Origin of the sequence: Shewanella algidipiscicola, assembly GCF_003605125.1 — a bacterium.
Lineage (GTDB): Bacteria > Pseudomonadota > Gammaproteobacteria > Enterobacterales > Shewanellaceae > Shewanella > Shewanella algidipiscicola.
Genome location: NZ_QPQT01000011.1, coordinates 1 through 57671, shown reverse-complemented (window position 1 = coordinate 57671; position 57671 = coordinate 1). Strand labels below are relative to the sequence as shown.

51 protein-coding genes and 1 pseudogene (1 of these 52 running past the window's edge) are annotated in these 57671 nt (G+C 44.7%); 38 read left to right on the top strand and 14 right to left on the bottom strand.

Annotated elements, in window-relative coordinates; genetic code table 11:
* Positions 1-2065 carry the 3' portion of an amidohydrolase family protein gene (locus DVO77_RS13095; protein WP_119978653.1) on the top strand. 1133 nt of this gene lie to the left of the window's left edge, so the window shows 2065 of its 3198 coding nt (coding positions 1134-3198); the start codon falls outside the window, past its left edge; it ends in the stop codon at positions 2063-2065.
* A gap of 225 nt (positions 2066-2290) precedes the next feature.
* Here the strand turns inward: DVO77_RS13095 and DVO77_RS13090 are convergent, their stop codons facing one another.
* On the bottom strand, positions 2291-2860 hold the full coding sequence (locus DVO77_RS13090; protein WP_119978652.1) for a DNA-3-methyladenine glycosylase I: 570 nt from the start codon (positions 2858-2860) through the stop codon (positions 2291-2293).
* Positions 2861-2968: 108 nt separating this feature from the next.
* Between DVO77_RS13090 and glyQ the strand changes: the two genes are divergently transcribed.
* The 5 genes from glyQ (at position 2969) to pxpA (ending at position 8456) form a co-directional block, all read left to right on the top strand.
* Complete coding sequence (gene glyQ / locus DVO77_RS13085) at positions 2969-3874, top strand: glycine--tRNA ligase subunit alpha (RefSeq protein WP_110458781.1); 906 nt, start codon at positions 2969-2971, stop codon at positions 3872-3874.
* A gap of 12 nt (positions 3875-3886) precedes the next feature.
* A complete protein-coding gene (glyS, locus tag DVO77_RS13080) occupies positions 3887-5956 on the top strand; it encodes a glycine--tRNA ligase subunit beta (RefSeq protein WP_119978651.1) in 2070 nt (689 codons plus the stop codon).
* 166 nt (positions 5957-6122) lie between these two features.
* Complete coding sequence (pxpB, locus tag DVO77_RS13075; protein ID WP_119978650.1) at positions 6123-6785, top strand: 5-oxoprolinase subunit PxpB; 663 nt, start codon at positions 6123-6125, stop codon at positions 6783-6785.
* On the top strand, positions 6782-7714 hold the full coding sequence (locus DVO77_RS13070) for a 5-oxoprolinase subunit C family protein (protein ID WP_119978649.1): 933 nt from the start codon (positions 6782-6784) through the stop codon (positions 7712-7714). The genes pxpB and DVO77_RS13070 overlap by 4 nt, the downstream gene beginning before the upstream one ends.
* The gene (gene pxpA / locus DVO77_RS13065) at positions 7704-8456 is read left to right on the top strand and encodes a 5-oxoprolinase subunit PxpA (protein WP_119978648.1); all 753 of its coding nucleotides are present in this window, start codon (positions 7704-7706) and stop codon (positions 8454-8456) included. Before DVO77_RS13070 ends, pxpA begins: the two co-directional genes overlap by 11 nt.
* Positions 8457-8632: 176 nt before the next feature.
* On the opposite strand, the gene gyrB is transcribed toward pxpA, so the two are convergent.
* The 4 genes from gyrB to dnaA all read right to left on the bottom strand — a co-directional run bounded on the left by gyrB (position 8633) and on the right by dnaA (position 14720).
* Entirely contained in the window at positions 8633-11050 is a 2418-nt protein-coding gene (gene gyrB, locus DVO77_RS13060; RefSeq protein WP_119978647.1) for a DNA topoisomerase (ATP-hydrolyzing) subunit B, read from the bottom strand.
* A 16-nt stretch (positions 11051-11066) separates the two neighbouring features.
* Positions 11067-12149: a DNA replication/repair protein RecF gene (recF, locus tag DVO77_RS13055; RefSeq protein ID WP_119978646.1), complete on the bottom strand. Its 1083-nt coding sequence runs from the start codon at positions 12147-12149 to the stop codon at positions 11067-11069.
* Between the two features lie 67 nt (positions 12150-12216).
* Positions 12217-13317, bottom strand: coding sequence for a DNA polymerase III subunit beta (gene dnaN, locus DVO77_RS13050; protein WP_110458788.1), 1101 nt, complete (start codon positions 13315-13317; stop codon positions 12217-12219).
* Positions 13318-13337: 20 nt separating this feature from the next.
* Positions 13338-14720, bottom strand: a complete 1383-nt coding sequence (gene dnaA, locus DVO77_RS13045) for a chromosomal replication initiator protein DnaA (RefSeq protein WP_110458789.1) — start codon at positions 14718-14720, stop codon at positions 13338-13340.
* A 444-nt stretch (positions 14721-15164) separates the two neighbouring features.
* Here dnaA and rpmH point away from each other — a divergent pair, with 444 nt between their 5' ends.
* The 5 genes from rpmH to mnmE all read left to right on the top strand — a co-directional run bounded on the left by rpmH (position 15165) and on the right by mnmE (position 19001).
* A complete protein-coding gene (gene rpmH / locus DVO77_RS13040) occupies positions 15165-15302 on the top strand; it encodes a 50S ribosomal protein L34 (RefSeq protein WP_011867659.1) in 138 nt (45 codons plus the stop codon).
* Between the two features lie 15 nt (positions 15303-15317).
* Entirely contained in the window at positions 15318-15674 is a 357-nt protein-coding gene (gene rnpA, locus DVO77_RS13035) for a ribonuclease P protein component (RefSeq protein WP_110458843.1), read from the top strand.
* On the top strand, positions 15641-15895 hold the full coding sequence (gene yidD, locus DVO77_RS13030; RefSeq protein ID WP_110458790.1) for a membrane protein insertion efficiency factor YidD: 255 nt from the start codon (positions 15641-15643) through the stop codon (positions 15893-15895). Before rnpA ends, yidD begins: the two co-directional genes overlap by 34 nt.
* Before the next feature lie 3 nt (positions 15896-15898).
* Positions 15899-17530, top strand: a complete 1632-nt coding sequence (gene yidC, locus DVO77_RS13025) for a membrane protein insertase YidC (protein ID WP_119978645.1) — start codon at positions 15899-15901, stop codon at positions 17528-17530.
* A 109-nt stretch (positions 17531-17639) separates the two neighbouring features.
* Complete coding sequence (gene mnmE, locus DVO77_RS13020) at positions 17640-19001, top strand: tRNA uridine-5-carboxymethylaminomethyl(34) synthesis GTPase MnmE (RefSeq protein WP_119978644.1); 1362 nt, start codon at positions 17640-17642, stop codon at positions 18999-19001.
* Between the two features lie 469 nt (positions 19002-19470).
* On the opposite strand, the gene DVO77_RS13015 is transcribed toward mnmE, so the two are convergent.
* Entirely contained in the window at positions 19471-20916 is a 1446-nt protein-coding gene (locus DVO77_RS13015) for an OmpA family protein (protein ID WP_119978643.1), read from the bottom strand.
* Positions 20917-21041: 125 nt separating this feature from the next.
* Here DVO77_RS13015 and DVO77_RS13010 point away from each other — a divergent pair, with 125 nt between their 5' ends.
* From DVO77_RS13010 to DVO77_RS19305, 4 genes are all read left to right on the top strand, one after another.
* Positions 21042-21641, top strand: a complete 600-nt coding sequence (locus tag DVO77_RS13010; protein WP_119978642.1) for a response regulator transcription factor — start codon at positions 21042-21044, stop codon at positions 21639-21641.
* A gap of 169 nt (positions 21642-21810) precedes the next feature.
* Entirely contained in the window at positions 21811-22035 is a 225-nt protein-coding gene (locus DVO77_RS13005; RefSeq protein ID WP_211328814.1) for a pilus assembly protein, read from the top strand.
* A gap of 89 nt (positions 22036-22124) precedes the next feature.
* Complete coding sequence (locus DVO77_RS13000) at positions 22125-22712, top strand: hypothetical protein (protein ID WP_119978641.1); 588 nt, start codon at positions 22125-22127, stop codon at positions 22710-22712.
* A gap of 48 nt (positions 22713-22760) precedes the next feature.
* Positions 22761-23339 (top strand): hypothetical protein, encoded by a 579-nt coding sequence (locus tag DVO77_RS19305; protein WP_249038174.1) that lies wholly within the window; start codon positions 22761-22763, stop codon positions 23337-23339.
* Positions 23340-24008: 669 nt separating this feature from the next.
* Here DVO77_RS19305 and DVO77_RS12985 read toward each other — a convergent pair.
* From DVO77_RS12985 to DVO77_RS12975, 3 genes are all read right to left on the bottom strand, one after another.
* On the bottom strand, positions 24009-24209 hold the full coding sequence (locus tag DVO77_RS12985) for a hypothetical protein (RefSeq protein ID WP_119978639.1): 201 nt from the start codon (positions 24207-24209) through the stop codon (positions 24009-24011).
* 924 nt (positions 24210-25133) lie between these two features.
* Positions 25134-25841, bottom strand: coding sequence for a sulfotransferase (locus DVO77_RS12980; RefSeq protein ID WP_119978638.1), 708 nt, complete (start codon positions 25839-25841; stop codon positions 25134-25136).
* A 226-nt stretch (positions 25842-26067) separates the two neighbouring features.
* Positions 26068-29229 carry a DUF3427 domain-containing protein gene (locus DVO77_RS12975; protein WP_119978637.1) on the bottom strand — a complete coding sequence of 1054 codons (3162 nt, stop codon included), beginning with the start codon at positions 29227-29229 and terminating at the stop codon, positions 26068-26070.
* 393 nt (positions 29230-29622) lie between these two features.
* Between DVO77_RS12975 and DVO77_RS12970 the strand changes: the two genes are divergently transcribed.
* The 18 genes from DVO77_RS12970 to glmU (DVO77_RS12885) all read left to right on the top strand — a co-directional run bounded on the left by DVO77_RS12970 (position 29623) and on the right by glmU (DVO77_RS12885) (position 46194).
* Positions 29623-30264: a LysE family translocator gene (locus DVO77_RS12970; RefSeq protein WP_211328815.1), complete on the top strand. Its 642-nt coding sequence runs from the start codon at positions 29623-29625 to the stop codon at positions 30262-30264.
* A 518-nt stretch (positions 30265-30782) separates the two neighbouring features.
* Positions 30783-31547: a bifunctional 2-polyprenyl-6-hydroxyphenol methylase/3-demethylubiquinol 3-O-methyltransferase UbiG gene (gene ubiG / locus DVO77_RS12965; protein ID WP_119978635.1), complete on the top strand. Its 765-nt coding sequence runs from the start codon at positions 30783-30785 to the stop codon at positions 31545-31547.
* Positions 31548-31738: 191 nt separating this feature from the next.
* A complete protein-coding gene (mioC, locus tag DVO77_RS12960; RefSeq protein WP_119978634.1) occupies positions 31739-32179 on the top strand; it encodes an FMN-binding protein MioC in 441 nt (146 codons plus the stop codon).
* 483 nt (positions 32180-32662) lie between these two features.
* Positions 32663-34552, top strand: coding sequence for a tRNA uridine-5-carboxymethylaminomethyl(34) synthesis enzyme MnmG (gene mnmG / locus DVO77_RS12955; protein WP_119978633.1), 1890 nt, complete (start codon positions 32663-32665; stop codon positions 34550-34552).
* A gap of 102 nt (positions 34553-34654) precedes the next feature.
* Positions 34655-35278: a 16S rRNA (guanine(527)-N(7))-methyltransferase RsmG gene (rsmG, locus tag DVO77_RS12950; RefSeq protein WP_119978632.1), complete on the top strand. Its 624-nt coding sequence runs from the start codon at positions 34655-34657 to the stop codon at positions 35276-35278.
* 101 nt (positions 35279-35379) lie between these two features.
* Positions 35380-36168, top strand: a complete 789-nt coding sequence (locus DVO77_RS12945) for a ParA family protein (protein WP_110458817.1) — start codon at positions 35380-35382, stop codon at positions 36166-36168.
* 10 nt (positions 36169-36178) lie between these two features.
* Positions 36179-37057, top strand: a complete 879-nt coding sequence (locus DVO77_RS12940) for a ParB/RepB/Spo0J family partition protein (protein ID WP_119978631.1) — start codon at positions 36179-36181, stop codon at positions 37055-37057.
* A gap of 223 nt (positions 37058-37280) precedes the next feature.
* Complete coding sequence (locus DVO77_RS12935) at positions 37281-37664, top strand: ATP synthase subunit I (protein WP_110458819.1); 384 nt, start codon at positions 37281-37283, stop codon at positions 37662-37664.
* Positions 37665-37676: 12 nt separating this feature from the next.
* Complete coding sequence (gene atpB, locus DVO77_RS12930; protein ID WP_110458820.1) at positions 37677-38507, top strand: F0F1 ATP synthase subunit A; 831 nt, start codon at positions 37677-37679, stop codon at positions 38505-38507.
* A gap of 32 nt (positions 38508-38539) precedes the next feature.
* Positions 38540-38797: a F0F1 ATP synthase subunit C gene (gene atpE / locus DVO77_RS12925; RefSeq protein ID WP_110458821.1), complete on the top strand. Its 258-nt coding sequence runs from the start codon at positions 38540-38542 to the stop codon at positions 38795-38797.
* 27 nt (positions 38798-38824) lie between these two features.
* A complete protein-coding gene (gene atpF, locus DVO77_RS12920) occupies positions 38825-39295 on the top strand; it encodes a F0F1 ATP synthase subunit B (protein ID WP_110458822.1) in 471 nt (156 codons plus the stop codon).
* A 16-nt stretch (positions 39296-39311) separates the two neighbouring features.
* Positions 39312-39845, top strand: coding sequence for a F0F1 ATP synthase subunit delta (atpH, locus tag DVO77_RS12915; RefSeq protein WP_110458823.1), 534 nt, complete (start codon positions 39312-39314; stop codon positions 39843-39845).
* Positions 39846-39859: 14 nt separating this feature from the next.
* On the top strand, positions 39860-41401 hold the full coding sequence (gene atpA / locus DVO77_RS12910; RefSeq protein ID WP_119978630.1) for a F0F1 ATP synthase subunit alpha: 1542 nt from the start codon (positions 39860-39862) through the stop codon (positions 41399-41401).
* Between the two features lie 48 nt (positions 41402-41449).
* The gene (gene atpG, locus DVO77_RS12905; protein ID WP_110458825.1) at positions 41450-42310 is read left to right on the top strand and encodes a F0F1 ATP synthase subunit gamma; all 861 of its coding nucleotides are present in this window, start codon (positions 41450-41452) and stop codon (positions 42308-42310) included.
* A 35-nt stretch (positions 42311-42345) separates the two neighbouring features.
* Positions 42346-43722 carry a F0F1 ATP synthase subunit beta gene (atpD, locus tag DVO77_RS12900; protein ID WP_110458826.1) on the top strand — a complete coding sequence of 459 codons (1377 nt, stop codon included), beginning with the start codon at positions 42346-42348 and terminating at the stop codon, positions 43720-43722.
* Between the two features lie 31 nt (positions 43723-43753).
* On the top strand, positions 43754-44182 hold the full coding sequence (locus DVO77_RS12895) for a F0F1 ATP synthase subunit epsilon (RefSeq protein WP_119978629.1): 429 nt from the start codon (positions 43754-43756) through the stop codon (positions 44180-44182).
* 165 nt (positions 44183-44347) lie between these two features.
* A complete protein-coding gene (locus DVO77_RS12890) occupies positions 44348-44707 on the top strand; it encodes a DsrE/DsrF/TusD sulfur relay family protein (protein WP_346252972.1) in 360 nt (119 codons plus the stop codon).
* Between the two features lie 122 nt (positions 44708-44829).
* The gene (gene glmU, locus DVO77_RS12885; protein ID WP_119978628.1) at positions 44830-46194 is read left to right on the top strand and encodes a bifunctional UDP-N-acetylglucosamine diphosphorylase/glucosamine-1-phosphate N-acetyltransferase GlmU; all 1365 of its coding nucleotides are present in this window, start codon (positions 44830-44832) and stop codon (positions 46192-46194) included.
* 103 nt (positions 46195-46297) lie between these two features.
* On the opposite strand, the gene DVO77_RS12880 is transcribed toward glmU (DVO77_RS12885), so the two are convergent.
* Positions 46298-46960 (bottom strand): hypothetical protein, encoded by a 663-nt coding sequence (locus DVO77_RS12880; protein ID WP_119978627.1) that lies wholly within the window; start codon positions 46958-46960, stop codon positions 46298-46300.
* Between the two features lie 629 nt (positions 46961-47589).
* Between DVO77_RS12880 and glmU (DVO77_RS12875) the strand changes: the two are divergent.
* The 4 genes and pseudogenes from glmU (DVO77_RS12875) to glmS all read left to right on the top strand — a co-directional run.
* Positions 47590-47757, top strand: a pseudogene (gene glmU / locus DVO77_RS12875) (bifunctional UDP-N-acetylglucosamine diphosphorylase/glucosamine-1-phosphate N-acetyltransferase GlmU); the annotation flags it as partial.
* Between the two features lie 225 nt (positions 47758-47982).
* The gene (locus DVO77_RS12870) at positions 47983-50121 is read left to right on the top strand and encodes a TonB-dependent receptor (protein ID WP_119978626.1); all 2139 of its coding nucleotides are present in this window, start codon (positions 47983-47985) and stop codon (positions 50119-50121) included.
* A gap of 194 nt (positions 50122-50315) precedes the next feature.
* Positions 50316-51086 carry a DeoR/GlpR family DNA-binding transcription regulator gene (locus tag DVO77_RS12865; RefSeq protein ID WP_110458847.1) on the top strand — a complete coding sequence of 257 codons (771 nt, stop codon included), beginning with the start codon at positions 50316-50318 and terminating at the stop codon, positions 51084-51086.
* A 43-nt stretch (positions 51087-51129) separates the two neighbouring features.
* Positions 51130-52959, top strand: a complete 1830-nt coding sequence (gene glmS, locus DVO77_RS12860; protein ID WP_110458830.1) for a glutamine--fructose-6-phosphate transaminase (isomerizing) — start codon at positions 51130-51132, stop codon at positions 52957-52959.
* A 357-nt stretch (positions 52960-53316) separates the two neighbouring features.
* Here the strand turns inward: glmS and DVO77_RS12855 are convergent, their stop codons facing one another.
* The 4 genes from DVO77_RS12855 to DVO77_RS12840 form a co-directional block, all read right to left on the bottom strand.
* On the bottom strand, positions 53317-53862 hold the full coding sequence (locus tag DVO77_RS12855; RefSeq protein ID WP_110457002.1) for a porin family protein: 546 nt from the start codon (positions 53860-53862) through the stop codon (positions 53317-53319).
* Between the two features lie 149 nt (positions 53863-54011).
* On the bottom strand, positions 54012-54233 hold the full coding sequence (locus DVO77_RS12850) for a DUF2061 domain-containing protein (RefSeq protein WP_110457001.1): 222 nt from the start codon (positions 54231-54233) through the stop codon (positions 54012-54014).
* 185 nt (positions 54234-54418) lie between these two features.
* Positions 54419-55321: a 1,4-dihydroxy-2-naphthoyl-CoA synthase gene (locus DVO77_RS12845; protein WP_119978625.1), complete on the bottom strand. Its 903-nt coding sequence runs from the start codon at positions 55319-55321 to the stop codon at positions 54419-54421.
* A gap of 130 nt (positions 55322-55451) precedes the next feature.
* On the bottom strand, positions 55452-55805 hold the full coding sequence (locus DVO77_RS12840; protein ID WP_110456999.1) for a hypothetical protein: 354 nt from the start codon (positions 55803-55805) through the stop codon (positions 55452-55454).
* 89 nt (positions 55806-55894) lie between these two features.
* On the opposite strand from DVO77_RS12840, the gene ccoG reads away from it, so the two are divergent.
* Positions 55895-57322: a cytochrome c oxidase accessory protein CcoG gene (gene ccoG, locus DVO77_RS12835; protein WP_119978624.1), complete on the top strand. Its 1428-nt coding sequence runs from the start codon at positions 55895-55897 to the stop codon at positions 57320-57322.
* Positions 57323-57671 lie beyond the last annotated feature (349 nt).

Here is a 57671-nt window from a genome sequence, read left to right as displayed (position 1 = left end):
AGTCGTCTATGAGGCATTAGGTAAGTTATGGATAAAGGCGCTCCCAGACGGTAAGGTCACTCGACTCACCAAACTAGATGCAGACCTGCGTGAGCTATTCCCGCAATGGTCTCGCGATGGCAGACAGATAGTCTTCACCACTTGGGATGATGACAAGCAAGGTAGTGTCCGTGTTATCAGCGCTCGGGGTGGCAAGGCAAAGGTACTCACCCAAGAACCTGGCAAATATGTTGAGCCCACGTTTTCGCCAGATGGCGAGTTAGTCGTTTACCGTAAAGCTAAAGGTGGCAATATCACCCCTAGAACTTGGTCTCAGGAACCCGGTCTATATGTGGTCGACATCAAAGGCAAAGCCAATACCAAGATCACTCCCGATGGCTATCAGCCTCAGTTTGGCGCAGAGTCAGACCGAGTCTTCTTTTTAGACCACGATGAGACGCCACAGTTATCTTCAATTAATCTGCATGGATTCCAAAAACGGGTACATTACACTAGTAAGCACGCAACCGAGTTTAGGGTCTCACCGGACGGCAAACAACTCGCATTTGCTGAGCGCTTTAAAGTCTGGGTAACCCCATTTGCCAAACATGGCGAAACCATAGATATCGGCCCCAAAGCCAGCAACCTTCCCGTTACCCAATTAAGCGTGCGAGCAGGCGAAAGCATTAGTTGGAACAACAACAGCGATCAGCTTTATTGGACATTAGGACCAGAGCTCTATCAAGTTAACGTGGATAGCAGCTACACTACTGCAGAGAAAGAGGCTAAGTCAGAGAATCGCGAACCTAAGATCACCGATATCGGTTTTAGTAAGAAGGCTGATGTTCCACGTGGAACCATTGCCTTTGTCGGCGGCCAAGTGATCACCATGGAAGATGATAAAGTTATCGATAACGGCGTTGTCATCATCAAAGACAACAAGATTGTCGCAGTGGGTGATGCAACAACAGAGATCCCTGCTGGTGCAGAGGTTATCGACATCAAAGGTAAGACATTAATGCCGGGGTTATTTGACGCACACGCTCATGGGGCACAAGGTGAAAGTGAAATTATCCCGCAGCAAAACTGGGAACTTTATTCAAACCTGTCGCTCGGTGTCACCAGCATCCATGATCCCTCTAACGACACCACCGAGATCTTTGCCGCTTCTGAGCAACAGAAGGCAGGTAATATCGCCGGCCCACGTATCTTCTCAACGGGTACAATCCTGTATGGTGCCAATGCACCGGGATATACGTCGCACATCGATTCGCTCGACGATGCCAAGTTTCACTTAGAACGCCTCAAAAAAGTGGGTGCATTCAGCGTCAAGAGCTATAACCAACCGCGACGAAACCAACGTCAGCAAGTGATTGCCGCAGCCCGCGAGTTGGAAATGATGGTCGTGCCAGAGGGGGGGAGCTTACTGCAGCATAATCTCACCATGATCGCCGATGGACACTCAACCGTTGAGCACTCACTACCTGCAGGCGCCATTTACAATGATATTAAACAGTTGTGGAGCCAGACGGATGTCCATTACACCCCGACTCTCGTAGTTGCCTATGGTGGTATATCAGGCGAAAACTATTGGTATGATAAGACAGATGTCTGGTCACACCCTCGCCTATCTAAATATGTACCAGGTGATCTTTTACAAGCCCGTTCAATGCGCAGACCTACCGCACCCGATGCGCACTACAACCATTTCAATGTTGCACGCGTCGCCAATGAGTTAAACGAACTCGGTGTTAAACCAAACATTGGCGCCCACGGACAACGTGAAGGCTTGGCCGCACATTGGGAGATGTGGATGTTCGCCCAAGGAGGCATGAGCAATATGGAAGTGTTAAAAACGGCAACTATTAATCCTGCCACCACCTTCGGCATGGAGCAGCAATTGGGTTCAATCAAAACGGGCAAGCTCGCCGATTTGATCGTCATCGATGGCAACCCACTCGATGACATTCGTGTTACCGACAGAGTGACTTATACCATGGTCAACGGCAAACTTTACAATGCCGAAACCATGAACCAACTTAACGGTAAGAAAACCAAGCGCAAGCCATTTTTCTTCGAACTTTAATCAATTTTCAATTTTAATATCTGCCGGAGTTTGGCCGCCAATTTTAATTTCATGAAAATTTAAAAATGAAGTAAAAATTCCATTCAAGCGATAAAAAGGGTGTTCCACGTGGAACACCCTTTTTAATGCCGTATAAAAATGCAATCAACATTCCATTTTCGTCACTTTAGCGATTTAGCTATGGTGAATATAACAAGAATTCATCCAGCCCCACTTTACTCGAAATCATGTATCTGGCTGTTGATAACAGCAGCAATCGACTAGATGATCATTTACCATGCCCACCGCCTGCATAAAGGCGTAACAAATGGTCGGTCCGACAAAGTTGAAACCGAGCTTCTTAAGCGCCTTTGACATCGCTTCAGACTCAGGCGTTTGTGCAGGTACTTGCGCTAAAGAAGTGAAATGATTAACCCTAGGTTTCCCATCGACAAAACCCCATAAAAATGTCGAAAAATCATTACCCTGCTCTACATATGCCAAATAGCCTTTGGCATTTTTTATAATCGAATTCACCTTTAAGCGATTACGCACAATACCGGGGTTTTGCAATAAGGCTTCCACTTTCTGCTCATCAAAGGTGGCAATGATTTTTGGGTCAAAATTAGCAAATGCCGCCTCATAATTTTGCTGTTTTTTTAAAATAGTGAGCCAAGACAAGCCCGCCTGTTGGCCATCTAAGCAGAGCTTAGCAAACAGCTCTTGGCTATCGTAAACAGGTTTTCCCCATACATCATCATGATAAGCCTGATATAAAGGGTCATCACTCACCCAACCACAACGCGTTATAGTCATGACATTTTTCTCAATTTTCCCCAGTTAAGATAAAAAATAACCTACATAAGCCGTTTTCAACAAGGTATAATCGAAACCATTTTCTATCACCAGCTGACAGTAGTAGACATGACGACGAAACACGACGTAAAAACATTTCAGGGATTTATCTTAACCCTGCAAGAATACTGGGCACAGCAAGGTTGCGCTATCGTTCAACCGCTGGACATGGAAGTGGGTGCGGGCACATTCCACCCCATGACTTTCTTGCGTTCATTAGGCCCAGAACCAATGAGCAGCGCCTATGTCCAGCCATGTCGCCGTCCAACCGATGGCCGTTATGGTGAAAACCCTAACCGCCTGCAACACTACTACCAGTTTCAAGTAGTCTTAAAACCTTCACCAAGCAACATTCAAGAGCTGTATTTAGGGTCACTTGAAGCCTTAGGTGTCGATATGGGTATCCACGATGTGCGCTTCGTTGAAGACAACTGGGAATCACCCACGCTCGGTGCTTGGGGACTGGGCTGGGAAGTCTGGCTAAATGGTATGGAAGTGTCTCAGTTCACTTACTTCCAACAAGTCGGCGGCCTAGAGTGTAGCCCTGTAACGGGCGAGATCACCTATGGCTTAGAACGCCTAGCCATGTACATTCAAGAGGTTGATAGCGTTTACGATCTTGTTTGGACTGATGGTCCAATGGGCAAGATTATGTATGGTGATGTTTTCCACCAAAATGAAGTTGAGCAGTCTACCTACAACTTTGAACACGCCAACGTAGAAGTGCTTTTCAAGCAGTTCGATGACTGCGAAAAAGCCTGTAACCATTTGCTAGCACTTGAAACACCTCTGCCACTACCCGCTTATGAGCAAGTGATGAAAGCGTCTCACGCTTTTAACTTACTCGATGCTCGTCATGCTATTTCGGTTACCGAACGTCAGCGTTATATTTTACGCGTTCGCACCATGGCAAAAGCGGTTGCAGAATCCTATTACCAAGCCCGTGAAGCGCTTGGTTTCCCAATGTGTAAGTAGAGGGTTATAAAGATGAAATTTGAAAACTTACTCATTGAAGTAGGCACCGAAGAGTTACCACCAAAAGCACTACGTAACTTAGCAGAATCATTTTTAGCTAACTTTACCGAAGAGCTAAATAAAGCCGAGCTGGGCTTTGAATCAGCAACTTGGTATGCAGCTCCTCGTCGTTTAGCCATCAATGTTAAGCAACTGGTATTGGCGCAAGCCGATAAAGTGGTAGAGAAGCGTGGTCCTGCCATCGCGCAAGCATTCGATGCCGATGGCAACCCAACTAAAGCCGCAATGGGCTGGGCTCGTGGTAACGGCATTAGCGTTGAACAAGCCGAACGTCTTAAAACGGATAAAGGCGAGTGGTTATTACATCAAGCTAAAGTGGTTGGCGTAGAAACAAAGTCACTGATCGCAGATATGGCTCAGCGCGCACTAGACAAGCTACCTATTCCTAAACCTATGCGTTGGGGCAGTAGCAAGACACAATTTATCCGCCCAGTGCACACAGTGACTATGCTAATGGGTAGCGAGCTAATTGAAGGCGAATTACTGGGCATAAAATCTGCTCGCACCATACGCGGTCATCGCTTTATGGGTGTAGACACCTTAGAGCTAGACCATGCAGACAACTACCTGAGCGCGCTTAAAGAGCAAGGTAAAGTGTTAGCCGATTACGCTGAGCGTAAAGCGATCATCAAAGCCGGCGCCGAAGCCGCTGCCGCTAAAATAGGTGGTGTGGCCGATCTTGAAGATGACCTACTCGAAGAAGTGACCTCACTGGTTGAATGGCCAGTGGTATTGACCGCCAACTTTGAAGAGAAATTCCTCGACGTACCCGCAGAAGCCTTGGTTTACACCATGAAAGGCGACCAAAAATACTTCCCAGTATTTGATAAAGCGGGCGCACTGCTGCCAAACTTTATTTTCGTCACTAATATCGAATCTAAAGATCCGGCGCAGATTATCTCAGGTAACGAGAAAGTGGTTCGTCCACGTCTTGCCGATGCTGAGTTCTTCTTCGAAACCGACAAGAAGCAGTCACTCGAGTCTCGTCTTGCTAGCCTTGAAACCGTGGTATTCCAAAAGCAGTTGGGCACCATTAAGCAACGCGTTGAGCGCATTTCAGCGTTAGCAGGCTTCATTGCCAGCAGCATTGGTGCAAACCAAGAAGAAGCCGCTCGTGCAGGTCTGTTATCTAAATCAGACTTGATGACCAATATGGTGATGGAGTTCACCGATCTACAGGGCACCATGGGCATGCACTATGCGCGGCTAGATGGTGAAGCCGATGCCGTTGCGGTTGCACTTGCTGAGCAGTACAAGCCTAAGTTTTCTGGCGATACCGTGCCTACGGCACCCATCTCTATCTGCATTGCATTAGCAGAGAAGCTCGATACCTTAGTGGGTATTTTTGGTATTGGCCAAGCACCAAAAGGCGCAGCCGATCCATTCGCCCTTCGCCGCGCCGCCATTGGTGTGCTGCGTATCTGTTTAGAGAACAACTTACCGCTTGATTTGGTTGATCTGATTGCTAAAGCACAAGCGCTTCATGGTGAAAACCTCAGCAATGACAACGTCGCCGAACAGGTACTTGAGTTCTTTATGGGCCGCTTCCGCGCTTGGTATCAAGATCAAGGTGTCAGTGTTGACGTGATCTTAGCCGTACTGGCTCGTCGCCCTACTTCACCAGCCGATTTTGAAAGCCGTATCAAAGCGGTTGCTCACTTTAGAACCCTTGAGCAAGCGCAAGCACTCGCTGCCGCCAATAAGCGTGTATCTAACATCCTAGCTAAAGTAGAAAGTGAGCTTCCAGCCACTGTCGACGCTAGCTTGTTAGTTGAAGGCGCCGAAAAAGCTCTAGCCGCTAAGCTTAATGAGCTACAACCTCAGCTTGCGCCCCTGTTTGCTGCCGCTAACTATCAAGAAGCCCTGTCACTGCTGGCCAACCTACGTGAAAGCGTAGATACCTTCTTTGAAGATGTGATGGTGATGGCCGATGATGAAGCGCTGAAGCACAACCGCCTAGCCTTGCTATCGAGCCTACGTGAGCAGTTCTTACACGCAGCTGATATTTCATTACTGCAGTAAGCATTCATTTTGCTAATAAAAACGCACCCTTAGTGGTGCGTTTTTTTATGACCGAGGATAGTAATAACTTAAATTGCCAATCCAATCATTTCAGTCCAATGCTTGAGCAACGATACAAAGCCAAGTTAGACTTAACTCTAACTCCCGCAATGAGGTCGAAACAACCATGGTACCTGAAACCATCATCTATCCTCTAGGTGAAAACGCCTTGGTGTTAGACCCAGCCCCACTCGCTACAATCAATTTTGCACTGCAAAACAAGCTTTGTTGGATAGCCGACAAAAGCAGAAATCTAACCGGGGTGCGCGATGCTGTACCAGGGATGAATAACCTCACCGTCTATTTTGATAACGCCGAACAACTTAAATCTGGCGAAGCAATATTACGACAACTATGGGATGAGGCGGCGCAGCATTCATTGCCGCAACGAAATATCGAAATTCCCGTGGTATATGGTGGTGAATATGGCCCCGATATCAACAATGTCGCCAGTGCCCACCAGCTTAGTGTCAACGAGGTCATTAGCCAACACAGTAGCGCCAAATACCAAGTGTTCTTCATTGGCTTTCAACCCGGTTTTGCCTATCTCGATGGCTTACCCGCCTCATTACATACCCCAAGGTTGGCAACGCCTCGGCTGCAAGTACCTGCAGGCTCTGTCGGCATAGGTGGACAACAAACGGGGATCTATCCCAGCCAAAGCCCTGGAGGCTGGCAGCTTATCGGCCAAACCCATCTTAAGTTGTTTAACCCTCATCAGCCCTCACCTAGCCTATTACAACCTGGTGATATCGTTACTTTCGTTCCTACTCGGTCATTTACATCATGATCCACATTGAGCAAGTCAACAGCCATATTACTATTCAAGATCTAGGCCGCGCTGGAGTCGCCCACTTAGGCATTCCTATTGGTGGCGCAATAGATAAACAAGCGTTACTCCTCGCGAATCGTTTAATGGCAAATCCCGACAACAGTGCAGCATTAGAATTTAGCGCGGGTGAATTTTCGCTCCGTTTTGAAACTAACACTTGGGTCGCCCTATGTGGTGGGCACTTCGATGCCAGCATCAATAATAGGCCCTTATGGAATGGCTGGCGCGGTAAGGTTAATAAAGGTGAGACACTGCACGTGCGCGGCCCAAAAAAAGGGATGTACGGCTACCTCGCGATCATGGGAGGCATTGCTTGTGAGACGCTTTTAAAGGGTAAAGGCACAGATATCACCAACCAGTTTGGCGGCCATCATGGACGCTACCTTAGAGCCGGCGATAACTTGAACATAGAAAAAATTGAATGCAACAATTTTAGCCGTCCAATTGGTGCGGTACAGCGGGTCAACGACGGCATCTTAAGAGCCCTTCCCGGCCCAGAATTACCGCTCTTTAGTCCATCCAGTAAAAAAGCCTTTTGGCATACGTCTTGGAAAGTCTCCAATCAAAGCAACCGCATGGGGACTCGACTCGATGGCCACCCCCTTGCAACCGAAACCGACATTAACCTACGCTCCCACGGCGTAATGCCTGGGGTGGTACAAGTTCCACCTAATGGACAACCCATTGTATTGATGGCAGATGCGCAAACCACTGGCGGATATCCTAGAATTGCCTGCGTGATAGCAGCCGATTTATGGAAGGTGGCGCAAACTAGACCGGGGCAAGCGTTGATATTTCAACATATCACTCCAAGTCAGGCACAAAGTGCCAACTATGAATGGCAGCAGTATCATTATCGTTTAGCGAGGGCAATGGATGGCAGTTAACACCAAGCAAGTTGGGCGGCGTTACGCTATCGATCTCAACGCCGATTTGGGCGAGGGAGGCGTAAACGATGCAGCGTTATTGCAGATCATCACCAGCGCTAACATCGCCTGCGGCGGTCACGCGGGCGATCAAGCCTCCATGCGCCAAACGGTAACACTCGCTAAGCAATGTAATGTGCTAATTGGCGCCCATCCGAGTTATCCAGACAGAGCAAACTTTGGCCGTCAAACCATGGATCTAAGCAAGAATGAGCTGTTGGACTCGCTATATGATCAAATCATCACTTTAAAGCAAATTTGCGATGCCTTAGCCGTAAAACTGCACCATGTTAAGCCACATGGCGCGCTTTACAACCAAGCAGCTGAAAACAGCGATTTGGGGCAAATCATTATCGATGCGATAAAGCGCGTCGATCCAAGCTTAAAACTGCTGATGCTAGCCGGTAGCGCACTCGTCCATCAAGCACGCGCACAACATATTGACGTTATTGAAGAAGCCTTTGCCGACAGAGCTTATTTAGCCAGCGGCGCTTTGGCCTCACGCAGCCTTGCCGGCGCCGTCATCGAAGACACGCAAACGGCGATGAAACAAGTTGAGCATATTATCAATCATCAGCCTATTAGCACCTTAGATGATAAATCGGTCATCATAAAGGCCAGCAGTATCTGTCTGCATGGCGACAATGAACACGCGCTAGCCTTCGCTAAGCTGATTAGTCAGCATCTATCCCAATCAGCATAGGCCGCGAGTTTTATAGCAAACCAATTTCACTCGAGATCTGGTAAGTTAGAGGCCGATGGATGGGGAGCAATTTGCCTCACTTCCCACTCATTCTTTATCGAATTCGATAGTCAAAAATGAGCAACAAAAAAGCCCCAGATCTCTCTGAGGCTTTGCTGCTTAACGGTCAATAAGACTTACACGTCTAAGTTAGCCACGTTAAGTGCGTTTGATTCAATAAATTCGCGACGCGGCTCAACCTGATCTCCCATCAAACAGGTAAATAGCTGATCGGCGCCAATGGCATCTTCGATAGTCACTCGCAGCATACGACGCGACTCAGGATCCATCGTGGTTTCCCAAAGTTGCTCAGGGTTCATCTCACCCAAACCTTTATAGCGTTGAATATAAAGACCACGCTTTGAATCGCCCATCAACCAATCTAACGCTTCAACGAAAGAGCTAATCTCTTTAGTACGCTCACCGCGTTTAACGTAGCCACCATCTTCAATCAAACCATCAAGCGCATCGGCCAGTTTCGCCATACGCAGATAATCGCTTGAATGTAGGAAGTCATACGAGAACAGATAATAGGCATCGATACCATGCTTACGAATAGTGATCTGTGGCAGATACACTTTACGCTCAGGATCAAACACAGCTTCGCCGCTAAAGATAAACCCACCAGATTCGGCCTCTTTTAGCGCCGCCACATAAGTGTCACACCATTGCTTCACTTTAGCTTCATCGGCTAATAGCTCATCGGTTAACTGAGCTTGATACAACATGCGTTCGGTCAGCATCAATGGGAAGCGCTTTTCAAGACGATCGAAGATGTTTTCCACTTCACGGTATTGATATACCAGCTTCTCTAATGGTGCACCCGACATGGCTGGCGCATCTTTTGATGGATGAATTTCACCACCGTCTAATGCAAGGTTAGTCAGGTATTCGGTTAGTGCAGGATCGTCTTTTAGGTACTGCTCTTGCTTACCTTTTTTCACTTTGTACAGTGGTGGCTGGGCAATGTACACATAACCACGCTCGATAAGCTCAGGCATTTGACGGAAGAAGAAGGTCAGCAGTAAGGTACGAATGTGCGAGCCGTCGACGTCAGCATCGGTCATGATAACGATGTTGTGATAACGGGTCTTATCAGGATCGTATTCATCACGGCCAATCCCACAACCTAACGCAGTGATCAGCGTGGCCACTTCTTGTGACGATAACATCTTATCGAAACGGGCCTTCTCTACGTTAAGGATTTTACCCTTTAGTGGCAGAATCGCTTGGTTCTTACGGTTACGCCCCTGCTTGGCACTACCGCCAGCAGAGTCCCCTTCCACTATGTATATTTCAGAAAGCGCAGGGTCTTTCTCTTGGCAGTCAGCAAGTTTACCTGGCAAACCACCTAAATCTAATGCGCCTTTACGACGAGTCATTTCACGGGCTTTACGCGCCGCTTCACGAGCACGTGCAGCGTCGATAATCTTACCCACAATCAGCTTAGCTTCGTTTGGATGCTCCATTAAGTAATCACTTAACTGCTCACCCATGGTTTGCTCTACCGCGGTTTTCACTTCACTTGAAACCAATTTATCTTTGGTTTGCGAGCTAAACTTAGGATCAGGCACTTTAACCGAAATAACTGCCGTCAAACCTTCACGAGCATCGTCACCGGTGGCGCTGGTTTTACCCTTTTTATTGAATCCTTCACGATCCATATAAGCATTCAGGTTACGGGTCAATGCACTACGGAAACCCGCTAAGTGAGTACCACCATCACGCTGAGGAATATTGTTAGTAAAACAGAAGATGTTTTCTTGGAAGCCATCGTTCCACTGCATCGCCACTTCAACGGTAATACCGTCTTCACGTTCTTGGATAAAATGGAATACTTCTTTGTTTACTGGTGTTTTATTAACATTCAGATAATCAACAAATGCACTAATACCGCCTTCATATTTAAAGAACTCATCACGGTTATCACGCTCATCGACCAAGCGAATACCGACACCCGAGTTAAGGAAAGACAGTTCGCGTACACGTTTAGCCAGAATATCAAAATGGAATTCTACGTCGGTAAAAGTTTCGTTACTTGGCCAAAAACGAATTTCGGTCCCAGTAGTCGCAGCTTCACCCACCACAGAGATAGGCGCATCAGGTACACCATGGGTATAGAACTGCTCGTATACCTTACCGTCACGACGAATGGTCATTTGCAGCTTTTCAGACAGCGCGTTAACCACAGAAACACCTACACCGTGGAGACCACCAGACACTTTGTAAGAGTTATCATCAAACTTACCACCGGCGTGCAAAACCGTCATAATCACTTCAGCAGCAGATACCCCCTCTTCCTCATGGATAGAGACTGGAATACCACGGCCATCATCTTTAACCGATACCGAGCCATCAGAATGGATTTTGATGGTGACATCACTACAATAGCCAGCAAGTGCTTCATCGATAGAGTTATCGACCACTTCGAATACCATGTGATGTAGACCTGTGCCATCATCGGTATCACCAATGTACATTCCCGGTCTCTTACGTACCGCATCAAGGCCTTTTAAAACCTTAATACTCGAAGAATCATAACTATTCTCTGACATATTATTCTCTCGTCGGTTATTCAATTACCGTTACACACCCTTGTTCCACATGAAACACCTTTACTGGCGGTGTGTTTAACGAATCCACTATTGCCGCAGGCTCGATTGCCGTCACAAACACTTGCGCCCCGGTATCGCATAGCTGCTGCAACAACAGTTGCCTGTGTCTTGCATCCAGTTCCGATGGAAGATCATCCACCAGATAAATACTGTTTTTATCAATTTGTTGTTTTAGCAGCTTGCCCTGTGCAATGCGCAGCGCACACACGAGCAATTTAAGTTGACCTCTAGATAATGCATCCTGCACCGGCAAAGTGCCTACACGCAGTCTTAAGTCCGCTTTATGGGGACCACTCGCAGTGTGTCCCGCCGCTAAATCTCTGGGATATTGTGCCTGCAATAACGCCTGATAATCGGTTTTGCTATCCCAACCTCGAGTAAAGGAAACTTTAACATCTATCTGAGGTAAAAACTCTTCGATTATACCCTTAAGTCGTTCATTTAACGAGCCTACATATTGCTTTCGTATCTCGGTGACGATTTCGGCATAACGCACCAGTTCCTTGTCCCAGAATTGGACTTGCCGATAGTCAGTTTGGCTTTTAAGCAGCTGATTTCTATGCTTTAAAATACGCCTAACGTTAGCCCAAGCACTGTGGAAGTTTTTGTCGGTATGAAAGGCTCCCCAATCGATAAACTGTCGCCGTGCTTTGGGGCCTTCAAAAAGCAGAGAAAAACTCTCAGGAGTGATCACCTGAATAGGTAAAGTTTCGGCCAATGTCGATAATCTTTTGACCTTGTCGCCATTAATTTTAACCTCGGTATCACCCGAGCGAAAACGACGTAAACCAATTTTGTGTTGTTGATCGCCTAGGCTTAAATTAGCAAATAGCGTGAGCTTATCTTCACTGTTTTGGATGACACGCTGCGATAGATGGCTGCGGAACGAACGTCCCATGCCAAGAAAATAAATTGCTTCTAAGATGCTGGTCTTGCCGCTGCCATTTTGGCCATAGATAAGGTTCAAACCATCGCCTAACTGCAGCTGCGCACTAGTGATGTTACGGAAAGCATCGATATGAAGGCGAGTTAAACTCATTAAATACTCAATTGATCTACCAGACGGGTACAACAAACGCCACGGCTAAGTGGCGTTACCGATTGCGTTACAGACGCATTGGCATCACAACATACATAGAATCTTCTTCAATATGGTTTTCAATCAGGGCGCTGGAGTTGCCATCGATTAGGGTGATACGCACATCATCGGAAGGTAAGTTGTTTAATACATCCAAAAGATAACTGACGTTAAAGCCAATCTCTAACGGAGCATTATCATATTCGATATCTAAAATCTCTTCGGCCTCTTCCTGCTCTGGGTTATTAGCGGTGATCTTGATCAGGTTTTGTTCAAGCTGTACCCGCACCCCACGAAACTTCTCATTCGACAAAATAGAGGCGCGTAGCAAGGCCTGTTTCAATTGGTGACGACTGGCAATCACCACCTTGTCGCCTCCTTTCGGCAACACTCGACGGTAATCGGGAAAACGACCATCGACCAATTTACTGGTAAATACCGCACTTTGAGTGATAGCACGGATGGCATTGTCACCAATCGCGATGGTGACATCGAGATCTTCACCTTCAAATAAACGTTGCAGCTCTAACACACCTTTACGCGGCACAATGACCTGCTTTTCAGGTAATGAATCGGCTAAGGTGCGATGGCTCAACGCCAAACGATGCCCATCGGTTGCAACAGCTCTGAGCACATTCCCTTCGGTTTCTAACAACAAACCATTAAGGTAATAACGCACATCTTGGTTAGCCATCGAAAACTGCGTTGCATCGATGAGCGACTTTAAGGTGCCTTGCTTGAGGGTAAATTCGATTTCCGCTTGAAAGGCGTCAACATTTGGGTATTCTTCGGCAGGCAGCGTCGCCAAGGTAAAACGGCTGCGTCCCGAGCGCAGCAACAGGCGGTTTTCCTGCTGCTCTATTTTAAGTTCGACTTGATCGGGAAGTGATTTAACAATATCGAGAAATTTCTTAGCTGGAACGGTCGTCCGCCCCTCAATGACCTCACCCTCAAGCTGTGCTTGGCCAACCAGTTCCACCTCTAAATCGGTGCCGGTCAGCTTAAGTGAGTGACCACTTACTTCAACTAAAAGGTTTGCCAGAATAGGCAAGTTATGTCGTCTCTCCACCGCTCCACTAACCAGTTGAAGTGGCTTTAATAGGGCATCCCTATCAATTGAAAATTTCATGTGTTTCAATTTCCCAGATTTTATGAAGATAACGTACGGATCAAGTTAGCATAATCTTCTTTAATGTCATGACTTTCTTCACGTAGCTGCGCAATTTTTCGACACGCATGCAAAACGGTAGTGTGGTCACGACCGCCAAAGGCATCCCCAATCTCGGGCAAGCTTTGGTTGGTCAACTCTTTCGACAGTGCCATTGCCATCTGTCGTGGACGTGCCACGCTGCGTGAACGACGCTTAGACAACATATCGGCCATCTTGATCTTGTAATATTCAGCAACGGTTTTCTGAATATTGTCTATAGTGACCAATTTTTCTTGCAGAGCCAAGAGATCTCTTAGCGCTTCACGCACAAAATCGATAGTGATCGGACGACCGGTAAAGTTAGCATTAGCAATAACCCGGTTTAAAGCGCCTTCGAGTTCACGTACGTTGGAGCGTAAGCGTTTAGCAATAAAGAATGCCACTTCATCAGGAAGGTTAATCCCGCTCTCTTGTGCTTTACGCATTAAAATCGCGACACGGGTTTCTAACTCTGGTGGTTCAATCGCCACGGTTAAGCCCCAGCCGAAGCGTGACTTAAGACGATCTTCAACGCCATCGATCTCTTTGGGATAACGATCAGAGGTCAGGATGATCTGATGATTTCCCTCAAGCAGGGCATTAAAGGTATGGAAAAATTCTTCTTGTGATCTGTCTTTATTAGCAAAAAACTGAATATCATCGATAAACAGCGCATCCACACTGCGGTAATAACGCTTAAACTCTTCAATCGCATTATTTTGCAACGCTTTAACCATATCCTGAACGAAGCGCTCAGAATGCATGTAAACCACTTTGGCGTTGGGATTATTCTTGATAATGCCATTACCGACAGCATGCAGTAAATGCGTCTTACCTAAACCGGTACCACCATATAAAAACAGTGGGTTATAGGCGCCACCTGGGTTTTCCGACACCTGCAATGCAGCCGCCTTACCCAGTTGGTTCGATTTACCCTCAACGAAGTTCTCGAACTGGTAAGTAGGATTGATGTTGCTACGATGATTAGTCATCGTCGACGGTTCATTGGTGTTGAACGACGGCTTACCTGGGGACTTATTGGCCGACGGTATCGTGGCACTCTTTACTGAAGCGGTCGGTCGAACAGGCTGGCTCGCTGGACGGCTACCAATATCGAAACGCAACTTAGGCGCACTACTGCCCATTTGCTCAGTAAAAAATTGATTAATGGTATTAAGGTACTTGTCTCTCACCCAATCGAGAACAAACCGATTTGGTGCGTACAGCACTAGAGTATCCCCGTCCATTTCGGCTTGTAACGGTCTGATCCACATACTGAATTGCTGAGCCGAAAGCTCGTCTTGTAGTCGTCCGATACATTGCTGCCAAAGTGAAACCGCCACGTACTTATCCCCAAAAGATCATACAAAGGGGTGTATTCTATAGTGAGATCACAAGGATCGCTATCCTTTAAATAGATTTATCCCCAGTAAGATCAACTTGACTTTTTTACACAGATCCAGATCGATCGCAGCCGATCAATTTATTTAGATAAACCCGTAAAGTCAGCTTTATTAAGCGATCCAGATCGATCTATAATTAGCGTGCTTCGATCAGGCAAATGAATGCAAGATCCACAAGATATAGTGTTCACTCACAGAGTTATCCACAACAGAGTGTGTGTTTAACCTCATTGATCAGAAGTGTAAAAGGAAGATTTTGTCCACTTGTTGGTTTTGCTTGTTGACGGGCATCGCTAAAGTGATTACAATTCGGCCTCTTTTTTGCCCTTACTTCTAAATTTTTAGGAGTCAGGTTTATTCACCTAACAAAGACGGATTGCCATAATGAGTAAACGTACTTTTCAACCTAGCAACCTGAAGCGCAAGCGTTCTCACGGCTTCCGCGCTCGTATGGCTACTGTCGGTGGCCGTAAGGTTATCGCACGTCGCCGTGCAAAAGGTCGCGCTCGTCTTTCTGCTTAATCAGTAGAAATGCAAGTGACCAGCTATACCTTTACGCGGGAGTTACGTTTGTTAACTCCCGCGCAATTCAAATCTGTATTCTCAAATCCTATCAAAGCTTCTTCGGCTGAAATTACCTTACTTGCTATACCTAACTCAGAGCAACATCCACGTATTGGATTAACCGTTGCTAAACGTTATGTAAAGAGAGCTAATCAACGCAACAGAATTAAACGCATCATACGTGATAATTTTCGTCTGCATCAGCACGAGTTACCCCCGCTTGATATCGTTGTTTTGGTAAGAAATGGCGTACTGGATATGGATAATGCAACACTCCACAAACTGGTAGAGAAGTTATGGCGCAAACTCAGTCGCCGTTACAATGGCTAGCCACTAAGCTAATTCGTGGTTATCAAATCTTTATCAGCCCTATACTAGGGCCAAAGTGCCGTTTTCACCCCACATGTTCAACTTACGCCATTGAAGCCATTCATTTGCATGGATTTGTGAAAGGGAGTTGGTTTGCAGGGAAACGCGTATTAAAATGTCACCCTTTACATCCGGGCGGTGAAGACCCCGTCCCTCCAAAAAATAACAGGTGTAATAAATAGGCTATGGAATCTCAACGCAATATATTGCTTATCGGTCTGCTTTTTGTCAGCTTTTTGCTGTGGCAGCAATGGCAAACAGACAAAAACCCGCAACCCGTTGCTACTGAATCATCAGTGGCCGCATCAACTACTGTCGCAAATTCACACGGTAGTGATGTTCCTGATGCCGATGCTGGACTTCCAGAAGCTGTCGTTGCATCTAAAGAACTCATTACTGTCACCACAGACCAGCTGATATTAAAAATCAACCCAGTCGGTGGTGATATCGTTTATTCGGCATTAGTGGCGCATAAACTTGAACTCGATAAAGACGAACCTTTCGTTTTGCTCGAGCAAACCAACGACATCTACTATATCGCGCAAAGCGGCCTAATTGGTCGTAACGGTATCGATAGAAGCGTTAAAGGCCGTGCCCACTATTCAAGCCAAGCACAGCAATACACTATGGCCGATGGCCAAGAAACACTCGAAGTACCACTGACTTATGTGGCCGACAATGGTGTGACTTACACCAAAGTGTTTGTGTTGCATCGTGGTAAATTCAACATCGATGTAGATTACCGTATCAACAACACCTCTAGCGAACAGCTACAGGTACAGATGTATGGCCAAATCAAGCACAGTATCAAAGAAAGCGAAAGTAGCATGATGATGCCAACTTATCGCGGTGCAGCATTCTCGACTCAAGATACCCGTTACGAGAAATACAGCTTCGAAGATATGGCTGACAAAAACCTAGACAAGAAAACCCTAGGTGGCTGGGCTGCAATGCTACAGCACTACTTCGTTTCTGCATGGGTTCCACCAGCAAACGACCAAAACACGATTTTTTCTAGCATTAGCGCAGGCGGATTAGCCAATATTGGTTTCCGTGGTGCAGTGTATGATATTGCCCCAGGTAGCAGCCAAACCATTGGTGCGCAATTCTATGTTGGTCCTAAAGACCAAGCGGCATTATCGGAAATATCTGAATCACTGAACCTAGTGGTCGATTATGGTTTCCTATGGTGGTTGGCAGTACCTATTTACAAACTACTGATGATCTTCCAATCATTTGTAGGTAACTGGGGCTTAGCGATTATCCTTATCACCTTAACCGTTCGTGGCCTGCTGTACCCACTAACCAAAGCACAATACACCTCAATGGCGAAGATGCGTAACCTGCAGCCTAAGCTAGCTGAGATGAAAGAGCGCTTCGGTGATGACCGTCAAAAGATGGGTCAGGCGATGATGGAACTGTACAAGAAAGAGAAAGTAAACCCTATGGGTGGCTGTCTGCCTATCTTGCTACAGATGCCGATTTTCATTGCCCTTTACTGGGTACTGTTAGAAAGCGTTGAGTTGCGTCATGCACCCTTTATGCTATGGATCACCGACCTTTCGGTACAAGATCCTTACTATGTGATGCCAATCCTAATGGGTATCTCAATGTTCTTAATGCAGAAAATGCAGCCAATGGCGCCAACTATGGACCCAATGCAACAGAAGATGATGCAATGGATGCCAGTGGTATTTACCGTATTCTTCTTATGGTTCCCAGCAGGTCTTGTACTTTACTGGTTAGTCGGTAACATTGTTGCGATTACTCAGCAGAAGATCATCTATGCTGGTTTGGAGAAAAAAGGGTTAAAATAACCTTTTAGTTCCAACAAACAAAAGCGGTCGGATACTAAGTATTGACCGCTTTTTTGTTTTATATAAACGCATATTTTTGCCATTCACCATCAATTTAGGAAACACAGTAATGACAACAGATACTATCGTGGCACAGGCAACCGCTCCCGGACGCGGCGGCGTGGGGATCATACGTATCTCGGGCGACAACGCCAGCAAAGTGGCAATGGCCGTGTTAGGGCATATCCCTAAAGTCCGCTATGCCGATTACTGTGACTTTAAAGATGCTAATGGCGCCGTGATAGACCAAGGCATTGCCCTCTTCTTTAAGGGGCCCAACTCATTTACCGGCGAAGATGTACTCGAGCTACAAGGCCATGGCGGCCAAATCGTACTGGATATGCTGATAAAACGCGTCATGGAAGTGGGCGGCGTACGTATTGCTAAACCTGGGGAATTCAGCGAGCAGGCGTTTATGAACGACAAGCTGGATCTGACCCAAGCCGAAGCCATTGCCGATCTGATTGACGCCACCAGCGAACAAGCCGCCAAAAGCGCCCTCAATTCGATGCAGGGTGAATTTTCCACTCAGGTACATGATCTGGTCGATCAGGTGACTAACTTACGTTTATACGTTGAAGCCGCTATCGACTTCCCCGATGAAGAGGTCGACTTTCTCTCTGACGGCAAAATTGCCGCCTCGCTCAACCGTATTATCGACAAACTCGACTCGGTGCAATCGAGTGCCAAACAAGGCGCTATTATTCGCGAAGGGATGAAAGTCGTTATTGCGGGTCGCCCGAACGCAGGCAAATCGAGTCTACTGAACGCATTAGCCGGTAAAGAATCGGCTATCGTTACCGAAATAGCCGGCACTACCCGTGACGTATTGCGCGAACACATTCACCTTGATGGTATGCCGCTGCACATTATCGACACCGCAGGCCTACGTGACACCACAGATACGGTAGAGCAAATAGGTATCGAGAGAGCCTGGGCCGAAATAGAAAGTGCCGACCAAGTGTTATTTATGGTCGATGGCACCACCACCGATGCGGTCGATCCCCACGATATTTGGCCAGACTTTATTGATCGCCTCCCCAAAAACCTTGGCGTCACCGTCATACGTAATAAAGCCGATCTGACTGGCGAACCATTAGAGACCAGCCAAGAACAGGGTTATAAAGTCTTTCGTCTATCAGCAAAAACCGGCTTAGGCGTCGAGGAGCTTAAAGCACACCTTAAATCTCTTATGGGTTACCAAAGCAACCTTGAAGGTGGCTTTATCGCCCGTAGGCGCCATTTAGAAGCCTTAGAGCTTGCTAGTAGTCACTTATTACTGGGCAAAGAGCAGTTAGAGGTTTATCAAGCGGGTGAACTGCTCGCTGAAGAGCTGCGGATGTGCCAAATGGCCCTATCTGAAATCACGGGTAAATTCACCTCAGATGACCTACTGGGTAAAATATTCGGCTCTTTCTGTATCGGGAAGTAAAGTGGGCAAATAACGGAAAACAACAGCAAGCAACGGTAGATAACATACTGATTTTATTAGATCGTCACTTGCCGTTAATTGCCAAATATAGCCCCCATTTGGGCTCCATGACATGCTACTCGCACCGATTGGGGCCCAAGTGGAGTCTAAAATGAAAATTTCTATTTAAAAAGCTGATAACACTCACTACGCTTAGTTTATGACTATGACTACACCACAAATACACAAAGTGGACGCCAAAATAAACGTAAGCGCAGCTAAGAAACCTTAAACCTGTACGGTCACGACAAACCAAAACTGCGACCAACTTATAAATATCTTCGGCTGCCAGCTATGGAACAAAGACCCGTCCGACCCCCAGCCAGAGTAAAGTTGTCTACAATTATATGGTCTATTTCCCTATGTAACCAACGGGTTATCCTCGCAGCTGATGGTTGTACAATGTAACCGGCTGCGAAGGTTCGGTGGGTTACTTTTTGTCAGAGCGGAGCACCAGCTCCACACGGCGATTCAGCCGCTGGCCTGCTTCGTTGGCATTACTGGCAACGGGGCTATACTCGCCATTGCCATGGGCTGCTAATTGGCTAGCGGGTATCTGGTATTGCTCGGTGAGCTGTTTTATCACTGCCGCCGCTCGGCGCTGTGACAGGCTCTGATTATAGCGGTTGTGGCCCTTATCGTCGGTGTGGCCGACCACGTAAAAATCCAGTTTTGGGTATTGTTTAAGGTAGCTTGCCAGTACTTCTAGCACTGTCTTGGACTCTGACAGCATCTGGTCACTGTCGTAATCGAACAGCAGGCCTTCCAAGGTAGCCTTGCCCGATTGAGTAATGGCCTTGGTGAGGGCATCGAGGTCAATGACAACCCTGTCATCTTTCAGTGCCGAGAGCTCCATCACTCGCACAGTGGTGTCTGCCGGCGTGCCATCGTAGCGGCCCTGAGCATAGATATCGAAATACACATCACCACCTGGGCGGCTTAGTTTAAATAGCTGATAGTCCTGCCATTCATCGGTGTTATCATCCTGATGTAACCCCATAGACTTTATCAATTCGGCATCGTCACCACAGGCTTTACCCTTGCAATGGAATACGGACTCAGCGGCCAGCTTATTGGCAGCGGCGGCGTAGTTACTGCTGATTTCAAACAGCGAGTATTCCTCTGGCATCCGATAACGTATCTCGGTGAGTTTGGCATCGAGTGGCTGGGTCTGATAACCGGCTGCAGACATACCGACGATCACAGGGACTTGGGTAAAATTAGTTTGCTTGTAGCGACTGATAAAACTGCCGGGCATGCGGCCAAGCAGTGGATGATCTGCCGAGTCCTGACTATCTTCACTGCGTCTATCTTTTATCTCCACCTCTTGTGGAGTCTGCTGTAAAAATGCCGGATTTGCCACAATCAGATCCAGTGGCTCGGGAATAGTCTCAAGGGTAACAAGCTGTACCTTGGTGTAACGGTCCTCACGGTGAAAAGCATAGATGACGCTGTAAACATCCCCGCTGGAACCAGTTAGCTTTGCCGCCACATATGCGCCAGGATAACTGGTATCTACGGTTATCCTAGGTGCCAACTGGTCCCTTAGGACATAGGGATCACCGCAGGCTTCCTGTTGGCATTGAAACACTATCTCAGCATTTAGTTTTTTAAGTTGTGCCAGATAGTTATTGATAACAAGGTCCAGCGTATAGCTGTCTGGAAGCTCGAAACTATGTTGAGTCAGTTTTCCTGACACAGGCAAAACAGAGAGTTTGTCTCCATCAACGGCAGTAATGAGATCGAATGGCGTAAAATGAATGCGTTTTTCTGCGGGATATTTGGCATCCGGGAAGGTGCTGAAAAACGTACTGGCAGAGGCACTGAAGGCAGTAACAACCAAAAATACTGCACTCAATAAAGTATTTTGTCCCATAAAAAAATCCTTTTCAGCGGGCGAATCTTACTTTAGCGTATTAATAAGAGAGTAGGATGATACGACAAAACAATTAAAGTGTCAGCCTCCGTATTTGTTTCAGCTTAATATTACCCGAGAACTATATGGATATACGAACTCGTACCAGTATACGCCTGGAGGGAGAGGGTTTTGACTTACTACCTGAGTTAAAGCAGTTTTACCTTGCGAATGGTCGGTGTTTACGCAAAGCATTATCATACACGGATGAACAGCATATCAATCGCGTGGTTTTTGTAGATTGTACACAAAAGCCAGAGCCCTGCGTCTCTTCGACGCCAAAGCCCTCTACAGCCTATATCGCGATAGTAAATCACCTCGATACTCAAATCGAAATCGAATTGCTGCGGACAGGGTTTCACGGCCAATTGATAAGAAATAGTTCTTTAGTGTTGCAGCTAACTGCTATCGATTTCCTTGTTAAAGGGGAGATGTACTTTTCACGAAAAGCGCTCTCACAATATGTATATGAAATATACAATAAAAAGACTCAAAACTCTGAAAGAATGGCTCTTAATGTCACCCAGAAAGAACGGCAAATAGTGGATTGTATTTTTAAAGGACTAAGCAATCAGGAAATCGCAAATGCGCTGAATATTTCGCTAAACACTGTGAAAATGCATCTCCAAAATATTTACAGGAAAAACAACCTTAAAGGGCGAATTCAATTAATGTCATCATACTAATTAATCATTCTGAGTATGATGCCTAAGTAATTTTTACCCTTCTGGGCAATTGATTCATCGAAGGATTGTACTAATAATAACCGCGAAATTACTATCAATTGATTCAAGGAATGAAACTATGTCTCAACGTAAAATTCGCGGTCAAGGTATGGCTTAATACGTCATCATCGTGGCTCTAATTGCTATTGCGACTATCGGGGCGTTCACTATGTTTGGTGATGTGGTACGTAACCAAACGGCTTCTATGGCCGCTGAACTTTCAGGTAGTGCAAATGAAGCTGAGACTGCCAATAGTGAAGCTGAAAAAGCAGGTAAAAAAGCGGTAACTGACGCTGCCAAGGCTGGTGGCTTGAACGCTTACAACGAAACTGCTTCTAAGGCCAGTGCTCGTTAGCAGGACATCAAGTGATCAAGGCCACAGTGCCATGTCGCCTAATCCCTTTTATCGTAAAACAACATATTTCGTATAGGAACACTGTAACGATGTTATTCAACCAAATACTTTTTCGCGTAAAACTTTTACTTTGTATATCACTATTCATGCTTGCTCCTACATCAGTGGCGGAAGAAAAAGCGCTAACTGTGGAAAGCATCCTTGCTAACGCCCCTAAACCCGATGAGGTTGAATTTGCCCGTCAAGGTGTGGCAGAGACAAGCATAGAGAATGCTTGGGAGCGGCCATGTCCCTATAACAGCTCTCGTTTGCTTACGGAAGGTTCGGGCGATTTCGATGTTGACGAAGCCGCCCTGCGCTGTCGCCGTTGGCAAGATTGTAAAACAGCAGGTGCTGATGCGAGTCGGTTTACTGAAGGTTTTTTCAAGCACCATAAAACTGGGGAGGAAATTCCTCAGCAGTGGAAAGATGATGGCGAAGACTTGGCCAAGAATGATGCAGAATTTGGAGGAGGTTCGGGACATTCGTATAACTACGCCTTGAAATTTGCTGAAAAAAACTGGCGCTTGTTTGAAGGGCGCAGTGCTAGCGAAGCCGACAAACTCGTTAAAAAGCAATTCTGGCAATGGTGCACGGTCGAACCTTTGTCTATTTGGAAAAGTAAACTAGATGATTAGGATTGGTATGTATTTCGACTTCTTATCAACAGTGACTTAGGTGCAAAAATGCGATTTAGAATAAGGTTATTTCAAGCAAAGTTTTTACTTTGTGCCTCGCTGCTCAGCGCCGCCTCTATTTCCATTGCAGAGGAAAAAACTGGCTATGACTTGTTATTAGAAATGGCCATTCCTAAGCCCCATGAGGTTGAACTGGCGCGTAAAGGCGTAGCTGAGGCCAGTATAGAAAGGGCTTGGGAACGCCCATGTCCATATAAAGCATTGGAAGCTGAAGATGGTTCTGCCGAAAGCGACAAGCTTTACTATAGTTGTCAGCGATGGAATGACTGTACAGAGGTCGGAGGCTCCGCCAGTGTGTTTACCGAAGCTTTTTTCAGAAACCATAAGAAGAAGTCAGGGGAAATAGTCATTCCTTGGGAGTTGATGCGTGATGGCGGTGCTTTTGGCATGGATGAGTCAAATTTTGAAACGACTAAGGGACAGCTTTACCGCTACGCATTGAAATTTGCCGAAGAGAATTGGCGCCTGTTTGAAGGACGAGTCCCTTTAGAGGCAAGTGACTTGGTTGAGAAGAAATTCTGGCAATGGTGTTCTATTCAGCCTCTGTCCATTTGGGAAAACGAGTAACCTTGCACATATTAATTTATATGTATTTCAATATCATATCGGTATTTTCATTGCGTTATAGCAATGAGTTCAAAATGCAGAAGTGATTGAGATAGTCAAATAGCCGAGAAAGTAAATCAGGGTCAAGGATTGAGCCATGCAAGTGTTCTACCGCACCCTGTTATACAAAGTCGCTGCAAAAAGCTAATTTAAGTCAATTCCCTAACAGGCAAGCTGGGTACGCCAGTGTCCTTTTTCTGGCGATATTTGCCGCAGTCACGTAACAGATATTGACTCCCAACCTTGTCTGGTGATGGAAGTTATCGAGACGGCGGCCCCCATAAAGAGCTCATCAAATAAAGCGTTAACACTTAATTTCGACGTAAACTCTGCAGAGTTAACTAGGGCCCAGATCGCCAGTATTGCAGAGTTCATTCCAGGTGACAGCACAGGCACATATAAAATCACCGGGTTTGCTGATAGTCAGGGAGATGAAGCGTCCATCTCACATTGTCCGAAGCGCGAGCCAACAGTTTGGCAAAGCTGCTAGTCGAACAGTATGGCATCCCTGCTGAAATAGTTGATGTGCAAGGGATAAGTGAAGCTCAGCCTCTAACTCTTGCTTCGATCTTTAGATTTTAAACTCGGAGTAAAGCACAGCTTCATCATTAAGGTTTAAGGTTTAACGTCTTACTCAACTCTTGAATCAACTTGTCGAATAAAGGTTTGGTATTTTCCATCATCGATGCGAACAAAAGGCTTGGCTAATGATGACAACTCAACGTTGCTAAAAACCATTACTATAGATTCACCCGAAGCAAGATCAAAATAATCACGTTTTAAAGCAGAGGCACCAAAATGGTTTTCAAACGCACCCAAATTGACGTTCAATCTTACCTCCAATTCAGCCGTGACATTGGCGCTATACCCGCTCAAAAATCAAACAAAAAAGTGGCGATCATTTAAAGATCTTGTCACGCTTTGGTGCATAAACACTCAGATCGAGATCAATTTAATCAACAGAGATATCAACAAGTAATCCACGGGGGATCTAAAGTTAATCAACATAAGGCGCGAAGCGTTAATGGTTTGTTTTTTAAGGAAAAAATAAATCGATGTTATTTGTGTATTTTGATTAGCTTAGTAAATTTCAGATCTCAGTAAAAAAGTTATACTCAAAATTTATCGCTAAAAATAAGCCAGATCGCAGCGCAGATCGACTGATTAGTCGATGTCAACCATTCTACTCGCTTTTTTATACTAGATTTTCACGCTTTTTCAGCATACCAACCAACAAGCAATAACTCTGCTTCCCCAGCACTCGATCCAATATTTAGACCTAACAAATGCACGCCAATCAGACCAATCTAATTAACCCAGTATTAGCCTAAATAATTTAGATCGAAATCAATCAGGTCTTTAGGCAGTAATGACTCAATTAACATGAAGATAAACCGAGTAGGCTATGACCAACACCCACTGCGAGCGATAACACACGCAGCAACTATAGATAAACATGGCGGCATCAAGGTGGTAAAACGTCGAAAGTGAGCTCGATAGCGGAAGTTAACATGGCCAGTCGTGATATTTTGAAGTCTAAACAACCGAAGTTTAGAGAACAGCATACGCTAGCGCGGGTTTGATGAGCATGGTGGGTAAGAGACCATGTATAAAAACAGACTCAGTTGTTACTGCCTATTACCTATTAATAGTGCAATTCAAAGCCTTTGGTTAATAGCAACTAGGGCGGTGAAGTTCCACGTGAAACTTCACCTCTCGTTTATTCCACTGTAATTATGTGATGTTCAAGATAAGTTAACCCAATTTGTAACTGAAAAACTTACGTTTATCGGGCCCGACAGCATTAGCACTGATTTTATTAGGATGTTTATATTCATCCCAACTGGCGACATTTCGCCCTTTATTTAAATGAGGAAAGTTTAAATGAGGCAAATTTGAGTGGGAAGATGGTTTCAGATCGCAAGATAGCGCGCCGTTCAAAGGTTCAACCGATAAAAATGTCATAAGCTTTGCCAAACTATCAGCATCACTAATATCAATACTAATAAAGTTAGCTTGCTCGCTAAAGTAATCAAAAACTTGTTTTTTATGATTATGATAACAATCAACCAAATGCATCGCACACATAGGATCATCCACCCGATTAATCGCAAAACTGTGATTAAAACTGCGCTTTAAAATGGGATGAAACCGCCCCGTTTTATCATCAAGGTGCACCAACATTCGACTAAGTAACATCTGCATCGATGGCACCCAAGCATCTAAAGCCCGCTCAAGATAAATAAATTTTGCATTGGGATAGAGCTGATGTAATTGCCGATAATCACTGAAACAAGGCGCGTCAGACACCACATCCGCCAACTCAAATGCCTGCTTAGTAAACGCTTGATGAGCCACTTTAAAGCCCTGTTCTAACAAAGCCACACTAACACTCGTGGTTCCTGTTCGCGGCAGACCTATGATGAAGATTTTGGCTCTATTAGGATTGCAGCAATTCGGCATAAACTTAACCCTAGTTTTAAGTGGTCTCGATTTGATGAGATGCAGTATAAGGGAATGGCTAAGTTTGTTCGAGCTTACATAGCATTATAAAAATGCGTTAATTGAACATGCCTTTATATAGCGCCTTGGGAACAACTTAGCCTTTGCAACTCTCTATAACTATCTGCAATAAAATGGAATTTAGATTTATGTTTTGATTGATTAATTGATAAGCAGAGGCTCTTTGCTAACCAACAGATAATTTAGCGGCGTCATGCCACATTACATCAGGTATTGGATGCTCTAATCGCCATGTGATATTCATCGGTTGTGAACCGCTATAGCTGACATAATGTACTTTGCCAAAATTCACGAATCCCATAGTGCGGCCATTTTCGTCTTTTGACTGCTCTCGAACAAACAACAGTATGGTTTTCCTTAGCTTTTGTTGCTCAATATAACTCAGGCCTCGACCACGTTCTGGCCGTGCGCTATTTTGTGATTGCCAGTGAAAAAGATGCTCGCTAATGGCATAGTCGTGATACATGGTTGTCGGTGAAAACTGCTTCTCTGATTTGTTTAACGTTACAAATAAGCATTCAAGATTTTGGTCATTAATAGCAAGCACACCTTCTCTTGAAGGCGATTTAGCTACAAATGTGCTTGCACCGATTGCTGCTAAAATTTGCTCACGAGTATAACGAGAATGCACTTTCAATGCGCTGGGCTGCGCCAATTCCAAATCCATTTCTTGATGGTGTATCCGGTTGATCAGTATCGCCAATACTGCCAACAATTCTTCCTGTAACGGCTTATTGCGTAGCATCAGCAAACTAGCCGCTAAACTGTTAACGTTTAAAGCCGTACCTGACTTATCCCAAAAGTTGTAATGACACATCAAAGCAAACTGATTTTGAATAGAATCCACCCCATTAAAGACAAAATCATTTTCGCATAACTGTTTGATAAATTTTAAATAGGATAATGACGTGCAACTGAGTAAGTGGAAGTTAATCGCGCGATAATAAGCTTTAGCTAAATCGGGCTGAACTGCAGGTTCTGCAATCCCCTGTACGGCCTCGGCTAACAAGGTCCATCCACTTTGGCCATTAATCTTTATGCGATAAATATCTTCAAGACTCACTTGCGGGTTCATGCGTAAAAAATTGCCTAACGTGAGCGGCAAGTCAGTTTGATGTTTAAAGTTTGCCATTAGACTGGTGAATCGATTGGCATTGAGCGTAGCTCGGCTAATATTACGCAAAATCATCGACTGCGCTTTCTCCTCAAGTTCAATTCGGCACCCTAGTGGTAGATGCGGAAAATCATTCAGAACTTCATCTTTAATCGACTGATTGGTTTTACCTACTAACGCTCTAAATTTCTGTGAGAAATCATATTCATCGCGTGAATTGCCAACAAAATCTAATATAGTACAGCACTGTTTATCATCGGTGAGACGCAAACCACGGCCAAGTTGTTGCAGGAATATAGTCAAGCTTTCCGTTGGCCGTAAAAATAACAAGGTATCGACCTCTGGAATATCGACACCTTCGTTGAAAATATCCACCACACACAAAATGGATAATTTGCCACTAACTAAGCTTTGCCGTTTTTCGTGGCGCTCTTCACTATTATCACTGGTCAGCACATCGGCGCTAATCTTTGATAAATTGAACTTTTTCGCCATATACTCGGCGTGTTCCTTACTTACGCAAAAGGCTAACGCCTTAATATTATTTATATCTGTTACAGTTTCAGCTAGGCTGCGAATAATACGCGTCACACGCTGTTCATTATGAGTATATAAATTGCTCAGTTCAGCAACATCGTATCGGCCACGGCTCCAACTTAGCTTGCGAAGATCGGTCTCATCATCGATCGCAAAATATTGAAATGGACATAAATGCCGTTGATTGATGGCTTCGGGTAAACGTATTTCTGCGGCAATCACACCGCAGAAGTCAGCCAAAATATCGACACCATCATGACGCTCAGGGGTTGCCGTGAGCCCAAGTAAAATAGTCGGCTCAAAATGAGCTAATAGCCCTCGGTAACTACTCGCAGCAACATGATGGACTTCATCAATCACAATATAATCATAAAAATCAGCCGCTAATGGCAGGTTATCAAGTTGCAGATTCAAGCTTTGAATAGATGCAAATAAGTGTTTGTAACTATTTGGTTTATGCTCTGCTACCCATAACTCGCCAAATTGATTATTCCTTAACACACCGCGATAAGCACTGAGGGCTTGCTGTAAAATTTCTTGCCTATGGGCAACAAATAGAAAATTGGCTTCTGGATGTTGTTTATAAAATCGCGCGAAATCGAACGCAGATATAATAGTCTTACCCGTGCCAGTTGCCGCGACGATGAGATTTTTAAAACGGCCATGAACGCTTCGTTCTACAGCAAGCTGTTCGAGGATTTCTCGCTGATGCGCAAACGGCTTAATGTCAAAATGAAATGAGCTCGATTCGGTACTACTGCCTTTTGCTTCTTTGAGTGCATTGTTTAACTTTTCTTTACTGCTCGCATCACCGCTAAAAAGCTCAAATTCGTTCGATTCCCAGTAAGTTTCAAAGGTACTGAGTGATTTATCAATGATGTGGGGAATTTCTTGGGTGGTGATCTTAAGGTTCCACTCAAGCCCGCTAGTCAATGCAGAATGCGATAAATTTGAAGAACCGATATAACCAGTATGAAAACCCGTATTCCGTAAAAATAAATAGGATTTTGCATGCAGCCTTTCGCGTTTAGTGTTGTAACTTAATTTTACTTGGGTATTGGGTAAACTGGCTAGAAACTCGACGGCCTTAGCATCAGTCGCGCCCATATAAGATGTCGTGATGATGCGTAACTCTTTACCACTGCGCGTAAATTCCTCAAGTTCATTTTTGAAGATACGAATACCCGTCCACTTGATAAATGACACCAGCCAATAGATTTTATCTGATGAGCGGATCTCACGTTTAAGCTCACTTTCAAGCGATAATCCCGCATTACTACCACAAAAAAGCTCACTCTGAGTGAGCCCTGTTAATGGAAATATGGCGGCCGTATATTTAGGTAAATCAGTTGCAATAGGATTTTGCTTGTTAAAGAGAGCCGTGAGTATCCGGCCTTGGCTATCGATGAGATTTTCATCAATAAAATCATCATCGTTAATGTGCTCTTTGAGCCACATCACTAACCGATTAGCCAAACTGATTTGATTGATAACTTGGTTTTCATCTGCGGGAACAGAATGAATCACATATTCAATGACTTTAGTCAAAAAACGTGAGAGCCAAACACTTGCCTCAGCAACTTCTAGCTTCCTTTCCCCAACAAAAAATATGTCCTTATCTAAGCGCTGCTCAATGAGTTGAGTAATAAGCTTTTCGTAAATCCCGACCTGTTCCATAGCCAGATATGCCCCAAGACTAACAATCAAAGTGCTAGTGAATATATCACATAAGAAATTGATTCAAGATGATATTTTATATAATCGCTTTATATTTAGCTTAGGGATAAATACCACTTAGACTTTGACTCATAATCTCCACAGCGCAAACCTGTTTAGCCTTGAGTAAAATGCACAGTAGAAATAGTATTGCTCAGCTCACCAGCTTTCAGGCATTAGCCACTAATATTAAACTGTGAAGCTCAATTAAAAATACGCAGTAAATTCCACCATCGTAAACCTGCCCTGCCAGTGATTAATGGTTTTAAACGCCCCACATCACTTTCATTTCAGATTGATCGCTGTAAAATCCGCGCCTTGTTTTAGTCTTTAACCTTAAGCAGTCCATTTTTGATGATCGATCTCAACCTACTACCACTCTATTTAACCACTGTAATTGCGCTGCTGCTGATCCCTGGCCCTGACATGCTATTAATCGCCAGCTCTAGCCTAAGCTATGGTAAAAAGGTGGGGGTTTATGCCAGCTTTGGTAATGCCACATCGGGGCTTATTTTGACATTGCTGGCGGCACTGGGCGTTTCTGCAGTCATAGCGGTTAATCCATTAGCTTTAGAACTACTTCGTATATTAGGTGCCGCCTACTTATTGAAGATGGGATGGGATTGTATTCGCAGCAGTGCGGCCGATACCCCGCAAATTGAGCAACAAGATAATATTGCTAAACAACTGTACCGACGTGCAGTGATGAGCAATCTGCTCAATCCTAAAGCGTTGATCTTTTTTGTATTGTTTTTACCGCAATTTGTCTCGACTCAGCTAGCCACGAGCTCTGGCCAGCAAATGTTAGTCTTAGGTCTATTACTCAATGTAATGGGATTACTATTTAATCTATTATTGGTCGCTATGGTGGGTACATTAGGTAAGTCATTACTTAATAATGATAAATTTAGACAAAATCAAAATAAGTTTATGGGGATCATCTTTTTTGCTTTAGCCATTTGGCTTTTGGTATCACAAGTTAAAAGTATTAGTTAACCCAGCTTTAACGCGTTGTTGGCTGCTGTACTTATATAAGCTTACTAGTATGAATATCAGCTTATGGGCAATTAGCCGCCGACCAACGCACGCCTTTTACCTGCTAATTACCCGGTGTTGTTTAAACCACACTTTGACACTGACTAATGAAAGTAAAGCCGCCTCACCTGAGTGTTCAATAACACTCAATAATGCTAAAAGTCGTCTAGTGAAGTAGTGGCGATTCAGCCATTAAGTCATAGCCACAAAATAAACGACTTAACCACCCCACTCTTTCCCCTATAAACAGCTACCACTGAGCGCCCAGCGCTTGCCTCTTTTACTACACTGTTAATGATTGATAAATCTGCAGCGCTATACCATTCGTCACTTGGTGCCATGACTAACCTTCCTTTCAGCGTAATATTAATGATGGCTCCGACAAATAATGACGATTAAGTATCCACAGATTTAGGTGAACTATCGTCACCGTTTTGTACGTATATAATCAACTAACTTGCAAATAGAAATGGATCTTTATGTTAGATAAAAGCCAGCTGAGCAATAGACCCAAGATGCTCGATCAACAAGCTGAAATCGCCAAATTTGATGATCTAGCGCGGGAGTGGCGCGATCCTAAAGGTAAATTTAAGCACGTATTAGCCTTTAATCAGACGCGCTTAACCGCCATAGAAGATGCCATAGCAGGTCATTATCAACGAGATTTAACTCAAGACGTCTGCTTCGAAGGTTTGTCGATCTTGGATATTGGTTGTGGTGTAGGCCTACTATGCGAACCGTTAGCCAGTCAGGGCGCCGATGTCACCGGTATCGATGCCAGCGCCTATAATGTGTTATTGGCACAACGACATGCTAAAAGTTGGTCGATCAAAGTCGAGTATCAACATTGCTTAGCCGATGATTTACTGAATAAACCACTCCAATATGATGTGATTTTAAATACCGAAGTGATTGAACATGTCGACGACCAACGCCAGTTAATCGATGTGTGTTGTCAGCTGTTAAAACCAGGAGGATTATTGGTGATGGCGACTCTCAATCGCACGATAAAATCCTATCTTATCGCCATTATCGGGGCTGAGTATGTCATGGGGTACCTACCCAAGGGCACTCATGATTGGCGTCATTTTGTGAAGCCACAAGAGATAGATAACATGATATCGCGCCACGGATTAACCACCATAAAAGTGGAAGGAATGCGCTTTAATCCATTTTTCAACCAATGGAAAACCTGCCGCCAACCCGACGTAAACTATTTGCTCTATGCCCAAAAACCGCTTTAAAACTGGCTAGCAGAGACCCCATCACATTATGAGGTATGGCGTTTATTTATCGTTATAAGCTGCTTACCTACAAGACCTAAATGGGCTTTTCACTTATGATGCCATAATGGCTTAGATTGACATTAACTCGGTTTTAATCGGTTAATGCAGCATAAAGCTTAATCATCTTATGACTCAATATAGGAAAAATAATGGCAAAAATAGAACTGATTGTCGGTACAACACTGGGCAGTGCCGAGTATGTTGCCGATGAATTAGCGGCACAATTAGAGGCTTTAGATCACCAAACTCAGGTGCATTTAACCCCAGAACTGAGCGATCTTGACCCTAAATGCCTATGGTTAATCGTCTCATCAACCCATGGTGCAGGCGATCTACCTGACAATATTCAGCCTTTTTACGAAGAAATCGTAGCCAAAAATCCCGATCTTAGTCGAACCAAATATGCTTTGTGTGCCATTGGCGACTCCAGCTACGACACTTTTTGCCAAGGGCCTGAAAAATTAATTGAAGCGATCGAAAATTGCGGTGCACAAGTCTATGTGGATAAGATCCAGATCGATGTGCAATACGATCCCATCCCTGAAGAGCCTGCTCAGGCTTGGTTAAGCACCTGGCAAGATCATCTCTAACGATCCCATATCCGTATAACTCGAGTAATAGCCCACAGATTAGATCAACCTTATCCACATATTACGTTTTAAAATGATAAATATGTGGATAAGCTATTATTTGATCATGATCTAACTCTGTATTATTCACTGCCCCCGATGACCAAAGATCCCCCTTGTGGATAAGTAGGCGATCTATCCCCAAGCTTACGCCAGTTAGATCGCGATCAGATCACAGGATCAGAATGACGCTATCTATTGATATAAAAGGTGAATTAGAGTTATCCACCGAAAAGTGCGATCCTAATAGTAAACATAATAAAGGATCTATATAAAGATCTTAAGATCTATTAAGCAGATCCACTTGAGATCGAAAGGGCTAAATTGATCTTTCACCAAATGCCTTCCAAGTGCTAAAATGCTCGGCTACTCGATGGTTCATTTGTCGGTAGCAAATATCAATCTACTTTCAATTTCGATACAGGTTTTATTTAAGGTACTGTGATGCATTTTCATGAACGGTTTGATGTAATTGTTGTTGGTGGCGGTCATGCCGGAACCGAAGCTGCATTGGCATCAGCTAGGATGGGGTCAAAAACATTATTGTTGACCCACAACATTGATACCTTGGGACAAATGTCCTGTAATCCGGCAATTGGTGGGATTGGTAAAGGCCATTTAGTTAAAGAAATCGACGCCTTAGGTGGCGCTATGGCCATAGCGACAGACCATGCGGGTATTCAATTTAGAACCCTAAATTCGAGCAAAGGCCCCGCCGTTAGAGCCACCAGAGCTCAAGCTGACAGAGCCCTTTATCGAGCTAAGATCCAACAGATTTTACAAAACCAACCTAATTTACGTTTATTTCAACAAGCGGTAGATGATCTCATTGTTGAAAACGATCGCGTTGTAGGGGTTGTAACCCAAATGGGCTTAGCATTTGAAGCACCTGCGGTAGTGTTAACTGCTGGAACCTTCCTGAGCGGTAAAATTCATATCGGGCTAGAAAACTACAGCGGAGGACGCGCTGGCGATCCACCATCGATCTCTTTGGCGCAGCGATTACAAGAACTGCCTATCCGTGTAGGACGTTTAAAAACGGGTACACCACCACGTATCGATGCCAATACCATTAATTTTGACTTGATGAGCGAACAAAAAGGTGATGATCCATTACCTGTAATGTCGTTTATCGGTGATGTAAAAGATCATCCTCGTCAGGTCTCTTGCTATGTAACCCATACTAACGAGCGTACCCACGACATTATTCGTAGCGGACTCGACAGAAGTCCTATGTATTCAGGCGTCATCGAAGGTATTGGTCCACGTTATTGCCCATCGATTGAAGATAAGATCAATCGCTTTGCAGACAAGACCTCACATCAAATTTTTATTGAGCCAGAAGGGCTTAATACTAACGAGATCTACCCTAATGGTATCTCGACCAGTTTACCTTTTGATGTGCAGTTAAACTTGGTCCGTTCGATCCAAGGCATGGAGAATGCGCAGATTATTCGCCCTGGCTATGCCATCGAATATGATTATTTTGATCCGCGCGATCTCAAAAACTCACTCGAAACTAAAGCAATAAGCGGACTCTTTTTTGCTGGCCAAATCAATGGCACCACAGGTTACGAAGAGGCTGGCGCTCAGGGTTTACTTGCTGGCATGAATGCATCACTGCAGGTGCAAGGCAAAGAGTCTTGGTGTCCACGTCGTGATGAAGCCTATCTTGGTGTTCTGGTTGATGATCTATCAACCCTTGGCACTAAAGAGCCCTACCGCATGTTTACTAGCCGCGCGGAATACCGTTTATTACTGCGTGAAGACAATGCCGATCTGCGCTTAACCGAGAAAGGTCGTGAACTGGGATTGGTTGATGATAACCGTTGGGCTAAATTTAATGCTAAGCGTGAAGCCATTGAGCTAGAACTTCAGCGTTTACGCAGTCAGTGGATCCACCCTAATTCACCTTTGGTCGATGCGTTAAATCCACACCTTAATACGCCCATTACGCGTGAAGCGACTTTTGAAGATTTACTACGTCGTCCAGAGTTAGATTATCCTAAGTTGATGAGTATTGAAGGTTTTGGTCCTGCTATTGAAGATCAACGAGCTGCAGAACAAGTACAAATTCAGGTGAAATACTCTGGTTATATTCAACGCCAACAAGATGAGATTGATAAAGCGATTCGTCATGAAAAGACTCGTCTGCCGTTGGAGCTTGATTATCAAGAAGTGCCGGGATTATCTAACGAAGTGATCGCCAAATTAAACGATCATAAACCTGAAACCGTCGGCCAAGCGTCGCGTATTTCTGGTATCACACCTGCCGCGATCTCTATTTTGTTGGTCCATCTTAAAAAACGTGGTTTGCTCAGAAAGAGCGCATAAAACCAAGCTGTTGATTGGTATCAGTCTAGATGGTAAGCCTTGGTGCTTCCCATCTAGGCTCGTCCGCTTCATAATATCCCATTGTTTATCGAGGATACGTCTGTGTTATCAGCCCAATTAGATACTTACCTTGCCGAAATCGAGATGACGGCAACGCCAGAGCAAAAACAACAGCTGCTCGACTTTGTTGCCATGTTGGCTAAATGGAATAAAGCCTACAATCTAACGTCGGTGAGAGAACCCGAACAGATGCTGATCCGTCACATCATGGATAGCCTTGCGGCAAGCAAACATCTTGTTGGAGAGCGCTTTATCGATGTGGGCACAGGTCCCGGATTACCCGGTATTCCGCTGGCGATTATGAATCCCGATAAAACCTTTGTACTACTTGATAGTTTGGGTAAACGAATTCGATTTCAGAAACAGGTTCAATTTGAACTTTCTATCGGTAATATAAGCTCGGTGGAAAGTCGTGTTGAAGCCTATCAACCTGAAGAAAAGTTTGATGGCGTATTAAGCCGTGCATTTGCTTCAATTCAGGATATGTTGCATTGGTGTCACCATTTACCGAAAGATACTGGCTGTTTTTACGCGCTAAAAGGCCAATTAAGTGATGATGAAATGGCACAACTACCAGGAGGCTATAGCGTTACCCATGTATTCGAATTAAAAGTACCTCGTCTCGATGAGCAGCGTCATTTGCTCAGAGTGGTTAAAAACCCCTAGGCTCGAGGTCGATGACAGTTGCATTATTTAATCAGTTCAAGCAATTTGATAGCAGAATAAACTGACCCTAAACCAGCTAACAAGATAGACAGGATAATATTGTGGGTAAAGTGATAGCCGTGGCCAACCAGAAAGGTGGTGTCGGAAAAACAACAACTTGTGTGAATTTAGCTGCATCTTTGGCTGCCACTAAGCGCAAAGTTTTGCTTATCGATCTTGATCCTCAAGGTAACGCAACTATGGGGAGTGGTGTCGACAAATACAGTGTCGAAAATACCGCCTATGAGCTGCTCGTTGAAGAAAAAAGTTTCGATGACATAGTGTATCGCGACACAACGGGTAAATACGATCTGATCGCCGGTAATGGTGACGTGACCGCTGCCGAAATTAAGTTGATGGAGTTTTTTGCCCGCGAAATTCGTCTTAGAAATGCACTTGCGCCTATCAAAGATGATTACGACTTTATCTTTATTGACTGCCCACCCTCGCTCAACATGTTGACGGTCAATGCCATGTCGGCTGCCGATTCAGTGCTTGTGCCTATGCAGTGTGAATATTACGCCCTCGAAGGCTTAACTGCACTCATGGACACCATCAGTAAGCTAGCCGCTATGGTTAATCCGGGGCTGTCTATCGAAGGGATCTTACGCACCATGTACGATCCGCGTAATCGATTATCAAATGATGTATCTGATCAACTTAAACAGCATTTTGGCGATAAAGTATATCGCACAGTGATCCCACGTAATGTGAGACTGGCCGAAGCCCCCAGTTTTGGTGCTCCGGCTATGTATTACGATAAGTCTAGTGCGGGGGCAAAGGCTTATTTGGCACTAGCAGGTGAAATTATTAGACGTGCAGAGCAACATTCTCAGTTAGAGCAAGCTTAAGGAAAAATTGATGACACCGAAAAAACGTGGCTTAGGTAAAGGATTAGATGCACTGCTAAGCACTAGCCATGCAGCGGCTAAAAATGTGACCTCACAGGATACAACGAGTGACAGCCATGAAGAGCTAAAGATGATTGCCGTGGACTTGCTGCAACCGGGTAAGTACCAGCCTCGTAAAGACATGTCACCCGAAGCGCTAGACGAGCTCGCTGAGTCTATTCGTAATCAAGGTATTATTCAGCCTATCGTAGTGCGCCGTATTTCTGATCAAGGATATGAGATTATTGCCGGCGAACGTCGCTGGCGTGCGTCACAGTTAGCTAACTTAGATAAAGTGCCTTGTATCATTAAACAGGTGCCCGATGAGTCGGCTGTCGTGATTGCATTAATTGAGAATATCCAGCGTGAAGATCTCAATGCGATGGAAGAAGCAATTGCATTAAACCGTTTAATTGAAGAATTTGACCTCACCCATCAACAAACTGCCGATGCTGTAGGAAAGTCGCGGACCACTGTATCTAATTTATTACGTTTGAATGGTTTAAATGAGCCAGTAAAACGCATGTTAGAGCATGGTGATATCGATATGGGCCACGCCAGAGCGTTACTTGCTGTCACTGGTGAAGAGCAGACTACACTGGCTAGATTAGTGAACGCTAAAGAGTTAACTGTTCGAGAAACTGAACGATTAATTAATAAAACCTTAAATCCACCTGAAATCGTCGATAAACCAGCAAAAGATCATGATGTTGCCCGTTTAGAGAGTCAGTTAATTGAAAAATTAGGTGCCAAAGTTTCTATTACCCATAATAAAAAGGGTAAAGGTAAAATGGTAATTAACTATCAAAACTTGGCTGAATTAGATGGTATTATTGGAAAAATCCGCTAATTATTACAAGTTAACGCAATATTATGTAATTTTGTGATATCTGTTAATCTGCCTCTTTTAGACTTTTGGAGTAGATCACGCGAAAAGTCTCGATTTTCCCTACCTTAAACTTGCTTTGAATGACCGAAAAGGTATACTTTCGCAAGCTTTTTGTACCTCGGGTTTGTGCGGATATTTATAATCCGTATATAGAAACAAAAAGTATGAATGCGGAGAAGGCAAATTGAGCAAGGTTTTAGCACATCGTGGCCGGTGGTCAGCTTATAAATTAGTTTTACTACAGGCAGCGATGACTGGATGTGTTTCTATTTTCTTTTTCGCTATGTGGGGGGAACAGTATGGTTTATCTGCTTTGGCAGGTGGCGCTATTGCTGTACTTCCTAATTTTGTGTTCGCAACCCTTGCTTTCTCCCATGTGGGAGCGCAAGCATCAGGAAAAGTCGTACGTTCTTTTTTCCTGGGGGAAGCGGTAAAGTTGCTGTTAACCATTGTGTTTTTTTCACTAGCATTTGGTTTGATGAAAGCGTCATTTATGCCGTTATTCGTCAGTTATCTACTTGTGTTAATCGTACCGTGGACAGCCCCTTTATACCTCAAACAAAATTAAGTGGGATTAATCATGGCGACAACTGGGGATGATACGTTAACTATAACGGCTTCCGACTATATCCAGCATCACCTGACTAATGCGAAAATGTGTTCCGCCGATGGTGGAATTGCTTTTAACTATGCATGTCAAGATGCGGGATTTTGGACTTGGCACATTGACTCACTTTTGTTTTCAGTTGGTCTAGGGGTTCTATTTTTGTGGTTATTCTACAAAGTAGGACGCAAGGCAACAATTGGTGTTCCAGGCAAGCTTCAATGTTTCGTTGAAATCTGCGTGGAAGGTGTAGATAAAATTGTAAAAGACTCATTTCATGGGAAAAATGCAGTTATCGCACCATTAAGTCTTACTATTTTCGTCTGGGTTTTCCTGATGAACTTAATGGACTTAGTCCCTATTGACTTTGTTCCTGAGGCCGCAAACAGATTATTAGGCGTACCTTACCTAAAAATTGTACCTACAACTGACTTGAATATTACTCTGGGCTTAGCTCTAAGTGTATTTGCGTTAATTGTTTTTTACAGTATCAAGGTTAAAGGTGTTGGTGGGTTCACTAAAGAACTGACTATGCAGCCTTTCAATCATTGGGCACTGATTCCAGTTAACTTTATTTTGGAAACAGTCACCTTGATTGCGAAGCCGATTTCATTATCGCTTCGTCTGTTTGGTAACCTGTATGCAGGTGAGTTGATCTTTATTCTGATAGCGCTGATGCCTTGGTGGGCGCAGTTTGTTTTATCAGTGCCTTGGGCAATTTTCCATATTTTGGTTATTACCCTACAGGCGTTTATCTTTATGATGCTTACGATTGTATATCTAAGCATGGCACATGAAGACCATTAATTTATTAAAATTAGATATTTACCGGAGATAAAATGGAAACTGTAATTAGTTTTACAGCAATAGCTGTCGCAATTATGATTGGCTTAGCAGCGCTAGGTACTGGTATTGGCTTTGCTATTCTAGGTGGTAAATTCCTAGAAGCTTCTGCTCGTCAACCAGAGCTTGCTCCTGCACTTCAAATTAAAATGTTCATTGTAGCTGGTCTACTTGATGCGATCTCAATGATTGCAGTTGGTGTTGCATTATTCTTCGTATTCGCTAACCCGTTCTTAGATCAATTAGCTGGCTAATCGTCCCCTTAGAAAGGAGTTGTCGTTATGAGTATTAACGCTACCCTGCTAGGCCAAGCGATTTCTTTTCTTCTCTTTGTGTGGTTTTGCATGAAGTTTGTATGGCCGCCATTGATGAACGCTATCGAAGAACGCCAGAAGAAAATTGCTGATGGTCTAGCTGATGCAGGACGTGCTGCAAAAGATTTAGAGTTAGCTCAGGTGAAAGCCACAGAGCAACTAAAAGACGCTAAAGCAACAGCAAACGAAATTATTGAGCAAGCGAATAAACGCAAAGCTCAGATCGTTGATGAAGCAAAAGTTGAAGCTGATACCGAGCGAGCGAAAATCATTGCTCAGGGTCATGCCGAAATTGAAAACGAACGTAATCGCGTGAAAGAAGATCTACGTAAGCAAGTAGCTGTATTAGCTATTGCTGGCGCAGAAAAGATTCTTGAACGTTCGATTGATGAAGCCGCACACAGTGACATAGTTAATAAACTTGTTGCTGAACTTTAAATAAGGAGCTTGAGTTATGGCTGAAATAACCACCATCGCTCGTCCTTACGCAAAGGCAGCTTTTGATTTCGCTCTTGAACAGAAAGCAGTAGAGAGTTGGGCAGAAATGCTGAACTTTGCCGCATTGGTGAGTGAAAACGAAACCATGCAGCCTTTATTGTCTGGCTCTTTAGCCAGCAGTAAGCTTGCAGAACTCTTTATTGGAGTTTGTGGTGAGCAGATCAATGAGCAAGCTCAGAATCTGTTAAAGGTAATGGCTGAAAACGGTCGTTTAGTTGCGCTACCAGCTGTTGCTCAACAATTTGTTGAGATGCAACGTGAGTATGCTAATGAAGTTGAAGCAGACATTGTTTCAGCTACAGAGCTAACCTCTGAGCAACTACAAGAGCTGAGCGCTTCTCTAGAGAAACGTCTAGCACGCAAAGTTAAGCTGAATTGCAGCATAGATACCAGCCTTATTGCTGGTGTAATTATCACGGCAGGAGACTTAGTCATTGACGGCTCGGTCCGCGGAAAAATTTCGCGTCTGTCTGATACGCTGCAGTCGTAATTGGGAGTTTGAGCATGCAACTGAATTCCACTGAAATCAGCGATCTGATTAAACAGCGGATCGAGCAGTTCGAAGTCGTTAGTGAAGCTCGCAACGAAGGTACTATCGTTGCAGTAAGTGACGGCATCATCCGCATCCACGGCCTAGCCGACGTGATGCAGGGTGAAATGATCGAGCTGCCTGGCAACCGTTTTGCAATCGCGTTGAACTTAGAACGTGATTCTGTCGGTGCCGTAGTAATGGGCCCTTATGCCTCTTTGGCTGAAGGCGATAAAGTTAAAACAACAGGCCGTATTTTGGAAGTACCTGTTGGCCGTGGTCTATTAGGCCGTGTAGTCAACACTCTAGGTGAGCCAATTGACGGTAAAGGACCTATCGATAGCGATGGTTTCTCACCTGTTGAAGTAATTGCACCTGGTGTAATTGAGCGTAAATCAGTTGATCAGCCAGTGCAAACTGGTTACAAAGCCGTTGACTCTATGATCCCTATCGGTCGTGGACAACGTGAATTGATCATTGGTGACCGTCAGATCGGTAAAACCGCTCTAGCGATCGACGCCATCATCAACCAAAAAAATTCTGGCATTAAGTGTGTGTACGTAGCCGTAGGCCAAAAGGCCTCTACAATCGCTAACGTAGTACGCAAGCTAGAAGAGCATGGCGCTTTGGCGAACACCATTGTTGTCGTTGCTACAGCTTCAGAAGCTGCTGCACTGCAATACTTGGCACCATACTCTGGTTGTACCATGGGTGAATACTTCCGTGACCGCGGTGAAGACTCACTAATCGTCTATGATGACCTGTCTAAGCAAGCAGTTGCTTACCGTCAGATCTCATTGCTGCTTAAGCGTCCTCCAGGACGTGAAGCATACCCAGGTGACGTATTCTATCTTCACTCTCGTCTGTTAGAACGTGCTTCACGTGTAAACGTTGAGTATGTTGAGAAGTTCACTAAAGGTGAAGTTAAGGGCAAAACTGGCTCTCTAACCGCACTGCCGATTATTGAAACTCAAGCAGGTGACGTTTCTGCATTCGTACCGACTAACGTAATTTCGATTACCGATGGTCAGATCTTCCTTGAAACCGACCTATTTAACTCTGGCCTACGTCCAGCGGTTAACCCAGGTATCTCAGTTTCTCGTGTTGGTGGTGCAGCGCAGACTAAGATCATCAAGAAACTGTCTGGTGGTATCCGTACCGCTCTTGCACAGTATCGAGAGCTTGCAGCGTTCTCACAGTTTGCATCTGATCTTGACGATGCAACTCGTGCTCAACTTGAGCATGGTGAGCGTGTTACCGAACTAATGAAGCAAAAGCAATATGCTCCAATGAGTATCGCTGAACAGTCTGTGTCTATTTTCGCAGCTGAAAAAGGTTACTTGAAGAGCGTTGAGCTGAACAAAGTTGGTAACTTCGAAGCGTCTCTGCTCTCTTTCATGAACAGTGAACATGCTGACCTAATGAAGACCATCAACGATACTGGCGATTATAATGCCGATATCGAAGGTGCGTTGAAGGCTAGCTTGGACAAGTTCGTCGAAACCCAAACCTGGTAAATTTTAGAGGTGCCTCAGGCACCTCAGGTCCAGAATTGGAGAGTAAAGATGGCCAACGCTAAAGAGATTAAAACCAAGATCGCGAGTGTTAAAAACACTCAGAAGATCACGTCTGCAATGGAAATGGTTGCCGCGAGCAAAATGCGTAAAGCACAAGATCGCATGTCAGCCAGTCGTCCATATGCAGAAAATATGCGTAAGGTGATCGGTCACGTGGCGCAAGGTTCTCTCGAATATAAGCATCCATATTTGGAAGTGCGAGAAGCTAAGCGTGTTGGTTACATTGTGGTGTCAACCGACCGTGGTCTTTGTGGTGGTCTGAACGTCAACCTTTTCAAGAAGGTTGTCGCAGACGTAAAGAAGCAGCGTGAAGCTGGTGCAGAAGTCGAATTCTGTGCAATTGGTGCACGTAGTGCGCAATTCTTCAATAGCTTTGGCGGACAGGTGTCTGCTTCTGCTTCAGGTTTAGGCGATGCCCCAAAGCTAGCCGACCTGATCGGAACAGTGCGTGTAATGCTACAAGCTTACAACGAAGGCAAACTGGACCGTTTGTACGTAGTATTCAACAAGTTTGTAAATACTATGACGCAAACCCCGGTGATCGAGCAGCTGCTACCTTTGCCTAAGTCTGAAAAAGATGAGTTTACTCATCAGTGGGATTATATCTATGAGCCAGATCCAAAAGTATTGTTAGATACTTTGTTGGTTCGTTTTGTTGAATCTCAGGTTTATCAAGGTGTTGTTGAGAATATTGCATCTGAGCAAGCGGCCCGTATGGTTGCTATGAAAGCTGCAACAGACAACGCTGGTGAACTTATTGATGACTTGCAGTTGGTCTATAACAAAGCCCGTCAGGCTGCGATTACGCAAGAGTTGTCGGAAATTGTTTCAGGTGCTGCCGCCGTTTAGGCTAGGTAACGAATACAAGTTTTAGAGGATTAATCATGAGCACAGGTACTGTTGTCCAAGTAATTGGCGCGGTTGTGGACGTAGAGTTTCCACATGATGCCGTACCTCAGGTATATGACGCTCTAGAGATCAAAAGTGAAGGCTTGGTGCTGGAAGTCCAGCAGCAACTTGGTGGTGGTGTAGTTCGTACCATCGCTATGGGTTCTTCAGATGGTCTGCGTCGTGGCCTAGAGGTTGTAAACTCTGGTTCACCAATTACTGTTCCGGTTGGGTCTGCGACCCTTGGCCGTATTATGAACGTATTGGGTGAGCCTGTTGATGAAGCGGGCCCAATCGGTGAAGAAGATCGCTATGTGATCCACCGTGAAGCTCCTTCGTATGAAGATCAATCAAGCACCACTGAACTTTTAGAAACGGGTATCAAGGTTATCGACCTTGTATGTCCATTTGCTAAGGGTGGTAAAGTTGGTCTGTTTGGTGGTGCTGGTGTTGGTAAGACCGTTAACATGATGGAACTTATTAACAACATCGCTAAAGCACACTCTGGTCTATCAGTATTTGCCGGTGTAGGTGAGCGTACTCGTGAGGGTAACGACTTCTACTACGAGATGGAAGATTCTGGTGTTCTCGATAAAGTGGCCATGGTTTATGGTCAGATGAACGAGCCTCCAGGAAACCGTCTACGTGTGGCACTGACAGGTCTAACAATGGCCGAGAAGTTCCGTGACGAAGGTAAAGACGTTCTTTTCTTCGTTGATAACATCTATCGTTACACCTTGGCGGGTACTGAAGTATCTGCACTGCTAGGCCGTATGCCATCAGCAGTAGGTTACCAGCCAACATTGGCTGAAGAGATGGGTGTACTTCAGGAGCGTATTACATCGACTAAGACAGGGTCTATTACCTCTGTTCAAGCCGTATACGTACCTGCGGATGACTTAACGGATCCATCACCAGCAACAACTTTCGCTCACTTAGATGCGACTGTTGTATTGTCACGTAACATTGCTTCACTGGGTATTTACCCAGCGGTTGACCCATTGGATTCGACTTCTCGTCAGCTTGATCCACAGGTTGTTGGCCAAGAGCATTACGATGTTGCTAACGGTGTTCAAACCGTACTTCAGCGCTACAAAGAGCTGAAAGATATCATTGCGATTCTCGGTATGGATGAATTATCTGATGAAGATAAAACGACTGTATTCCGTGCTCGTAAGATTGAAAAATATCTTTCACAGCCTTTCTTCGTTGCTGAAGTATTCACCGGTTCTCCAGGTAAGTACGTTTCTCTTAAAGACACCATTCGTGGCTTTAAGGGGATTCTAGAGGGTGAATTCGATCACCTTCCAGAGCAAGCGTTCTACATGGTTGGCTCAATCGACGAAGCTGTTGAGAAAGCTAACAAAAAATAACTAGGTCTTTGATTTAGTTTAAGGAGAACGGATGGCAGCCATGACAGTACAGCTTGATATGGTAAGCGCAGAGAATCATATATTTTCTGGTCGAGTAGCTCAGCTACAAATTTCCGGAATAGAAGGCGAGCTAGGTATTATGCCTGGTCACGCGGCTCTGCTAACAAGTATCAAACCTGGCATGGCGCGCATCGTCAAGCAAAATGGAAGTGAAGAGGTGTTTTATCTTTCGGGTGGTATCCTGGAAGTACAACCTTCTTCAATTTCAGTATTGGCTGACGTCGTTATGCGTGCCGATGAGATTGACGAGCAAGCAGCAGCTGAAGCTAAGCGTCGTGCAGAAGCCCATATGGCAAATGCTGGCGCAGACTTTAACTATGCAGCAGCAGAGGTTGAGTTAGCTCAAGCAGTTGCTCAGCTTCGCGTTGTCGAAACCATCAAAAAGAACATTGCCAGATAAGGTTATTGTTTGATTATGAAAGGCGGAAACCGAAAGGTTTTCGCCTTTTTTGTATCTAAAAATAAACCAACAATAATAAGGATCTTTTTTGGACGTGAGCCAGTTAAGTCTTTTGGCATTTAATCAGTGTTACTCTTTTCCCTTTCTACTTTAGCAAGAGGTTTTATGATGCAACAGATTCTCATTATCGTGAATGATGCCCCTTATGGCTCTGAGAGATTATTTAATGCATTACGTTTGGCGATACAACTCAATGAACAAGAATCTCCACCAGCAAAGGTAAAGTTATTCTTGTTATCAGATGCGATCACCGCGGTACTACCTAAACAGAACCCCAGTGAAGGCTACAATTTGCAACAGATGCTAGAGATCGTTATAGCTCAGGGGGGGGAGGTGAAATTTTGTGGTTCTTGTATGCAGGCTCGTGGGCTCAGCGAATTGGTGGTGATTGAAGGGTGCCAAGTTGCCACTATGGATGATTTAGCCCAATGGGTATTAACCACTGATAAAAGCGTGACTTTTTAACGATTAACAATGAGTGATGCTTTAATGGGGGGGAAGTCGCTTTTACATGCTCAATCCATTAAAATCACCCCCACAAAAGTTGACCTCATTATTTAAACCAGCATTAGCTCAAGGATAACCCCATGGCACTGAATGTAGTGATTTTGGCCGCAGGCAAGGGAACCCGCATGCGCTCAGATCTCCCGAAAGTTCTTCACCCTATTGCCCATAAAAGTATGGTGCAACATGTGATTGATACCGCGCATAACGTGGGCAGCGATACGATTCAGCTGGTGTATGGCTATGGTGCTGATAAGCTGCAAGCGAGCTTAGGTGAGCAGCAACTTAACTGGGTATTACAAGCTGAGCAACTGGGAACGGGTCACGCTGTGGCACAAGCCAATGACAATATTAATGATGACGATACCGTGCTGATTTTATACGGTGATGTGCCCTTGATTCAGCCATCGACTCTCGAGGCGCTACTTGCTGCCCGTGCAGCGAATGGCTTAGCTATCTTAACCGTTAACCTGCCTAACCCAACGGGATATGGCCGTATCGTGCGCGATGCGGGTAAAGTCGTTGGTATTGTCGAGCAAAAAGATGCCAATGCCGAGCAGCTAGCCATTAATGAAGTGAATACCGGTATTATGGCTGCGCCAGGTAAACAGTTAAAAGAATGGCTGGGGCAATTATCAGCGAATAACGCGCAAGGTGAATATTATCTTACCGACATAGTGGCTATGGCTCATCGCGATGGGGTTGCGATTACCACAGCCCAACCAGAGTCCGCTATCGAAGTGGAAGGCGCTAATAATCGCGTACAGTTAGCCCAACTTGAACGTGCTTATCAAGCCCGCGCCGCTGAAAAACTGATGCTGGCTGGGGCTAACCTTAGAGATCCTGCGCGTATCGATATTCGCGGCGACGTCAGTGTGGGTATGGATGTGATGGTCGATGTGAATGTGATATTCCAAGGTAAAGTGACCATAGGTAATAACGTGACCATTGGCGCTGGCGCGATTTTAATTGACTGTGACATTGCCGATAACGCTGAAATCAAACCTTATTCGATTGTTGAAAATGCCATTGTTGGCGAAAAAGCCAGCGCAGGGCCTTTTGCACGTTTGCGCCCCGGCGCCGAACTTAAACGTGATGCCCATATTGGTAATTTCGTAGAGATGAAAAAAGCCGTGTTAGGTGAAGGCTCTAAAGCGGGGCATCTTGCCTATATTGGCGATGCGCAAATTGGTGCGGGAGTGAATATCGGTGCGGGTACCATCACCTGTAATTATGATGGCGCCAATAAACATCTTACAGTGATTGAAGATAATGTGTTTGTAGGTAGTGACACTCAGCTTGTTGCGCCTGTCACCATAGGTAAGGGCGCTACATTGGGGGCGGGTTCAACCATAACCCGTGATGTAGCGGCCGATGAGTTGGTCATTACTCGCGTCAAGCAGCGCCACTTAAGCGGCTGGACTCGTCCCGTTAAGCTTAAGAAGTAAAACAGGGTATTAAGTTTGGACTTGAGTCCAACAAAAAAGCGACCTTACAGGGTCGCTTTTTTGCTTTCAGACCTAAACTGCAGTTTTGACAGCTGTTTCTACTTTATTTAACAGTGAGCTTGCTAGGATCGTCGGTGGCTATATAGATGGCTTTCAACTGTTTCTCACCATATTTATTTACGCTAGTATTGGTAAAGGTATAGTTTTTAGAAAACTTTGAAAATTCAGTCAATTCCTCTTTCTTTAATTCGTCATAGTTGAGCGATAGTGTACAAATTCTTCCTGCGCATGCGTATGACTCAGCATAATAGTTGGTATTATGAAACACCTTAAGATTTTGTGAAAGTTGATACTCTCGCGTTTCTGACTGTTCTGTAGGAGCAATATTTTTGATTTTTAATATCAACTCATCTAGGTTATCTATAGTGAAGAAGTCTTGTAACGCATCTTTAGATATAACGTCATTTTCAAGTACAAAGGCGTTGGTGATGGATTCACCGCTATTGAAATCAGATTCACTCAATTTATCAGAACTTTCAGAAGGTTCGGTATGTTGAGTGGGCTTTATGACCTTGACACTATTTTTGTTACCGAGATTGGTAACCGTGGTTTTATCCAGGTTTTTTATATCGCTGTTACTGTCTATGATTGAACTATCTGAGAGAAGTTCGAGCGGGGGGGGCTTTACTGACACCGGCTGGTTGAAAAAATGATAGGTAAATACCGTAAGTACCGCTAATAAACCAAATATAAATCCCTTTTTCATGCTAAATCCTTTATAAAAGTGAACACTAATGTTGTTCACTTTTTGTTGTGCTCGTCAATAATAACTCAAAGACTATTTACTGCAGCTGTATGTTGCATTCTATGGGCCCACTAGAGCATTTCATTGTAATATTACCATTACTTCCTACTTCAACTGTCATCTCGCCACTAGGGCAACCGCAAGTAATTGCAAAGGCATTAGTGCTTAAACCCAGAAATATTAGAAGTGATAATGCTATTTTTTTTCATATTTAAATCCTTTTAAGTAAGTTGCTTGATTGTTATTTTGTTATTTTTTTATTGTTGTGTCAATGCTGTTTTTAGATGTTTGCCATATAGGAAATTGCAAGTAATGGCCAATAGCAACTAATAAGCAAATATTGAAGTATCCTTATCGACACTTCTACCCAATTTAAAATGGTAATTCTGTCCAGATAGATAAAGCCGTACAAAATGAGGAAGCTTGGTAAGTTAGTTAAATATTAAGATAAGTAGCCTTATTTTTGCTGAAGTAAATAATTTGAAAATAAAGTTAAGTAGGTCGCTTTTTTATATCTGTTTATGAATACTGCTTGTCGGCAAGGCTGATTAATTTGTTGTAAGAATGAGATTTTTACCAAGTTCTGAGGAGTTGGTTGTGACACTCAGCTTGTCGCACCAGTAACTACTGGCAAGGGTGCGACTCTCGGAGCCGGTTCTACCATAACCCTTGATGTAGCGGCCGATGAGTTGGTCATTACTCGCGTCAAGCAGCGCCACTTAAGCGGCTGGACTCGTCCCGTTAAGCTTAAGAAGTAAAACAAGGTATTAAGTTTGGACTTGAGTCCAACAATTAAGCGACCTTACAGGGTCGCTTTTTTATTGCCAGCTCATTGAGGTGCATGAAATTTAACCGTTAAGGCGCAATAAATTGAACTGGCTCACTTTGCATTGTAAAGAGATGTAAAGAAGCTTAAATAAAAACAATTCTCATTTATATTTAGCGCAACTTTTTCTGTTGTCGTTTTTAGTTATGGGGTTGTTATGTCAATGAAGGGCGCTACGTTTAAATACTCGAGTGTAGGTTTAGCGGTTGTAGCTGCATTAGCTAGTGTGTCTGTTTCGGCTGATGAAGCGGGCAATACTACTGCCGATGCTAGCATAGAACGTATTACGGTTACCGGCCGTACCTTTAACGATTATAAAGTGGGTGTAGCTTCTGGCGCTATGCGTGGCGATATTGACTTAATGGATACCCCTCAATCAGTTAGCGTTATCCCTGATTTCGTCATTGACGAGCAACTCGCCACTAACCTTTCTGAGGTGTTGGTTAATGATTCCAGTGTCACCGGTGGTAGTGAGAAATGGAACCGCCAAGTGTTTAATATTCGCGGTTTTGAACTCTCTTCTGGTTCAGGATTCTTGATTAACGGCCAGCAACAGTGGTCTCACTATGTACAACCTATCGAGACATTACAGCAGGTTGAGGTCTTAAAGGGACCATCTAGTATGCTATATGGTCAGTCTGGTCCTGGTGGACTTATCAATATGGTCACTAAAAAAGCCAGCGGTGAATCTTTACTTGAGCTTGGTTTCGATACTGACGAATATGGATCTACCCGTCTAAAACTCGATGCTGGTGGTAGTTTAAATGAAGCACAAACTATGCGCTATCGCACTGTGTTGGTTAAGCAAGATACACAATACTGGCGTGATTATCAGGATGACACTAATCAAGAGCGTGATCGTTGGTTAGGCTACTTAAATCTAGAGTTTGACATTACCGACGATCTTCTTTTGTCACTCAAATATGATCATACCCAAGATAAAACCGGTATTGACCGTGGCGGTTGGTTAAATAGTGATGGTGAGTTGATTGGTGGCCGTGACATTATCTGGGATATGCCATGGGCGTTTACCGACAATACTATTACTAATTTGGGCGCCGAACTGACCTACCACATCAATGATGATTGGAAAGTTAAAGCCGGTTATAACGACCAACAGTTTAATCGTCAGCGCCTAGACTCATTGCCAAGTTTAGCTAAAGGTTCTGAAGATCCATTTAAAGATGGTTATACCATCAGCCCATTCGATCGTTATGACGATTGGCAGCACAAAACTGGCTTTGTTGATATCACGAGCAAGTTCAGCACGGGCAGTTTTGAGCATCAGTTCTTAATCGGCGCCAATATGCTTGACTACTATTATGGTCAGTTAAAAGATGCTGGCACTAGAGGCCAACCCGTGATGCCTGGCCAACCACTCCCTAGTCCCGATCTGGATTATCACAGAGACAGCACCAAGTCTGAGAGTGATTACAAACATTATGGTTTCTACATTCAGGATCTCGTGAGCATTAACGACAGCTGGAAGGTATTGGCGGGCGTGCGTTATGACGAGCAGAAAAAAGAGGGTGAGGGTAATAATAGCTATGCCGTGTCGCCTAAGTTTGGCGTGATCTACTCGCCAACGGACAACGGTAGCATCTATGTTAACTACTCTAAGAGCTTCACGCCGCAAGGGCAAGTTAACGATGCCGAAGATATTAACGATAAGATGAACCTTAATCCTGAGTATGGTGAGCAATACGAAATCGGGACTAAGTGGGAGTTTTTTGATGGCAGCTTGCTATTGACGGGTGCCGTATTTGATATCACAGTCTCTAACGTCACCGTCACCGAAGAGCTTGATGTTATCTCTAGCGCGGGTAAGCAAACCATTACCACCCAAAGCGGTGAGCAACGCCATAAAGGCTTCGAGGTAGGTGCACAGGGACAAGTCAGTGATCAGTGGTTTGTAACTAGCTCTATGATGTACCTTGATGCAGAGTATGTTCGTCCCGAAGCAGATAGCTTAAACGGTAAGACACCAGTGGATGCGCCTGAATGGTCGGCAAACGTCTGGACTCGTTATGAGATGACTGATGATTTAGCGTTTAACTTTGGTGCTATTTATGTTGGTGAGCGTTTTGCCAACACCAGCAACAGCATCAGCAAAGATAGCTATGTACGTTTCGATATGGGGGCAGCTTATACCATGGACGTCATGGGCAGTGATGTCAGCGTACGCCTGAATGTGAAGAACCTATTCGATACCGATTACCTAGCGGGTGGCACTAATACCGATGTCACGGTAGGTGAAGGGCGTCACTTTGGTTTGGCGTTAGAAGCTAAGTTCTAAACAAGCTAAGTGTGGGAGAAGCCAAATGGCTGAGTCCGATTAATATCGCTGTAAGCTAAAGCATATTCATAAGCCTCTATCTTTCGATAGGGGCTTTTTTATGACCGATTTTTATAAAGTTGGCTTTCGATACTGACAAAAAAGTTTCGTTTCATTATAATCAGCTTTCGAAACGAAACTTAATAGCCACTTTTATGAATAAACGCAACACTCAACAGCGTCGACATAGCATTATCGCCATCCTCAATGAGCAAGGTGAAGTGAGTGTTGATGAGTTATCGTTACGTTTCGATACCTCTGAAGTTACCATTCGCAAAGATTTAGCCGCTTTAGAAAAAACCGGTCTTTTGCTGCGCCGTTACGGTGGCGCGGTTGCCATGCCCGATGAAGTCACTCAGCAATTTAGTGCTAAGGTTGCACCTAATAAATTAGCCATTGCCGCAGCAGCGGCTAAATTAATTAAAGATCATAACCGCATCATTATCGACAGTGGCAGTACGACCTCGGGTTTAGTGCAGCAGCTTAATGATAAGCGTGGCTTAGTGGTGATGACCAATGCGCTGCAATTGGCCAATGCCATACATGAGTTGGAAAACGAACCGACATTATTGATGACTGGTGGCACGTGGGACCCACACTCTGAATCCTTTCAAGGACAAGTTGCCGAACAGGTATTACGTTCATATAACTTTGACCAACTGTTTATCGGCGCTGACGGCATAGATCTCGAGCGTGGCACCACCACTTTTAATGAATTGACCGGCCTGAGCAAAGTGATGGCCGAAGTCTCGCGCGACGTTATCGTGATGGTTGATTCAGATAAAGTTGGCAAACGAATACCGAATTTAGAGTTGGCATGGCAACAGATAAGCGTGCTGGTGACCGACGACCGCATTGATTGCGCGGTGGTGAAAAAAATTACCGAGCAAGGCGTAGAAGTGATCTTAGCGCCTTACTCAAACTAATTATTACTTTTAAATCTTAAGATTAGCGTGTAGGAAAAACATTATGTGTGGAATTGTTGGCGCAGTAGCGCAACGGGATGTTGCAGAAATTTTGGTCGAGGGGTTACGTCGCCTCGAATACCGCGGTTATGACTCGGCAGGTGTGGCGGTTATTCACAATGGCGAGCTCAAGAGCACTCGCCGCGTAGGTAAAGTGCAGGAGCTCTCTTGCGCGCTAGAGCAAACGCCATTAGCGGGCGGCACAGGTATCGCCCACACTCGTTGGGCTACCCATGGTGAGCCAAGTGAGCGTAATGCCCATCCACATCAATCATCTGGCGACATTGCCGTGGTGCATAACGGCATTATTGAGAACCACAATAAACTGCGTGCAATGCTAAAAGGCTTAGGTTACGTATTTACCTCTGATACCGATACCGAGGTGATTTGTCACTTGGTGCATCACGAGCTTAAGTCGCACGATACCTTATTGGCAGCGGTACAGGCGACGGTAAAACAGCTAGAAGGTGCTTACGGCACTGTGGTGATTGACCGTCGTGATTCTGAGCGCATGATCGTGGCACGTTCTGGTAGTCCGTTGGTGATTGGCTATGGCTTAGGCGAAAACTTTGTCGCCTCCGATCAGCTAGCACTATTACCAGTGACTCGCTCTTTTGCTTTCTTAGAAGAAGGCGATGTGGCCGAAGTGACTCGACGCCAAGTCTCAATTTTCGATATTGACGGTAATCCTGTTGAGCGCGAAGTGAAAGAGTCTGAAGTGACTCATGATGCGGGTGATAAAGGCGAATACCGTCACTATATGCTCAAAGAAATTTATGAGCAGCCACGTGCGATTGCCCATACCTTAGAAGGGCGTATTGCTGGTGGTCAGGTATTGGACTCGGCGTTTGGCGACAATGCTGCAGCGTTTTTAAAAGACATTAAACACGTGCAGATCATTGCCTGTGGTACCAGTTATCACGCCGGCATGGCGGCGCGTTATTGGCTTGAAGATTGGGCGGGTGTGTCATGCAACGTCGAAATCGCCTCTGAGTTCCGTTACCGTAAATCTCACCTGTTCCCCAATAGCTTGTTAGTGACTATCTCTCAATCGGGTGAAACGGCCGATACGCTTGCTGCACTGCGTCTTGCTAAAGAGATGGGTTACAAAGCCACCATGACCATCTGTAATGCGCCGGGTTCATCTTTGGTGCGTGAATCTGATATGGCTTACATGATGAAAGCGGGCGCCGAAATTGGTGTTGCGTCAACCAAAGCCTTTACCGTGCAATTAGCTGGACTGCTGATGTTAACGGCTGTGATTGGTCGTCATAATGGGATGTCTGACGAGATGCAAGCAAAAATCACCCAGAGCCTACAATCTATGCCAGCCAAAGTGGAGCAAGCACTGGGCTTAGATGACGCCATTGCCGAACTGGCGGAAGACTTTGCCGACAAGCATCATGCCCTGTTTTTAGGCCGTGGCGATCAGTACCCTATCGCGATGGAAGGTGCGCTAAAGCTAAAAGAGATCTCTTATATTCATGCCGAAGCTTATGCTTCAGGTGAGCTTAAGCATGGCCCGCTAGCACTTATCGATGCCGATATGCCAGTGATTGTCGTTGCACCAAACAACGAGTTACTGGAAAAGCTTAAGTCAAACGTGGAAGAAGTGCGTGCCCGCGGTGGGTTAATGTATGTGTTTGCTGACAAAGATGCCAAATTTGAGTCAGACGACACCATGAAGGTGATCCCCATTCCTCATTGTGATGAGTTTATGGCACCACTGATCTACACCATTCCATTACAGTTACTGTCATATCATGTGGCACTGATTAAAGGTACCGATGTGGATCAGCCACGTAACCTAGCCAAATCGGTGACAGTTGAGTAAAAGACAACTTTTGCTACATCGATAGCTAAATAATGCTGTTGTATGTTTAGTCTTGAAAATACGTTAATGCTGTTTATTAGACCAGTAGCCAGAGCTACTGGTCTTTTTTATACTTTTGATTTAGCGTTTTCATCATCGAATTCAAGTATGGCCTCACTCATTACTGAGTTCATTAGCCATAATCTTACGTACACAAAAGGCTCACTAGCGATATGCGGTGCCTCATTTGTGATTGGACATAGAGACTATTCAGCAATACCTCTATCTGGTGTAGTGGCGAGTTTGTTAGGATGTTTTTCACCCTGGGCTTACTGCGAATGGTTTATATGTGTGTTGTTCTAGCGTCGATTCATAACATTAGAAACGATAGCCGAGATTGAAAGTAAGCGTATGGGTATCGAGTAAATTCATTGCTTGAAAATGGTAGGTAAGGCCGAGATCCATACCCGATGCAAACTCCATACGCCAGCCTAAACCTGCAAGTAGTCCCATATCATCATCGGTGAATCTACGGTCGTTGTCGTTGGTATCTGTAAATTTCAGCCTGTACTGGTTAGCGCCAAGTTTAAACACTAAACGATTTCTTTTAGATAGGGGGAGTGTATACAGTGCTGCTGCTCGGAAGCTATCAACATCATCCAGTTGATTGCCAATGCTAAATAGGTTGGTGAGAAATACATCTTGTCTCATGTAGCCCAATTCCAGCCCCCACTGAGGGGTAAACTGGTAGCGGTAGGCAAGATCATAGTGAGTTTGAAAGTCATCACCATTGATAACCTTGTCTGATGAGACGTTGGTTTCTCCAATACCTGCACCTATTGATAAAGCGTGTTGGTAATCATTTGCAAATGAGCATGGGGAAATAAATAAACATATGACAGCGGCGGTAACTAAGGTTTTCATAACAATCCTTTGTGAAGTGATAACAACTAGATATCTGGATTGTTTTATAGCAGAGTTTTATGTTTAGGGAATAGCTAATTTTTACGCCCCACACTGCAAAGTAACCATAGTGTTGGGCGAATAGCTTAAATTATGTTGATTATATAGCGCTAAGCACTAACGTATAGCTGATGGTTCTTCTTTATTGCATTAGCGGTTTGCCTGCTTTCTATCCGTTTCCACACTTTGTCATGGAAGTAGAACACAACTGTGTTTACTGCAGGTTCAATCAAGGCTATAGCACCACCTATGACAATACTGCCTGTTAATAGGTACGTAATTGTGAAAGCAACGCTGAAATGTAGTATTGCAAAAGTGAATGTCTTAGCCATAATGAAGCTCCTCTTTAATTATTAAATGATAATCATTATCACCTTCAGTTTAAAGAGATAAATGTCGATAGGCTTAAAAGAGTTTTTAGATTGGCGCAGATATGTACAACTAATTAATAGAATAAAGCCGCAGTGATGCGGCTTTATTCTATGGGCGTGAGCACACAGAGGCTAGATATTTGTGGTTAATAGTGCCAAGGGAACTTAGAAAAGTCTTGCTCACGCTTCTCTAAAAAGGCATCTCTGCCTTCTATGGCTTCATCGGTGCCGTAGGCTAAACGAGTCGCTTCGCCAGCAAACAGTTGTTGGCCGACGAGTCCATCATCGGGCAAGTTAAAGCCGTATTTAAGCATGCGCATGGCGGTGGGGGATTTCGAATTGATCTCTTTGCCCCAATTTAATGCTTCGATTTCCAGCTCTGCATGGGGCACCGAGCGATTGACCATGCCCATATCGAACGCCTCATCGGCACTGTAATTAAAGCCTAAAAAGAAAATTTCACGGGCTCGCTTTTGACCAATCATCTTAGCAAGATAGGCGCTACCGTAACCGGAATCGAAACTGCCCACATCGGGATCCGTTTGCTTGAATATGGCATGTTCTTTCGACGCGAGAGTGAGGTCACATACCACGTGTAGGCTATGACCACCGCCGACCGCCCAACCAGGAACGACCGCAATCACCACTTTAGGCATAAAGCGGATAAGGCGTTGCACTTCCAAGATATGCAACCGTCCCATACGAGCGATATCGGGCTTACCCTCTTCAGCACCTTCATATTTGTAGCCATCTTTGCCACGAATGCGTTGATCGCCGCCGGCACAAAAAGAGTACTGCCCTTTAGCCGATGGGCCGTTACCAGTTAATAGTACGCAGCCAACATCAGACCATTGGCGCGCATGATCTAAAGCGGTATAGAATTCATCAACGGTTTTAGGGCGAAATGAGTTAAGACAATCTGGGCGATTGATAGCAATACGTACCGTGCCTTGCTCTTTAGCTCTGTGATACGTGATATCTTCAAATGCAAATCCGCTGACTTGCTCCCAAAGGCTTGGGTCAAAAATATCGGAAACTTGGTCTGTCATATTGATTACCTTGTGTCTGTATTGTCAATTGAGACGGATCGCCCAAGGCTAGGCTCAATCGTTATAGAGGTCAATTATGGATATAAAAACCGTGCGCTGGGTGCGGCATCGATATCGGCGTTAGTGGGGGTTATCGTAATTTATCGCATATGAATAATTGGTTGTCGCGGCTTAATATCGTAAAGCGACTGGCGTTATCACCGCAGTATTGCTGTTTATAAGCCATGACGGATTGCTCGGATTCGAAAATATCCTCTAACGCGGCCTGTTCTGCCTTATTGAGTCGGTTAGCGATTTCAGCTTTTAGTTGAGATAAATGATTATCGACTTTAATAATTTTTGTGCCTGTCATTGAGTCGAGTTTACGCTCAGCCTTTTGCATGAGTGCATCGGCTTGAGCCATTGGCTCATCGAGCTTATTGGTTTCGGTTGCAAGGTAATAGAGTAGCCCTGCGCCTGCGCCTAAAATAATCCAGCCTCTCATTATTTCTCCAACCATGATGAACAATTTGTGATAGAAAAGGTATAATAAGCCAGTTTTCATGGAATATTAAAGCTGTAAGGCTGTTAAATATGAACGCAGAATCAAATAAAAAGGACTATTCGAAGGTTGAGCGGATCAAAATTCATCAGCCTGATGTACATAAGTCCGACCGCTTCAATCCCCGCAATCGTATTTATGTCAGAGCAATACAAGGGTTTTGGACCCAGCTGCGCCGCCGTTTAGGTTGGGTCGCAATATTGTTCTTCCTTATATTACCTTGGATCCCATGGGGTAATAGGCAAGCGGTATGGTTTAACCTAGGTGAGCAAAAGTTTCACATCTTTGGGTTGACCATTTGGCCGCAAGATTTAACCCTGTTAGCCGCACTCTTAATGATAGCCGCCTTTGGGTTGTTTTTTGTGACCACCTATCTTGGTCGAGTCTGGTGTGGCTACACCTGTCCACAAACGGTCTGGACCTTTATCTTTATTTGGTTTGAAGAAAAGCTTGAAGGTGCACGCAACAAGCGCATTAAGCTTGACCAAATGCCATGGAGCTTTAATAAGGTATGGCGTAAAACCGCAAAGCACCTCGCTTGGTTGCTGGTGTCCTTGTTAACAGCCATGACCTTTGTTTCCTATTTTGTGCCCACCACAGAAGTGTATGCCGAGGTATTCAGTGGTACCGCGTCTGGTGGGGTTTACTTTTGGGTCATGCTTTTTACCTTAGCGACTTATGGTAATGCTGGTTGGATGCGTGAAATCATGTGTACCCACATGTGTCCCTACGCTCGTTTTCAATCGGCGATGTTCGATAAGAATACCTATATTGTTGGCTATGACACCAAACGGGGTGAAGCCCGAGGCCCTCGTTCGCGTAAAGCCGACCCTAAAGAGTTAGGTTTAGGTGATTGCATCGATTGTGACTTATGCGTTCAAGTGTGCCCGACAGGTATCGATATTCGTAACGGTTTACAATATGAATGCATTAACTGCGGAGCATGTATTGATGCTTGCGATAACACCATGGAGCGTATGGGGTATCAAAAAGGCTTGATCGCTTACACCACCGAAAACAAACTCGATGGGGTAAAAGAGAAAGTGTTAAGGCCAAAGCTGGTGGGTTACGGTGCAGTGTTAGCCATCATGATAGTTATCTTTGTCTATGCCAGTGCCACTATTGCCCCTGTTCGTGTTGATATTATCCGCGACCGCAATCAGCTATTTAGAGTCAACAATCAAGGATTAATTGAAAACACCTTCACATTAAAGATACTCAATAAGACCGAAGCGCCGCATGAGTATCAGTTGGGCGTAGAAGGATTACCCAACTACAAATGGTATGGCCCGCAAACGGTCACCATTAATGGTGGCGAAGTGTTAACTCTGCCAATCAGTGTTGCGGTCGATCCTGTTGAGCTTTCGCGCCCCATGATAAAAATCGACTTTAAAGTGTCGACTATCTTAGATGGTGAAAAGGTAGAGGCTACACAAGAATCGCGATTCTTCGGCCAATAGGCGCCAACAAGTGTACGAACACAAATAAAAAAGGGGCTGATTAGCCCCTTTTTTATACGTATCGTTTGATAAGTATGCACTCAATAGTAAAAGCGTTACTTTCTTTCAAAAAGCCCTTGCGCCCATCCGAGAACTGCCTATAATGCGCATCCACTGACACGGCACAGCAGGCCAACTACCTAGGTAGTACGGGACTTGCAGCTAAGTCAGCATCTCTTTTAACAAAGAGGTGCGAGTTAAACTCTTCGGAGATTTGATTCAGGTGATAAGCGCTTTTTAAGGGCTTCGATTGATGACTTCTGCTTAAGAAATCATCGCTTGGAAAACTTCTTAAAATAAGCACTTGACG

Excerpts from the sequence above, each read along its gene's own strand:
- DVO77_RS13090 (WP_119978652.1), bottom strand. The coding sequence starts at position 2,860 with ATGACTATAACGCGTTGTGGTTGGGTGAGTGATGACCCTTTATATCAG.
- glyQ (WP_110458781.1), top strand. The coding sequence starts at position 2,969 with ATGACGACGAAACACGACGTAAAAACATTTCAGGGATTTATCTTAACC.
- glyS (WP_119978651.1), top strand. The coding sequence starts at position 3,887 with ATGAAATTTGAAAACTTACTCATTGAAGTAGGCACCGAAGAGTTACCA.
- pxpB (WP_119978650.1), top strand. The coding sequence starts at position 6,123 with ATGGTACCTGAAACCATCATCTATCCTCTAGGTGAAAACGCCTTGGTG.
- DVO77_RS13070 (WP_119978649.1), top strand. The coding sequence starts at position 6,782 with ATGATCCACATTGAGCAAGTCAACAGCCATATTACTATTCAAGATCTA.
- pxpA (WP_119978648.1), top strand. The coding sequence starts at position 7,704 with ATGGCAGTTAACACCAAGCAAGTTGGGCGGCGTTACGCTATCGATCTC.
- gyrB (WP_119978647.1), bottom strand. The coding sequence starts at position 11,050 with ATGTCAGAGAATAGTTATGATTCTTCGAGTATTAAGGTTTTAAAAGGC.
- recF (WP_119978646.1), bottom strand. The coding sequence starts at position 12,149 with ATGAGTTTAACTCGCCTTCATATCGATGCTTTCCGTAACATCACTAGT.
- dnaN (WP_110458788.1), bottom strand. The coding sequence starts at position 13,317 with ATGAAATTTTCAATTGATAGGGATGCCCTATTAAAGCCACTTCAACTG.
- rpmH (WP_011867659.1), top strand. The coding sequence starts at position 15,165 with ATGAGTAAACGTACTTTTCAACCTAGCAACCTGAAGCGCAAGCGTTCT.
- yidD (WP_110458790.1), top strand. The coding sequence starts at position 15,641 with ATGGCGCAAACTCAGTCGCCGTTACAATGGCTAGCCACTAAGCTAATT.
- yidC (WP_119978645.1), top strand. The coding sequence starts at position 15,899 with ATGGAATCTCAACGCAATATATTGCTTATCGGTCTGCTTTTTGTCAGC.
- mnmE (WP_119978644.1), top strand. The coding sequence starts at position 17,640 with ATGACAACAGATACTATCGTGGCACAGGCAACCGCTCCCGGACGCGGC.
- DVO77_RS13015 (WP_119978643.1), bottom strand. The coding sequence starts at position 20,916 with ATGGGACAAAATACTTTATTGAGTGCAGTATTTTTGGTTGTTACTGCC.
- DVO77_RS13010 (WP_119978642.1), top strand. The coding sequence starts at position 21,042 with ATGGATATACGAACTCGTACCAGTATACGCCTGGAGGGAGAGGGTTTT.
- DVO77_RS13000 (WP_119978641.1), top strand. The coding sequence starts at position 22,125 with ATGTTATTCAACCAAATACTTTTTCGCGTAAAACTTTTACTTTGTATA.
- DVO77_RS19305 (WP_249038174.1), top strand. The coding sequence starts at position 22,761 with ATGCGATTTAGAATAAGGTTATTTCAAGCAAAGTTTTTACTTTGTGCC.
- DVO77_RS12980 (WP_119978638.1), bottom strand. The coding sequence starts at position 25,841 with ATGCCGAATTGCTGCAATCCTAATAGAGCCAAAATCTTCATCATAGGT.
- DVO77_RS12975 (WP_119978637.1), bottom strand. The coding sequence starts at position 29,229 with ATGGAACAGGTCGGGATTTACGAAAAGCTTATTACTCAACTCATTGAG.
- DVO77_RS12970 (WP_211328815.1), top strand. The coding sequence starts at position 29,623 with ATGATCGATCTCAACCTACTACCACTCTATTTAACCACTGTAATTGCG.
- ubiG (WP_119978635.1), top strand. The coding sequence starts at position 30,783 with ATGTTAGATAAAAGCCAGCTGAGCAATAGACCCAAGATGCTCGATCAA.
- mioC (WP_119978634.1), top strand. The coding sequence starts at position 31,739 with ATGGCAAAAATAGAACTGATTGTCGGTACAACACTGGGCAGTGCCGAG.
- mnmG (WP_119978633.1), top strand. The coding sequence starts at position 32,663 with ATGCATTTTCATGAACGGTTTGATGTAATTGTTGTTGGTGGCGGTCAT.
- DVO77_RS12940 (WP_119978631.1), top strand. The coding sequence starts at position 36,179 with ATGACACCGAAAAAACGTGGCTTAGGTAAAGGATTAGATGCACTGCTA.
- atpB (WP_110458820.1), top strand. The coding sequence starts at position 37,677 with ATGGCGACAACTGGGGATGATACGTTAACTATAACGGCTTCCGACTAT.
- atpE (WP_110458821.1), top strand. The coding sequence starts at position 38,540 with ATGGAAACTGTAATTAGTTTTACAGCAATAGCTGTCGCAATTATGATT.
- atpF (WP_110458822.1), top strand. The coding sequence starts at position 38,825 with ATGAGTATTAACGCTACCCTGCTAGGCCAAGCGATTTCTTTTCTTCTC.
- atpH (WP_110458823.1), top strand. The coding sequence starts at position 39,312 with ATGGCTGAAATAACCACCATCGCTCGTCCTTACGCAAAGGCAGCTTTT.
- atpA (WP_119978630.1), top strand. The coding sequence starts at position 39,860 with ATGCAACTGAATTCCACTGAAATCAGCGATCTGATTAAACAGCGGATC.
- atpG (WP_110458825.1), top strand. The coding sequence starts at position 41,450 with ATGGCCAACGCTAAAGAGATTAAAACCAAGATCGCGAGTGTTAAAAAC.
- atpD (WP_110458826.1), top strand. The coding sequence starts at position 42,346 with ATGAGCACAGGTACTGTTGTCCAAGTAATTGGCGCGGTTGTGGACGTA.
- DVO77_RS12895 (WP_119978629.1), top strand. The coding sequence starts at position 43,754 with ATGGCAGCCATGACAGTACAGCTTGATATGGTAAGCGCAGAGAATCAT.
- DVO77_RS12890 (WP_346252972.1), top strand. The coding sequence starts at position 44,348 with ATGATGCAACAGATTCTCATTATCGTGAATGATGCCCCTTATGGCTCT.
- glmU (WP_119978628.1), top strand. The coding sequence starts at position 44,830 with ATGGCACTGAATGTAGTGATTTTGGCCGCAGGCAAGGGAACCCGCATG.
- DVO77_RS12880 (WP_119978627.1), bottom strand. The coding sequence starts at position 46,960 with ATGAAAAAGGGATTTATATTTGGTTTATTAGCGGTACTTACGGTATTT.
- DVO77_RS12870 (WP_119978626.1), top strand. The coding sequence starts at position 47,983 with ATGTCAATGAAGGGCGCTACGTTTAAATACTCGAGTGTAGGTTTAGCG.
- DVO77_RS12865 (WP_110458847.1), top strand. The coding sequence starts at position 50,316 with ATGAATAAACGCAACACTCAACAGCGTCGACATAGCATTATCGCCATC.
- glmS (WP_110458830.1), top strand. The coding sequence starts at position 51,130 with ATGTGTGGAATTGTTGGCGCAGTAGCGCAACGGGATGTTGCAGAAATT.
- DVO77_RS12855 (WP_110457002.1), bottom strand. The coding sequence starts at position 53,862 with ATGAAAACCTTAGTTACCGCCGCTGTCATATGTTTATTTATTTCCCCA.
- DVO77_RS12850 (WP_110457001.1), bottom strand. The coding sequence starts at position 54,233 with ATGGCTAAGACATTCACTTTTGCAATACTACATTTCAGCGTTGCTTTC.
- DVO77_RS12845 (WP_119978625.1), bottom strand. The coding sequence starts at position 55,321 with ATGACAGACCAAGTTTCCGATATTTTTGACCCAAGCCTTTGGGAGCAA.
- DVO77_RS12840 (WP_110456999.1), bottom strand. The coding sequence starts at position 55,805 with ATGAGAGGCTGGATTATTTTAGGCGCAGGCGCAGGGCTACTCTATTAC.
- ccoG (WP_119978624.1), top strand. The coding sequence starts at position 55,895 with ATGAACGCAGAATCAAATAAAAAGGACTATTCGAAGGTTGAGCGGATC.